This window comes from Micromonospora sp. NPDC023737 (assembly GCF_040639715.1).
In the GTDB taxonomy this organism is placed as follows: Bacteria; Actinomycetota; Actinomycetes; order Mycobacteriales; family Micromonosporaceae; genus Micromonospora.
This window is the reverse complement of the sequence record NZ_JBFAAL010000008.1, coordinates 230,685-288,355: the sequence shown is the minus strand read 5'-3', so window position 1 is coordinate 288,355 and position 57,671 is coordinate 230,685. Positions and strand designations below refer to the sequence as shown.

The following is a 57,671-nucleotide window of genomic DNA, read 5'->3' as shown; positions in this document are numbered from 1 at the left end:
AACGGGGCTGGCTCGACGACGTGCCGGATGATCTCGGCCAGGTCGAACACCGCGCCGACCAGTTCGCAGACATGATCGGCGGGTAGCCCGGTCATAGCCTGGCAGCGCGGCGGCTGACCCTTTCTGGGACGGCGAGGTCGGATGGTCCCCGCAAACAATCTTGCTTGCACGTGCCGGCGGCGGGAGGTTCACACGAGAGAGCGGGGCGTACCGATGCTCGGTTTCCGGAGGCCGTCGAAATCAGCGCATCGGATTCGCCCACCGACCGTACAGTCAGCCGTACAGCCAAGACGGCCTGGAAGCGCTGACACGGCCCGACAACGACGGACGGGTTGACCAAGAGCGGCGCCACCCGACCAGCCCATCCGCGATGTTTCCTAACAAGGCCGTAGGTTCGCGGCTCCTGGCGGGCGCCCAGCTGCTTCCCCCAGGACATCAAGGGTGGTTGATACACTCCGCGCCCATGGAGAAGCGCTTCGCGGCGGTGACCCTGTCGCTGTCCCTCGCGGCACCTCTCACCGCGTGCAGCAGCAGTGCCTCGCATGAGGAGCAGATGGAGTACCTGCGCACGATGGCCCAGCATGGAGTTGAACTGCATGCCGTGACGAGCCCGGGAGCCTCCGGCGACCGGGAACAGTGCTCTGACGCCTACCAACAGCTCTACGGTGGCCCCAACGGCCACGACGCGCCCCACGTCAAGGACTACGCCGAGGAAGTCGCCTTGCTGAAAGAAGGCGAGAGGTTGTTCCTCGAGAGTTGCGTGAGCGGCACGCCGTCGCCGGTATCTGCGCGAAGTGAACCCGCCAGCTCTTCCGCCTGACCTGCAATCCGGGCGACTACGTAAGCATCCCGTCGGCTGATGCCAGCGCCCAGACAGGTGGGCAGTTCGCATCTGGTCCGCAAGAGGCCCACTGACGGCGGGGGAGTGGTGCGAGATGTCGAGAGGCGTTTCCGCTGCTAGACCGCCGTGTGCCCAGGTCGGCGGAGCAACCCTTCTGATCTTGTACTGCGTAGGTTGCCGTGCCGTCCACGTGCCAGTAGCTGGTTCCCCGGACGGTCACTACGGGGTACGAACGGTCGCGCCTCTCTTGCCCTCCTGGGCCCACTAGACGCGATCTTCGTCCTTACAAACTGGCTGTGCGGGGCCGACCGCCGTGTGGGTTTGTGATAGACCGCCATGGTGAGGAAGACGTGATGAACCACTGTCTCGGACGGAGATGAGGATGCCTGAACCCCGCGCCTTCTGGCTCGATGAGCACTACGACCGTGAGCGCGGCGCAGACGGGCGCGGTCGCTACGAGGCCGAGGTGCTGAGGCGTACCGATGAGTTTGCCGACACGTGGGGCGACATTGCGCCCGTTACCTTCGCTGCCACAGCCTGGCGACTGGCTATCGAGCTGTCACCTGGCTACGTTCGCTGGCACAGGCGGATCATCTCCGCGACCTGTACGCCGAGCCGGTGGGACGGGAGTATGACTTGCGCCGTATCGGTGATCTCGCGGTGGCCCGCTGAACTCACGTGGACCAAGCAGTGGCAGCGTGACCGTGGTTGGCGTGACTGGCCGCAATTGTTTGGCCAGTACACGACACCCTCGGACCAGGACCTGACGCGCAGCCCACATCTCCGTGCGACGCTGCAGGTGGAAGCCCCGGTTCCCCTCGATGAGCTGCCTCCGGCTCCTGACGGTCCGGACGAATCCGTGTCGTCCGCCGCGCGTAGGGCCGTGATCGTGCTGGCTCGGGAACTCAACGAACTCCTCGCCCCAATGATCGGCCAACTAGAAGCCGGCGTACCAGCAGACTCCTGAGCGTCACGCAGGTCCTGATATGCAGGTCAACCAGCGAGCCCGCGGTCGAGGCGAATGCTGTGGACCCCATGATCTTTTCGAGAGCGGGGTATCCACCTCAGAGACACATCACGAGTTGCGGCTGATACTCCAGCCGGGAATTGCGATCACGGCGCGGTGACGGCACGCACGTGAGCCGGGCCATGGTGAAGCTCGGCGCTTGCGACTGGCCGCAACTGGTGGTGTCCGCGTACCAGCCGGGCCTGGGCTACGTTCCCCGAGGTATCCGAAGAGCCGCTCCCGGACGGATGCCCGGGCGGCCCGTGCCGAGCAGCATCGACGGTGTGAACGGTCTCGAACATCGGCGCTCCGGCTGGTGGGGCTTCGTCTTCACCGCCGCGTTGGTCGCCTCCCTCGTCGCTGGGGGCGCGCTCGCCGTCGGCAAGACGCTGTACCTGCCCAGCGCCTCCGCAGCGCAACTGCGCGACTTCTACTCGACCAACGGGCTCGCGGTCGGTGTGCAGTCCGGCCTGCAAGTGGTGGCCGCCATGGCGCTGTTGCTGTTCGGCCGCCGGCTACGTGCTTTCGGCCGGGCCGTGTACGGGGGCGCCGTCGCTGCGGCAGGGTTCCTCGGGCTGTCGGTCATGGTCTCCGTTCTGCTCACCGTCGTGGCCGCGTCCGCTTCGGACGCCGCGCTGTCCGGGCTCGGCCGGGCCGCGCTGATCTGTGGCGGTGCCTTGCATCTGCTTGGCACCGCCGTGCTGATACGGTCAGCCTCCACGGGCGCTCTGCGGTCCGGTACGCCGACGCGCTGGGTGTTCCGCTACGGGCTCGTCGCCGGCTCGCTCATCGCTGTGGCATGCGTGTCGATCCTCTGGTCACCGCTGATCAAACTGGAGCCGTTGTTCCGGCTCCTGGCCATCGTCTGGATCATCGGCGTGGCCGTGGCCCTGCTACGCGGACGGATCGGCCGTACACCCGAGCCTGCGCCGTGACGACGACCGTGCCTATACGACTACGACTACCACGGCCTACCGGCCGATCGGCCAGCCCTTCCAGGTCACCATGCCCGCCGCCGACCTCCCGTCGGAGAAGCTGATCATCGGCTACATCGACGTCGACGACGCCGGCGGCCTGCTGTCTGCGTCGCAGATCTACGTTCACGAGGTGGCCTACAACAAGCTCGGCCGGCTCACCCAACGCCTACTCGGCGAACATGGCGAGCGCGTGGCCGTCACATCGACCATCGGCGAACCCATCTGCCGCCTGACCAGCACCAACATTGTCCCCCGAACTCAAATCGGAAGCGGCCAACTACAACTACGAGTACGACAGCGCCGGCAACGTCACCGAGATCCACGACACCCCCAACGGTGGTGTCACCGACCACCAGTGCTTCACCCTCGACTACTTGCGACGGGTCCGCTGCCCGCGTCCCCGTGGTCGCACTCGCGCCGCTGTTGGCCGCACTACTGCTGGGGCCCCACCCTCGCCGGAGCCGACGAGGACCTCGAACACAGCACAGCACTGCCGGGTTACGCCCGGCGAGCCGGACACCTTCTCCTCGCCGCCGCGGTCATCGCCACGGCACTCGGCCTGACCGGACTACACACGCCCCAGCACGGTTCGGCGCCTACGCGCTGGCCCGCAACCCGCTCGGCTGCATCGGACTGGTCACCAGCTCGGCGGTGCTGATCGGCGTGCGGCTGGCGTGGCCGCCGCCTTCGGCTACGTGTGCGTCGTCTACGCCGCCGCTCTGCGCAGCACGGCATCCTCGTGGCGACGTGAGCCAGGCCGGTCGTGCCTTCCAACACTCCAGCCTCCTGGCTCACGGCCACTGCGATCTTGGTCTTTGGCGCCGTTGTCCATAGATGCGGATTGCGCGGCCGGACCGGCCGCCGCTCCCACCCGAGACGTTGACCTGCGAGCCGCAACAGAAGGGGCGCGGCCAGCCATAGAGTGGTGTGACGCATCAGGTACGGCTGAAGGTATCCGTTCGGACGACTAGCAAGCGCTGCTACACCCGACACTCATCCAGACCGGACCTCTGGACCCCAAGACCCCACAACACGACCGCCTTCGACGGGCAGTAGTTGCCACAGTCGGCGGGACCACTGAGGCCGGCGGGACGCTCCCCGCCAGCCTCAGGACCCTGTCGTTCAGACGGTGAACCTGACCCTACGGCGGCGGACCATCAGAAGCAGCCCGGCGCCGGCGGCCAGCAGTACGATCGCAGCGCCAGCGATGCCGGCCACGCCGACACCGGTCACCGGAAGCCCGGGTTCGTCATCGCTGCCGCCATTTCCCGGGGCGCCCGGCGCGGTGGTGGGTGCGCTGGCCTCGCTCTCGTTCAGTACGACGTAGGCGATGTTGTTGGCGGGGTCTCCGTCGGTCTGCGGCGTCGCCCCAGTTCCTTCGAGGAGGAGCTCCACCTTCCCCTTCGAGTTCGGCACCTCGGTGTCGATACGCAGGGTGAACGAATAAAGCGACTGCCCGCCGACCGGTAGGAACCACTCGTTGAAACAGAGGTAACGGGTATAGCCGGGTTCGCCCTTCTTCTCCAGAAGCCACTCCCCGTCGACGACCGGCGCACAGGCTGCCGCGGCCTTGGTCACCGAAGCACCGCGCGGGACCGTGAAATCAACGTGCCCGAACGACTCGTTGATCGTTGCGGGCCCTTTGTTGGTCGTACCCACGGTCACGTCGACGAGGACCCCTCCGCTGCCCGCAGCCGTGTCTCCCACTGCAGCGACATCGGCCTTGAGGTTGCCGGAGACCTTGACGTAGCTGGAGGCCAAGTTGCCGACTGGAGCTATGTCCACCTGAGGCACGCTCTGCATTCGAGACCGGGCGGCGCTGGTAGATCCTTCCACTAGATCCAACTCGGAGCCGCTACCGGGTTGGCCTACCAGGTTCTCGTGGCCGTTTCGCTCAAGGAAGGCCTTTCGCAGGTCCCACTGAGCGGGTGTCATCCAGGTGACTTCGACGAGTTGCAAGCCAGGAGCCATCGTGTCGGGCCGCAGTTTCAGCGGAACGGACGCGCCGTAGCCCTTGCCCGGCAACAGATCCTCGTCGAACGTGCAGATCCGGAGCGTGTCGCCGTCGTACCGGCAGTTGGCGAATCTGCCACCCGCCTCAATCCCGAACCCGCTCCGGAACTCGGCGACAACTCCGTGGGCGGTCTTATCGCCGACGTTCCGCACCCCGTATAGCTGGGTGAAGGAGGCTCCGGTCGGTGCGCTCACGCCGGCGGAGCGCTCAGCCACGACGTCAACGCCCTCACCCACGGTCACCTGGCCCTCGGTAGAGCTTTTGGCCGCCTGCTCGGAGTTCTGACCGGAGACCTGCGCCGAGACGGTGACCCTGAGCTTGCCGGTGTTGCCAGGGGCGGCCGTGCCCTTGGGGACGAGCCTGATGAAACCGACCGGAACGCCCGACTCATCGAGGTCCACGAAGTCGGCACTGCAGGTAGCGACATCGCCCGCGACGTGGCATTCCCAGTCGTCCTCGTCGTGCTCGACTAGCTGGGCGAAACCCGATACGTCCGAGGCGTCGTACCGGACAGTGATGGTCGCGTTGGACATTCGCTCCGCGGAATATACCTTGATCGAAATGTAGTCGCCACTGCTACCAGGAGCCAGCAAGGCGTCGCCGAGGTAGGCGCTGGTGGCCGGGGTCGGCTCGGCGAGGGCCGGCGCTGCGAGCGGTCCTACGAGCGTGAAGGCGATTCCCGTGGCCACCAACCATTGGCGCGCAGCAGTTCGCTGCATGTCATGCCTCCAGAGGGTGGTGTTGATCGGCGGAGACTAGCAGCACGCCGCTCACTGGGGTGGCCCAGCAAGATGGGGCTGGCCCGGTTTGACACAGGACTGACGGCTTCGGTGTGAACTCTCGGCGAGCGGGTCGGATCGGGCCTACTGCGAGGTCAGACGGCCTGCTGCGGCGCTTCTCGACTCGGTTCGGCTGGCACCGTTGCTGTACTTCGCTGCTGTACTGCTGGCATCAGACGAGGCGCTGGATACGCACTTGGGACGCTCATTGCGCAGGTGGCCGTGCTTGTGTTGGCGGACCTGCTCGTCCCAGATCTCCTGGTCGTAGTCCGGGTCCGGCGGAATCCACCGGTGGGAGCCGTCGCCGTAGTGGAACTTCTCGTCGCCTGGCCGCAGAATGCTCATCGCATCCAGCCGAGGAAGCCAGGCTTGACCTGCCGCCGAGAGCTCGTAGCTCCAACGCTCTGACCTCTCGCTTGTAAGTCCTGGGCGCTCCGTCCGGACCGGTCCGCGTCTGTCTCTGACCTCGGTCGGCAATCCGCGGCTGTCCGCCCGGCACCCATCCCCGTCTCGCCCCGTTGCTGTGGGCAGCACCAGGGCAACCGAACAGGAGCAGAAGAGTCAGGGAAGGCTCTCTTCCTGCCCGGCCTCCAATCGGTCTGCTCGACGGCGAAGTTCCGCAGCTATGCCGTCCCAGTCAGGACCGAAGGCATGTAGGTCGTTAGCCGCCACACGCAACAACTCGACATCCTCCGGCCGTTGGAGGCAGGCCAGCCGGAACGCGAGGTTTCGCGCCCAGACCGGAAGACCTATCCAGTCCTCCTCCAGCATCACGTCCAGCATCGCCACGATCTCGTCAGCCGCCGCGAAGGTCACCACCTCGACATACGCACTGGCAACTCTCTCGCTGTACACCCGACCAGCGAGCAACCGGGCCAACTCAAGCAGCGACATGCACTCCGGTGCAAAGGGCTTGGCGTCAGAAGACACCTCGCGACGATCCCTAGTACCCCTATCTAGCAACTCCCGCAGCCAACCCGTCGTCTTCACAACTCAGAAGCTAACCGCTCCTCACCTGACGAGGCGGGCACGGCAGAGACACCGGGCGACGGTTCCACGCTGGTGAGTTGAAGCGGAACTTAGATGGCCTCTCGCCTGACCTGCCGGGGCCTGGTCGACGCGCTGGTCACGCTCGCTCCTCGACTCACGTCGTTGATGGCTGATCGCCGACGTCTCACGCTGTCTGGTGCCCCGTGTGCGCCCTGAAGACACCTTGACCCCCAGGCAACCAACACGTCCTCCTGACCTGGGTGGCCATGGCCTCGTGCCAGCTACAACAGTTCACCAGGATCCGTAGACGTCCGCCGCCGCGTGCCCGTCGTCACTCAGTTAGTAACTCATCGAGGAGACCTAAAGCCTCAGATGCCCGACGGCGGTATTGCCACGCTCAACCGAACAACCTTGACGCGCTCCATTCTGCATGATCACCTACAGTCGCTGAGGCACGGAGGTGGGACATGCCGGTTGCGGAGCCGCCATGTGGCGCATGCTGCTACGCCTGCACCGACGGCAGGGCGGACTTGGCTGCCTGGTTGTCGTTGCCGGAGGTAATCGTCCGTGCGGTATGGGGGGCGATGGCCAGCGCATCGACGGAATGGCCGCCGTCTGCGAGCGTCCCTCACCGGCTGGCTATCGGCCTGGTCACGGGGTATCGGCAGCACATCTCGTCGCGCACAGCGGCACGATGCAGGTTCGTGCCAACGTGCAGCGCGTATGGGTTAGCGGCAATCGAGCAATACGGCGTCCGGCGAGGTTGCCGCATGATCCACCGCCGGCTGATCCGATGCCGGCCAATCGTCGCGTTTGGCACCCCCGACCCGGTGCCGCCGCCAGCCGGGCATGCATGAAAACGCCGCTGGTTCGGCTCTGACGGCTTGTGCCTGGTCCTCGTCGAATCCGATAGACCACTGTCAACTTGGAAGGTACCTTGAACTTCACGCTGTGTCGACGGCATTGCCCTCGTCGGCCCAGGGATCGTTGGCGTAAGCGGCGGTGGTAGGTCCGTTCGATCCAGGTCACAATCGCGGTCCTCAACTGCTGCCGGGTCGTCCAGGTTTGGCGGTCGAGGACTGAGCTGTGCGTCGGCACGCCGATGGCCTACGGCCACCGTTGGCCCCGACCGGCCGCCGTAGTCCTTGGCACCACTCGGGGGAGGGGGCAGACTGGGGGAGGGCATTGAGCGTTGACGGCATACGGGCACGTGGGGCGCGAGCCGTCCGTTCTTAGTTTCCGGACCGCATTCGCGCAGCGAGGAAGGATGGCCGTTCAATTAGGCGGGCGTGAGCGGCCTCGTTGACCTCTCGGAGTTCGACGCACGGTCGTGGCTCGACAAGCTTCTCCAGGATGAATCCGGCGTCTAGGAATTCACCGAGGAATGTTTCCAGCGTCATGCGCTGGAAGTGAAGAGAGCCCGGCCCGTGGGGCAGGTCGACCCAGGACTCGTCGTAGTAGGAGCCGCCGAAGTATCGCCAGTCAGCTGTCGGGTGAGTAGTCGAGATGACGAGCCAGCCAGCGGGACGTAGTACACGACGCATCTCGGCGAACATCTGTCGCCGGTTTGTCACATGGTGTAGGACCAGGGCGCAGACAACAGCGTCGAAAGATGCGTCAGCGGCAAAGTCCAACGGCCGCTCCAAGTCATGCAGGCGCAACTCTGCCCGAGCGGCACGTGAGTGAGCATGGCGAAGCAGGGTAGCGCTTGCATCGATGCCGATCATCCGGGCGCCACGCGCCAGCAGTTCGGCTGCGTAGTGGCCGGCACCGCAACCGATATCGAGGATGTTCGCGCCGGCGACGTCACCAGCGAGCGCCAGCATCGCCGGCCGATCGGTATAAGCGTTGTACGGGCTGGCATTGGCGTTCTGCGCGAAGAACTCGCCGAGTTCGTTGTGATACCCGGTCTCGGTCAGCATCAACGCACAATCCCGGCCGCTCACAGGATCCGCAACCGCTTTCGGCCCGGCAGCGGCATGCGCTCGCCGACAGTCTGGGAGCCACCCATGGGAGCCGTCGGGGCGGACGGGACCGGACGGGACGGGACCGATCGAGTCGTCGAGTGCTTGAGGACCAGGACCACGCGGACGGCATCGGATGGGTCGCCGAAGGCGACCCCCGACACCGCTCGCTTCTGCCGGCACTCACCCGGCGACAGGTGGCACGTTGGCGAAGCCTACGTAAAGGTCAATGGAGTATGGCGCTACGTGTACCGGGCCGTCGACCGGTACGGCCAGGTCATCGAGGTGCTCGTCTCGGACCCGCCGCGACGCCGACGCGGCGCGGCGGGCCGTCCGCCGGGCCCTGTCGGTGTTGAAGGTGACGCCCAGCGAGGTCGTCACCGACGCCCGCAGCGGTCTCCCCGAGCGTGCTCGACGAGTTGATTCCGCAGACGTGGTACCACGTCGAGCGGGTATGCCAACAATCCGATTGAGGCCGATCACAGTCGGCTCAAACACAGGTTGAGACCGATGCGCTGGCTACGTACGGACAGGACAGCACAAGTCGTCATCGCCGGACACGCCTTCACGCAGAACCTACGCCGCGGCCATGACGACCTTGCCATCGACGCCCCGCCCGCTCTGCGGATCGCCGCTTCGTTCACCGAACTCGCCCGGGCGACCTGGCCGCGCACCCGACACGAGTCCCTCGCGTCCGCCGATCCCACACGCGACGGCGCCATCGCCCTTCTCTTACAGCGTTATGTCACGAGGATTTCTGGCCCATGTGACGGACGAAAACCGTCATTTCGGGTAGTCTGCATCGTCCTTCTGCTGCGGGCGTCAGAACTCGAGGATGTGCTTGACCCCACCAGAGCGGCCTCCCGCGACCTGGTTAGCGATCGCGGCGCCGTCCTTGATTGGTGTCGTCTGGACGTCGAGTCTCAGTCCGCCGGAGGCGGCGAGTGCCGCGAGTTCGCCGAGTGCACGTCCGTCGGGCTGTACGTAGAGGTTCGAGGTGGTGATTCCGCGAATCGGGTCGGGTGCGTCCGAGGTGATGGAGGTGAGGCGGCCTCCGTCGGTGAGCAGTCCGATCGCGTCCTCGGCGGTGCCTTTCGCGGCGATGAGGACGGCGTCGAATCGGCGATCGCTCTTCTGCGCCCAACCGTCAGCGTGGGTGTCGATGACCTCGCTGGCGCCGAGGGCGCGGAGCTGATCGGCGCGGGCCGGCCTCGCGCCGGCGACGACCTCAGCGCCCCGCAGGTGGGCGAGCTGCACGGCCAGTGACGCGGTGGGGCCGGAGGCTCCGACGACGAGCAGGCGGGTGGTGGCGTCGACGTGGAGCTCGTCGAGGGCCTGCTGGGCGGTGAGCCCGGCGACCGGGAGTGCCGCCGCGATCTCCGGAGCCAGGTTCTCGGGCAGTCGTGCGACGTGCGCGGAACGGACCAGGACGCGCTCTGCCCAGGTGCCACTGCCGCCCGGCAGGGGCACCTCGTGGACCAGCACGAGGTCTCCTGTGCGGAATTCGGTCTCGTCCGGGCCGGTCGCGATGACGCGGCCGGCGGCTTCGACGCCCAGAGCGGCGGGCGGGACGAGGCCGACGTCCCATCCGCCCGTGTGAAGCAGGGCGTCCCACGGCCCGATCCCTGCCGCGACCACCTCCAGGACGAGCTCGCCCGCGTCAGGCTGACGGGGGTCCGGAAGGTCGAGGATCTCCAGAGCGCCGTTGGCGGCTCGAACACCGAGTCCGATCATGATTTGTCCTTCTGTGTTGATTCTGTTCCGTGCGTGTTTCGGGTTTCAGGCGGCCGGGTTCGTGCCCGGGTCCACGGGCCGCTTGGACTTCGGGAGTTTGTCGACCACGAGCCGGTACGAGTCGGTGACGAATTCCTTCACAAGGTTCTTATCAAGGCTTGGACCACCTGCTGCCGTGATCCAGTGCTTCTTGTCCATGTGGTACCCGGTCGTGATCTCTGCGTACTGCTCGCGCAGCGCAACGGCCTCGTCCGGGTCGGCCTTCAGGATCACGACGGGGTGCCCCGGCATGTCGGTCATCAGCATGAAGACCTTGCCGCCCACCTTGTACAGCTCCCAATTCGGGTCGACACGATGCTCGAACGTCACGTCCGGCAGCTCTGTCGCGTACTCGTTCGCGACCTTCTGGAGTTCGTGTCCATCCATAGCTGATCAACTCCTCTTACGATCTTTTCGGCCGGGCCGGGCCGGGCCGGGCCGCTCAGGCGAAGGTGAACAGACGCTCGGGTTCGAACCGTGACACCGGGGTCCTGTACTGCTTCGCCTCGTCGGGGTAGCCCAGCGCGAGCAGCACGGTGGTGGTGTATCCGGTCGCGCGGATGTCGAAGGCCTTGTCCACGCTGACTGGGTCGAAGCCTTCGAGCGGCATGGCCTCGACGCCGAGCTCGGCGGCTGCCATCATCGTCAGACCCATCACCATGTAGGTCTGCTTCTCCATCCAGTGGTACTCGTCCTTGTAGCCGTATCTGCGCAGGTCCAAGAAGTCGCGGGTCATGAATTCCCACCGCGCCTGCTTGGCCGCATCCGCGAACCGGCCGTCGGCCCGCTCCTTGGCGAACACCGCTTCGAGGTGGTGTTCGGGGATATCGGCCCGAGTGGTGAGGATGATGGTGTGCGAGGCGTTGAGGATCTTCTCGGCGTTGTCCTGGAACCGTTCGCCGAGGTTGGCCGCCAGCCGCTCCTTGCCCTCCCGAGTGGACAGGACGTAGAAGTGATTCGGCTGGATGTTCGTCGACGTGGGAGCCGAACGCAGGAACTTCAGCAGCTGCTGAAGAGTCTCGTCCGGGATCGTCTTGCTGCCGTCGAAGTACCGGCTGAGGTGCTTGCTCATGAGCTTGTCGAGATCCATGTCATCGCGCTTTCTGTGGTGATGTGTCGAGGGGTGCGTAGGTGGTGAAAGTCGGATATGGCTAGGGTTTGCGGGCGAGCAGCTCGCCCACCCGGTCGAAGCTGATGCCGGTCGTGGCCGAGGCGATGTCGCCGGCCTTGAGCGCCGCGGCCGCCTGTTCGAGAGCACCCATCGCGTGCGTGTAGAGCGCGGGGCCCAGGCTGATGCGCTTGACCCCGGCCTTCTGCAGTTCAGAGACGGTCAGCACCTGGTCCGCCGGTGAGATGAGAACGTTCACGGGCGTCGGCGCGACAGCGGTGACGATCGCGACCAGGGACTCGAGGTCGGGCGGGAACGGCGCGTAGAGCACGTCGGCGCCGACCTCGGCGAAGGCCGTCAGCCGTCGGATGGTGTCATCGAGGTCCGGCCGCCCCTGGATGAAGTTGTCGGTGCGAGCGGTGACGACGATGCGTCGCTTCGCCGCGACGACCGCACTGCGCACCCGGCCCACCGCGTCGTCGAAGTCGCGGATCGGGTCATCGGGATTCCCGCTGGTGTCCTCGATCCCGATACCGGCCAGCCCGTGCGCGACGGCACGGTCCACGGTCACGGCGACGTCCTCGGCGGTAACGCCGTAGCCGTCCTCGAAGTCACCGTTGACGGGCAACCCCGTGAGCCGGCCGAGCAGCTGTGCGTGGTCGAGATGCTCGTCGCGGCTGATGCTGTGGCGTCCGTCGACGCGGCCGAGCGCGGCCGCCAGGGCCGCCGACGACGTGCCGATGGCCTCGAAGCCGGCGTCCGCCAGGATCAATGCCGACACGCCATCCCAGGCGTTCGGCAGGACGAGGCCCCCGTCTCGGGTGTGCAGTGCCATGAACTTCTCATAGAGCTCAGAGCCGGACACGTCGTTCCTTTCCAGTGCGGTTGATCAGGGCGAGGGTTCGACCGGTCAGGTCGCTCTTCTCGCGAGTTCGGTAAGAGCTCACGCCGGGTCGGGGGCCGGGATGTCGACGTCGGTCAGGTTGACGTTGTTGAGGTAGTTGGTCAGCAGTGCCCGGACGACCAAGGTGACGATCGCCAAGATCTCCGGATCGGTGTACCCGGCCCCCCGGACGGCCGCGAGGTCGGCGTCACTGACCCGTCCGCGCGTCTCGATCACCCGCTGGGCGAAGCGAGCCACTGCGGCCCGCTTCGGATCGACCGAGCTTCCCGCCCGCGCCAACTCGATGTCCTCCACGGACATGCCGCCCTTCAGGGACCCGGCCGTGTGCAGCGCCAGGCAGTAGTCGCAGCCATCGGCTTCGGACACGGCCAGCGCGATCGTGTGGCGCGTCCTCGCGTCCAGGAGCCTGGCCGCCTTCGTCTGCACCGTCATGACGAGATCGAGGACGGTCGGGTTCGACGCGAGCATGGTGAACATGTTCGGTACGAAGCCGAACTGCGCGCCGACCTGGTCGAGCGTGCTCCGCACGTCGGCGGAGGGCTCATCGGCAGGAAGAACGTTCAGGCGTGGCACGGGGAATCCACTCCAGTCCATGTGGTGGTCGGTAACCGACCGCGGTCAAGTTTTGGGCTGTGCGGCCCACTCCTCAGATACAACACCACGCAGGACTGGGCTGTCAAGCCCACTCTTGGTAGGATGTGAATCATGAAGGTCACGACGGCAGCGCCAGAGCCTCGCCAGCTCACCCAGAAGGGGCAGGCGACGCGTGCCCGGATACTGGAGCACGCCGCCGCGCTCATCTACGCCGAGGGCGTCCACGCCACGAACAACGACAAGCTCCGGCGCGCCGCCGGCGTCAGCGGGTCGCAGATCAACCACTACTTCCCGACCAAGGAGAGCCTCGTCCTGGCGGTGATCCAATGGCAGGCTGAACGCGTCCTCGGGCTCCACCGCAGCGAACAGTTCAACCGCTTCGAGACCCTCGAGGGGTTCCGGAAGTGGGCAGCCTTCTACATCGGGTATGAACGCGCCTACCACGAAGGCTGCAGCCTCGGGTCGCTCGCCAGCGAGATCATCAAAACCGACCTCGACGTTCACGATCAGCTCGCGGATGGGTTCGCCCAGTGGCGAGAGATCTTCCGTGACGCGCTCCTCCGCCTGCAGCAGCAGGGCCGTCTGAGCAACGAGGCCGACCCCGAGCGGCTCGCGAGCCTGCTCCTCGCCGCGTTCCAGGGCGGCATGCTCCTCGCCCAGGTCGCCCGGGAGATCTCCCCCCTCAGGGACGCCCTGGAAGCGGCTCTCGACTACCTCGAGACCTTCGCGATCCCGCACGACAGGTAGGCAGCTGGAGCCGAATCCGCCGCTCGAGTTCCCTGGACCGGCCGTCCATCATCGGCGCATCCCGACACCGATGCCGAGGGCGATGTGCCCGCGCCGCAACCCACGTGTGCGCGGCCCAACCCGGCGGCACGAGTGAGCCCTCAACCCGCCTGCCGCGCCGGGTGGCCTGGGCTGGTCTCGCCGTTGCAGTCATTTTCGGTTCGGATGCCAGCTGGCGCTCCACCGCGCACGGACCTGAGGAGGCTCCGTTGCATTGGCGTTGGCAACATCGAACCAGACTTGATCAATGAGAGTCATCGACCCGTCCACGCTCGTGGCCGCCGCCGACGTCAGCGTTCGACCGGGCCTCGTCGAAGCAGTAGAGGCTCCCGCGCGGGGGAGCGCGGCGGGCGCCGCACGCCGACATCGCTACCTGGCGGGTACCGGCGCATGCGCAACCGGTCATTGGTGGTGCCCCCTGCGCGCAGTGTTCTGGAGGGGCGGGCCGCCAACGGGCGGCCCGCTCCGGCATCACATCAGGGAGTTCAGCAACGCGCAGGGTGACCGCACCGTTGGAACAGGCCAGGAACCGCGGCGCGATGCCGAGCTGATCGAGTACCGGGATGGTGGTCGCGGGAGGAGCGGCCAGTGGCGAGCACCACGTGATGGCCGGCCGTGTCGAGCCGGCGTACCTGCTCGATCACCGCGCCGCTGATGGATCCGTCCTGGCGCAGCGTGGTTCCGTCGAGGTCCAGGGCGACGAGCCATGAAGCAGCTTCGGTCAGGTCCGTCCGGTCACTTCCCAGTTCCTTCGTGAGTCGCCTACGTCGCGTCCGTCAGCCGCCCGTACGCCGTGTGATGCGGATCTGGGCGGCGAGGCTGATGAGCGTGAGGAGGACGGTCAGCGCGGTGTAGCAGACGACGGCTGGCACCTCGCCGAGTGGGCCGGTGAGCTGCCCCTCGGCGACGATGGGTAGGCCGAAGGCGACGTAGGAGACGATGTAGATCCCGCCGACGAGTCCCGCGCGCTGGTGCGCCGCCGCGAGCGGGAAGACGAGGCGCAGCGCGGCGGTGAAGGATGCGCCGAAACCGACACCGGCGATGGCCTGCCCGATGATCATGACGGCGAGACTCCCGGCGAACACCCCACCGATGATGCCGAGGGCCCCGACGAGGGACGCGTAGATTCCGATGGTCATCGCCCGCCGCGGATCGAGGCGGGCGAAGGTCAGCCCGACGACGGCCGCCACCGCCGGTGCGATGAACCCGGCCACGCCGTTGAGCAGGCCGCTGTCCAGGTGGAAGACGCTGCGGACCATGCTCGGAGCCAGCCCGCCCGAGAGCCCTGCGAGCATCCACACCGCGGCGACCACCGGCGCCGCGGCGGCGAACTCCGTTCGGGCGGCGGGTGGGATCGCGACGCGCGGAACCATCGAGCGGAGCGCGCCCGAGGTGCGGGGCATCGTCTCTGGCGACAGGGCGATGACGACCGCCCCGAGCACCGTGAGGGCGATGAGGACGACGAAGACGATCGTGTTCGCCGTGGCCGTGAGCTGGATGGCGAGACCGGCCAGCAGCGAGCCGGCACTCAGACCGCCGGTCAGGCCGACACTGCCGAGGATCGTGCCCAGTCTCTTCCTGTTCAACGGGGCGAGCTCGACGAGCGCGGCGGTGAAGGCGGCTGTCGCCGCGCCGCTGGCGACACCTTGCACGATGCGCCCGGCGATCACCCAGCCCACATCGGGGGCGACGAGGAACAGGACGTTCGACGCGAGCTGGATCACCAGCGCGCCGACGAGCACCGGACGCCGGCCGACATGGTCGGAGAGCGACCCCAGCGTCAGGACGGCGGCGAGGAAGCCGATCGCGTAGACCGCGAACGCCAGTGTGAGCAGTGACGGTGCGAAGTTCCACTGCTGGCGGTAGAGCACCAGCAGGGGGGTCAGCACACCCGCCCCGAGATACAGGCTGGTGAACGCGAGCGCCGCGCCCGGCAACGCCAGTCCGGCGGGGAGCGTACGCCGTCGGTGGGTTACGGGCACGTCGATGGTTGCCGGAATCGAGGACATGACAGCTCCCTGGAACGGCCGCGCGTGGCGATGCGCGAGCCGGAAGAGTTGGTGAACGTGGGAAGGGAATCCTCGGCCGGGTCAAACCGTCGTCGGCCGGGAACTGGTCGACGGTCGAGTTCGGGTGCGCGACCCGGCGGCCGGATGGTGATCGTTAGTCGGTGATGACGACGACGCCCGACGGCGCATCCAGCAGCTCCACCGTTCGCTCGGCAGCCCGATCGATCTGGACCCGGGGCTCGGCGGGGATCTGCTGTTCGTTGTAGGTGCCGGGCCCGTAGAACTGCCCGTAGCTCAGCACCACACCACCCTCGGCGAGAACGACGCGCTCCAACTCGGCGACGGCCCGGGCATCGGGTCCGTCCGGCAACTTCCAGGCGACGGTCTGGGCCAGGATCTTCGGTGATCCGCTCCGCCGTGCCGCCTCGATCAGGTTCTGGTTGCCCTCGGTCCGGATGCGCGCGTTCAGCTCCGCATGATCGCCGATCTTCTCCACCTCGTCCGGCAGATCGGTCAGCTCGTTCAGGATGACGTCCGGTTCGAATTCTCGAACCGCCTCGATCAGGGCATCCCGGTCGAAGACGTCACACAGGATCGGCTCGGCGCCGAGCTGCGCCAGTAGCTCCGTCTTCTCGGACGACCGTGTCATGCCACCGACCACGTGCCCCGCTTGCACCAGCCGGGGGATCAGCCGCCGCCCGATCACGCCGGACGCGCCGGCGAGAAATACCCGCATCATCATCTCCCAATTTCATAGTTCGGTAGGTCTGGCTCTCTGCGGCCGTCGAACCACGCCACGGCCAGCGGCAGATCCCGTCCACCCCACACATGCGTGCTTTGGTAGTCGGTATCCGTTCCACGAGGGCTTGGTCCTGCGGTCGCGGTCGCAAAGTTACGCGCCGAGTGGCGCTGCGATCTGGTCCAGTTGCCCGACGGATTCATGGGCCAATTCGGTGAGGAACTCCATGAGAGCTACCGGGAGAAAGGGATGCGCCGACTGCCCGACAGGCGGCCGGCTGACCTGCCGCTCACAGCACCGATCCACGGCAGGTCGAACGTCTGCCACCGACCGGTCGGAAGGTCAGGCGCGGCGGAAGGTACAGGCAGAAGCCTGTGCCGGGGTCAGAGGTGGGTGAGCAACGCGTCGAGCGGACGCGGCAAGCGATCCTGGGCGACTGCCAGCTCGACGAGCAGGCGTGAATAGCGCTGGTTGCGGCGGGAGCTGCTACGAAGGAACCGCCACAGCTGCGCCTCGGGCTGCCGGCCGCGCCAGGCCGGCTGGCTCTGGAACGAGCGGAACGACCGGAGGTCGCCCTGCGAGTCGAAGAGCGCTTCCACCTCTGCGGCACCCAGCGCCCGGATCAGCTCGTCCTCGAGGTCCTTGACGCAGACGTAAAACCCTAGACGCTCCATGTCGCTGCGCGTACGGGGTGAGCCAACCTCGGTGGCCTCCAGCCCACGCCTGAACACCACCTCCTCACGCACGCACAGACCGGCGCGTCGCACTCTGGGAGCCAGGGGGGCCAACCTGGCCAGGAAGTGGCCGATCGCGTGTGCCCCGCCCATCGGCACGATCACGACACGCTCGGCCTCGAGATCCCGGCCGCGGCCCATGGCGGCCGTCTCCAGCGCAGTCTGGTCGCTGATGCCCTCCACGAGCACCACGGCCACGGCCGACTCGACCTTCGCCAGGGCGCGTGCCGTCGCCCGGATCGAGGCGGCATTGCCGCCCAAGTGGCCATCGAGCGCGTCGGCGGGGGAGGCGTCAGCCTCTCGGGTCGTGGCCATGGCCGCAATCATCGATGATGAGCCTCTCGACCAACCAGGGGATTTTAGGAATCACTGGCACAAGCTCACCAGGCCCGGCGACACGGCAAGCCTCTGACCGGGCCGGCCTACGGCATGACCCCGCACAGGGCGTCCAGCGCTCCCGCCCACGCACTGTCCGAGGGAGCCGCATAGTTGACCACCAGCCCGTCCGGCTCGGCCGACCGCCAGTCCGCGTCGGCCAGCTCGTGGCGGAAGTCGGCCATCGGGGCCACCGCCAGGCCCTGGCGGGCCGCCGCCTGGACGACCGCGTTCTCGGTGCCGGGCGGGAGCTCGAGGACCACCTGTAGCCCGGCGGCCATCCCGGTCACGCGGACGGCGGGCGCACGCCTGGCCAGCGCCGTGACCAGCTCATCCCGGCGGCGCCGGTAGCGCACGCGCATCGTGCGTACCTGACGGTCGTACGCGCCCGAGGCGATGAACTCGGCGAGCGTCAGCTGTTCCAGCGCGCTCGACATGTAGTCGATGTCTCCCTTGGCGGCTACGACCTCCGAGACCAGCTCTTTCGGCAGCACCATCCAACCGAGCCGCAGTCCGGGCGCCAGTGATTTGCTCGCCGTGCCGAAGTACACCACCCGCTCCGGGTCCAGGCCCTGCAGCGCGCCCACCGGCTGGCGGTCGTATCTGAACTCTCCGTCGTAGTCGTCCTCCAGGATCAGCCCGCCGGTGGCGCGGGCCCAGTCCACCGCCGCCGTGCGCCGCTGCGGGGTCAACGCGACCCCCGTCGGGTACTGATGCGCCGGTGTCAACAGCGCCGCGCCGACCCCACTCAATCCCGCCAAATCGTCGGTGCGCGCGCCGTGCTCGTCAACGTAGAGGGGTGGGATCCGCAGGCCGGCGCTGGTCAGCAGGTCGCGATAGACGTCGAGCCCGTACGACTCGACAGCCAGCGCCGCGACCCGCCGCGCCCGAAGCACCTGCGCCATCAGCGTCAGACCGTGGTGGAAACCGGCACAGACCACGATCCGGTCGGGTTCGGCGTACACCCCGCGAGCCCGTGCCAGATAGTCGGCGAGGGCGGTACGCAGCTCCACCCGGCCGAGAGCGTCGCCGTAGTTGAAGGCATCATTCGGGGCCGCAGTCAGCGCCCGGCGAGCGGCTTTGAGCCACTCCGCGCGGGGAAACTCCGCGAGGGTCGGCGCACCCGGCAGCAGGCCGTACGTGGGACGGCGCGGGGTGGGCCTTGCGCGAGCGATGGGCGGCGCCGCGCTGCGCGGTTCGGCCCGCTTGGCCACCCGCGTTCCGGAGCCCTGCCGGGCGGTGAGCCAGCCCTCGGCGACGAGTTCGGCGTAGGTGTCGGCGACGGTGTTGCGGGCGACGCCGAGATCGGCTGCGAGTGAACGGGACGACGGCAGCCGGGTGCCAGGCACCAGACGTCCGGTGCGGATGGCCTCCCGCAGGGCATCCGTGAGCCCGGCGCGCAGCCCGGGGCCAATCAGGTCCAGATGCAGGTCGGCGCCGAACACCGACGGTGGGACTGCGCCCGAGCTGGCCCGCGAATCTGTCACGGAAGTGGACCGTATCCCAGTACCACAGGGCCGCGTAGCGCTGCCGGCATGACGATCAACGACGGCACGAACCGTCTCCCACGCTCCGAGGCCCTGCCCACTCTTAGGGCACGGCGAAGGTGACCGCCTTGACCTTCCGCACCCTGCAAATGTTGACCCGGTAGCCGCTCGCGTGCATCGCCGCGAGCGTGAAGGCCACGGTGACTTTGTGAGTGAGCGGGGTTCGGCTAGTGGTCAACCGCCCGCCGCAGGATGAGTGGATCTGGGTCGAGGGGAGCAAACTTGGTCCGTCCGGCCGCCGGTGTCCACAGGCGCAGATCCCGATGCGCGCGAGCAAGCTCGCGCCCGATCCGGCAGCCTGATGAGCACCTACCTGTCCAGTGCGGTGCGAGATCAGCTCCGGACGGCACCGGCGCAGCTTGACCAGTACACCCGGCCGAGCGTGGACGGGCGCTGCGCCGCCTGCGCCGAGGAGGGGCCGTGTCCGAAGCGTCGGGCAGCGTTGCCGGTGTTCGGTTGGTACTGCAGGTCAGGAGGCGTTCTTGCTGATCTTCGAGGTGTCCCCGGCAGGATTCGAACCTGCGCGACGGTCGCCCGATGGCCGTGAGGGGTCTAACAGCTGTGCGTCCGAGTGGAGTCAGGACGAGGAGCTGTTTCGCAACGCGCAGCGGATCTGCATAAAGAATGCGAAACATTCGGTAAATCTGCTGGCGACCCTGAAGTTCACCCGAGTTTTGCCAGAACATCTGATCGATGATGTAGTCGGGGTCAAGATAGATCGACGTTGTCACGGGGCCACCGCCCGGAATTCCGCCTCAAGGGGTATCAGATAAGGCCAGGGCCATACCGTCGACGGTTACTCGATGGTCATCAACGTCGTTGTAAATGACCGCTTAGCCTCCTCTGACGAAGAGTATCTTGATGCGGTCGAAGTGATGGGAACTATCGCAAAGTTAATCGTCTTGCTCCGAGCTACTACCGGCTCGGAGCAAGACGATCTCTCCTGGTACATCTGTCACTCAGGCGGCGCAGGCTCCGTCCGGTCCGCACTGATCTCCTTCTCCGAAGGGCATGCTCAGCGCGGAAGTGGGGTGGCTCTCGTCCCAGGCCTGACGCAGGGCGCGGGTGAGGGTGGCGCGGTCCACGCCGCCTCCGATGCCGTACTTCTGATCGATCACGATGAAAGGAGTGCCGTGCGCGCCCATCCGCTGGGCACGGTACTGCTCCTCCTCGACCTGCGTCTTGTACCTGCGGGAGATGAGCACCTCGCGAGTCTCGTCCTGATCGAGACCGATCTCACCCGCGAACTCGATCAGCTGCTCCATCGTCCACAGCTGTCGGTTGTATCCGAAGTGTGCGTTGAACATCCCAGTCCACGCCTCGTGGTGCTTGCCCTGATCGGTGGCGTACGCGAGGAGTTCGTGGGTGAGGTCGGTCGGGCCGAGGGTGCGGTCGATGGCGTGGTATCCGCCAAAGCCCTCCTCGTCGGCGGCGATCTCCACCGGTCGAAGCACGTTGTTCATCTGCGCGATGGTCATCCCCGCTTTCAGGCTCAGCTGCGTCTGGGTGATGCCCTCGGGCGGGATGCCGGGGTGCACCTGGAACGAACGGTGGACGATCTCTACCTCGTCGCCGTGCTCGAAGTCGGCCACGGCGTTGCGCAGGCGCTGCTGGGTCATGCCGCAGATGGGGCAGATGATGTCCGACCACATCTCGATCTGCATCATGCTTCCTCTCTTACAATTTGTGTGTAACCCCATGATGAGTCAGAATTGAAACACTTACAAAAGGCACATCCATGTGCGCAAGGAAGTTCCATGACAGGCACTCGCACCGGTGCGCGCGCAGCCGTCAGGCAGGTGCCGGCTCCTGCACGCGCTGGAACGACGATGACGACGACTTCATCCGTGCAGCAGTTCAGGCAGGACGGACTGTCTCCCGCACTGCATAGGTGCAGGTAAACGATGGCACGGTCAGCGGGTGACACAACCAGGTCGGCGAGGCAAAGGCCCTGGCAGCGCACGGCACCCGAGTCGGCCTACTCGGCGGGTACGGGCCGGAGCGTGACCGGTCCGTCGTGGGTGAGCTGGCGGGCGAGGCCGTGCAGGTCGTTGGCGAGTACCGGGCTCATGCTGCCGGCAGGGACCCCACTTCCCGCTGAGGTGACGGCGGTCGGCCGGGGACCGGTATTGCACGTGATCGCCGCCGACCGCTGGTACCAGGTGGCCCTGGACGAACTCACACCGCGGTAGGCCCGGCTACTCCGTCGGGACCCCACCGGCCGCACGCTCTTCCTGCCGGGACACGACATCCGCCAGGACAACAACGGAATCACCGGCGGTACCCGCTACTACAGCATCGGCGGCAAACTCATCGCGTCCCGCAACGCTAGCGGCGGTAGCGTTGGTGGGACGGCGGCCCCCGGGTGCCAATGGTGCATTCCGGGCGACGAGGAGGTTCGGGATGGAGTCCTTGCCGGAACTGACCTTCGGGCAGCGGTTGAAGATCTACCGGGAGCGGTCCGGGAAGACTCGCGCGGTGCTTGGTGGGTTGGTCGGCCGCAGCGCTGAGTGGGTCAAGGCGGTGGAGACCGATCGGATCCTGCCGCCGCGCATTCACATGCTGGATCGCATCGCGCGTGCCCTCAAGGTTGAGGTGTCTGCGCTGGCTGGCGAGCTGGGCGCCCGGTCTGCTGTGGTCAACGGGCCGGAGCATCCGGCGCTGGCGTCCGTCCGGGACGCCGTGAACCGCTACGTACTCTCAGACGAGGCTTCTGCGGAATCGTTGACGAGCCTGAGGGAACGGCTTGCGGTGGCATGGCGGGCGCGCCATCAGGCGTCCGATCACCGTACGGTGCTGGGCAGCTTGTTGCCGGGGTTGCTGCGCGATGTGCAGCGGGCCGCGTTGGCGTACGAGGGTGACGAGCGCCGGCAGGCGCAGGCCCTGTTGGCGGAGGCGCTCGGGCTGACGCAGATGTTCCTTGCCTATCAACCCGCCGCGGAGCTGTTGTGGCGGGTCGCGGACCGGGCGATGGTGGCCGCGCAGGAGTCCGGTGACCCGGAGGCGGTGGCATGCGCGGGTTGGTTCCTGTGCCAGGTGCATCGGGATGCCGGGGACTGGGACACCGCTACGGCTGTGACCCTTGACGTCCTCTCGGCTCTTGAGCCGAGGATGGCCGACGGGAACACGAATCTCTTGGCGCTCTGGGGTGCGCTGAACTTCGAGGCTGCCTACACTGCCGCTCGTGCTGGGGAGGAGGGCCGGGCCTGGCGGTACTGGGATCGCGCGGATCGGATGGCGCAGCGCTTGCCGCAGGGCTTCTATCAGCCGCAGACATCGTTCTCCCGGGTCATCATTGGCGCTCACGCGGTGACGGTGGCGGTGGAGTTGCAGAAGTCCGGTGAGGCGGTGCGGCAGGCGCGGCGTCATGAATCGGCGGCAATTCCGTCGAGACCGCGCCGGGCGCGCCATCTCATCGAGGTGGCGCGGGCGCACTACGGCAAGGACGACACGGAAGCGGCCGTGGCTACCCTCCGGCACGCGTACGAGTCGGCCCCGGAGACGATCCGCTTTAACGGGTACGCCCGCCAGATCACCTTAGACCTGCTCGATGGTCCGCGTTCCACCCGTGACGATGCCCGTGACCTCGCGGTGAAGGTCGGGCTTCTCTTGTGATCTAGGGGTACGAATCCTACCCATTCCGCTCCGCGGCCGACCGTAGCTTCTTGCTCACGGGATGCGGCGGGCGGTGCGGGTGTCGTCTGGTCGCCGCGTCCCCCGCTTTTTTCAGGATCTCTTTCTCCAGCTCCAGCTGGGCAACCTGACGCCGCAACCGGCCCGCTCGTCAGCGGCCAGGTCGCTGGGCCGGTCGCCATCGCGCTCCTGCCGCAAACGATCGACCCAGTTGCGCAGCGTCTCGTGGTTGACGCCCAACTCCCGGCCTACGTCACGGATCGTGCGACCCTGAGTCGAGCACCAGCGCAGCGGCCTGGCGGCGGAACTCCTCGGGGTACTTGCTCTGTCGAGCCACAGCGGTTTCCTCCTCCTCGGCAGGATGCCAAGTCAGGAGGTGTCCGGTCTCAGGGAGTCTGTTCACCTTTGTGGCTCGCCGCAGGCGATGCAGGTCGCCAACCGGTCGCAGCCGTGGTACACGGACCAGGCAACGACTCTTGTCAACTCTGTGGGAGCCACGGCTGACGGCCGCTGGCCGATCCCGGTGGCGGTTGCCGGGATCGGCCAACCGATCGAGCCGCCTGCTCCCCAAAGCGGAGTCAGCGCGTGGTCAGGAGATCTGCCAATCGATCGGATGCTCGCCCGGGGACGGGATCAGCGCGGTGAACAGCGGACTGGGCTTTGCGAGGACGGCGTTACGGAACTCCGCCCAGTAGCCGTCGGTGCCCAGGATCTGCTTGGCGCTGGGAATGGCTGCCGAGTCCGGCGCGGCGTAGTAACGTACCTTGGTGTTGTCCCCGTCGACGGCGGCTCGGTACACGACGTCCGCGGTGATCGACGGGTCGGAGCCGGTTGGCGGGTTCTTGGAGAAGAACGCATCGATTCCAGGCTGATAGTCCGCAGGGACGTCCTGCGCAATGTCGATCTTCGTGAAAATGCGGGTGGAATGCTGTCCGGGCAGGACGGCCTTGACCGCGATGCCGAAGGCGGCCACCTCCAGGCTCATCCCCTCGCTGAGCGTCGCCACGGCTGCCTTGGAGGCGGCGTAGACGGCGCTGTACGGATAACCCTGCTCGGCGGTCAACGAGGAGATGTTGATGATCGTTCCGGAGCGCTGGGCGCGGAAGATCGGTAGGAAGGCCCGGCTGAGCGCGATCAGTCCGAACACGTTGGTCTGGAACTGCCGGTGGATCTGGTCCATGCTGCTCACCTCCACCGGCCCCATCTGGTAGAAACCCGCATTGTTGACCAAGACGTCGACCTGTCCGAACTGCTCCACGGCGGTCTGCGCGAAGGGTCCTGCCGCCTGCTCGTCATCGACGTCCAACAGCAGCGTCCTGACCCGCTCCAGCTCATCGTGCACCGTCAGGTCGGCCTGCTTGCGGACCGTCGCGACGACGTTCCAGCCTTCGGCGGCGAACTTCTCGACGATGGCCCGGCCTATTCCAGTCGCGGTACCGGTCACCACGATCGTTTTCGACATGGAGGGCTTCCTCTCCTATTAGTCCCGGCCCGGACATCCGCGCCCTCTATGGGCTTTGCTGCTGTCCGGGCAAGTGGTGGCTTGCTGATGCGTCCTAGTGTCATCGGGGTAGATCGGGCCGGCCAGGTTCGGTTTTTCATGGGAAAGACAGTCCCAGGTATCCGCCGAGGCCCGGGGGTAGATTGGGTTTCATGTCCAAGCGCCCGGCGTCCAGCGTGAGCAATCCGCTTGCCGAGTTTCTGCGGACCAGTCGTGCACGTATCCGGCCGGGCGACGTCGGCCTACCCGACGGCGGCCGGCGGCGCCGCGTTCCCGGGCTGCGCCGTGAAGAGGTCGCCCAGCTGGCCAATGTCAGCGCGGACTATCTGGCCCGGCTCGAGCAGGGACGCGTTACCAGTGCGTCACCCGAGGTCCTCGACGCCCTCGCGGACGCGCTTGGTCTCGACCGCGACGGCCGGGAGTACTTGCACTCGATCGCGGGGTCGAAACAGCGCCCAGGATCCCGTACTCAGACCACGTCGCGCGTTGACCCGCAGACCCAGCGATTGCTCGATAGCCTGTACGAAGTTCCCGCCTACGTATTCGGCCGGAGACTGGATATCCTCGCCTGGAATCCCCTGGCCGCTGCGTTGTTCACCGATTATGGGGCACTGCCGGAACGGCACCGGAACCTTATCTGGCTCACTTTTCTCGATCCGGGTTACCGGGTATTGAACACCGACTGGGCCAGGGCCGCCCAGGAATGCGTCGCCTATCTACGTATGGAGGCCCGGAACTACCCGAGCGATCAGCGCCTGGCCGAACTTGTCGGGACTCTCTCCGTCAAGGACGCGGACTTTCGCACATGGTGGGGCGGCCACCTCGTGACCGGCGCCGCACTGCGCCGCAAGATCTACCAGCATCCACTGGTCGGTCCGCTCACCCTCGATTCGCAGCAATTCGACGTCAGCGGCAAGTCCGACCAGCACCTCGTGGTGTTCACCGCCGAACCAGACAGCTCATCCCACGAGGCACTGAAGTTGCTCGCCCAGTGGGCGAACACGCCGGTGGCTTGAAATTCCCGTTCCGAAAGTGCCCTTCCTCCGATTCAGCGTCGTGGTTGTAGACCTGTTCTATGGCCGGGACTGTCCGAGTAACGGCTCTGTCTCACATTCGGTGGTTACCGAGGGTGGTCGATGTCGTTGAGGTCATGTGTGCAAGACCGGTGATCTTACGAAGGGGGCTGTCGCCGCTGGTGATCGGCGACGTCACGGACGAGGGTGAGCGGATTCTGGTGCGGGCCCTGGAGGGATGGTGGCCTGTCCGGGCTGCTAGGCGGTGACGGGCCGGGTGCACGGTTATCACCAGCGGACCGTCGCGGACGTGTCGATCGATGCTCGGCCGGTGGTGGTGCGGGTACGCGTGCGCCGTCTGGTATGCCCGAAGCGGGGCTGCAGTCGCACGTTCCGTGAACAGCTTCCGGGAGCTCTGGAGCGTTACCAGCGCCGTACATCGCGGTTGATCGCCCAGGTCGCTGCGATTGTGCGCCATCTGGCTGGCCGGGGCGGCGCACGGCTGTTGTCGGTCCTGGCGATGGTCGTCATGTCCCGGCACACCGCCCTGCGGGCGCTGCTGCGCATACCGCTGCCCGAACGGCGGGTTCCCCGCGTGCTCGGGGTCGACGACTTCGCGCTGTGCCGACGCCGGCGCTACGCCACCGTCCTGATCGACGCGGTCACCCGTGAGCGCATCGATGTGTTACCCGACCGTAAGGCAGCAACGCTGGAAGCATGGCTGCGGGAGAATCCCTGTGTCGAGGTGGTGTGTCGGGACTCCTCCGGCGCCTACGCCGAAGCGGTCCGCCGCGCCCTGCCCGCAGCGATGCAAGTCGCGGACCGCTGGCACCTGTGGCACAACCTCGCCGAAGCGTTCGCAAAGAGGTCACCGCACACAGCACGTGCTGGGCCGCCGCCGGCCTGCCGCCGCAGAACGGCACACGAGCGGTGACCACCCGGCAGCGGTGGCAGCAGGTCCACGACCTGCTCGACAAGGGCGTCGGCCTGCTGGAATGCGCCCGCCGGCTCAACCTCGGCCTCAACACCGTCAAACGCTACGCCCGCATCAGCGAACCCGAACGACTGGTCCGCGCACCGCAGTACCGCCCGACCCTCGTCGACCCCTACCGCGAGCACCTGCGCCAACGCCGCCAACAGGACCCCGCCGTCGGCGCCACCCAGCTCCTGACCGAAATCAGGGAACTCGGCTACACCGGCAGCCTCAACCTGCTCTACCGCTACATCACCCAAGGCCGTGTCGAAGCCGACCGCCCCGCCCTGTCGCCCCGACGTCTGACCCGCTACCTCCTGACCCCACCCGACCAGCTCAAAGACCATCAGCGGACGCTCGTCGACGCTCTCACCGGCGCCTGCCCGCAGATGACCGCGCTGACCGGCTTCATCGGCTCGTTCGCTGGGCTCCTCACGCCAGCAGCCGGCAACGACGACCGTCTCGACTGGTGGATCACCGAGGTCAAGGCCACGAACCTGCCCCACCTGCACACCTTCATCCGCGGTCTCGGCCTTGACTGAGACGCCGTCAACGCCGCCCTGACCCACCCGTTCCACAACGGCGGCACCGAAGGCGTCAACACCAAGACCAAGCTGATCAAACGGCAGATGTACGGACGCGCAGGCTTCGCGCTCCTGCGCCATCGAATCCTGCTCGGCTGACCAACACCCTCCGTAACCACCGAATGTGAGACAGAGCCGTTTGCGTTACGGACCCCTACGTCTCGTCGGCGCGGTCGTATTCGGTCTGGTGACGGCGGATCTCGGCGTGGTTGTCGGCGGACCAGGCCGCCAGGGCCAGGACGGTGGACAGGAGCGATCTGCCGAGTTCGGTGAGGGCGTATTCGACGCGGGGCGGGACCTCCGGGTAGGAGGTCCGGGTGACGAGCCCGGTGCGTTGCAGGTGCTTCAAGGTCAGGGTGAGCATGCGCTGGGAGATGCCGGGGATCGCGTCGGCCAGGTCCGAGTAGCGGACGGGATGGTCGGCGAGGGTGCCGATGATCAGCACGCTCCACTTGTCGCCGACAAGATCCAGGACCTCGCGGATGAAGTCGGCGTCCTCGTCGTTCCAGTGCGCACAGGGCCCCGGGACGTTCCGGACGTTCGCCCGGACGTTGGTTCGTGTCCGCCGAAGATCCTCTGCCCTCATGGTCTCCGCCTATTCCGTCTATTCGGTCACTCGGTCGCTACGCACATGAATGTGCCTTTTGTGGCTCCCAAATTCTAATGCATGATGAGGCTACGAACAGGGAGTAAGAATTAGGAGCGGGTGCCATGAAGATCGAGTTCTGGTCGGACATCGTCTGCCCGTACTGCGGGCTGATGGACCATCGGCTGCACCGGGCACTGGACCGGTTCGCCTACGGCGACCAGGTACAGGTGATCCACCGGTCCTTCCAGTTGCACCCCGACCTGCCGCGGTCCGGCGTCACCCAGCGGAAGCTCATCGAGATGGCCGGGGCGCCCACGTCGACCGTGAACCAGGTCCTGCGACCGATCGAGCGGGCCGCCAAGGCTGAGGGCCTCACGCCCTACCACGCGGTCGAGCGCACGCTCGGCCCGACCGACCTGGCCCACGAACTGCTCGCCTACGCGGCGGACCAGGGTCGGGGCAACGAGATCTGGACTGCGATGTTCCGTGCGCACTTCGGGCAGGCCCGCAAGCTGTGGACCGCCGACGAGGTCCTCGGCTTCGCCGCCGAAGTGGGCCTGGACCGTGCGGAGGCAGCCGAGGCGCTGCGCAGCCGCCGTTACCGGGCCCGGGTGGCGGCGGACCAGCGTGAGGCGCAGCGCCTCGGCGCCCGCGGCGCGCCGTTCCTCGTCTTCGACGGCCGCGTCGCCGTCCCCGGGGCCATCGGCACCGATGACCTGCTGAAGGTCATCACCAAGGTGTGGGACGAGAGTCACCCCACGCCGCAGCCGCTGCCGCTCGTCACCGGCGTCGGCACCGACGGCGTCTGCACCCCGGACGGCTGCGTGTAGCCCGAGGGGTCGGCACCACCCGGCGGCCCGCCCGGAACCCCGCGGGCGAATCCCGCCGGCGCCTCGCCCGCAACCCGAGCCGAATCGCTCGGGGAACAAGGAGTGGACCCACCAGGGTCCGCCATACCCAAATTGGAGTTAAGAACCGTGACAAACCTGAAGGCGCAGGACAGTGCTCTGATCCTGATCGACCACCAGGTCATCTCGATGGGCTTCATCAAGACCCAGTCGCCCGAGGCCGCCAAGTTGAACAGCACCACCCTGGTCAAGGCGGCCAAGGTCCTCGACATCCCCAACGTCTGGACCAGCAGCACCGAGGACGACAACAAGGACTGGTGGATCCCCGAGCTGAAGGAGATCAACCCGGAGGCCTACGCGAACCGGATCAAGCGAACCGGCATCGTCGACTCCTGGGACCACCCGGACTTCGTGCGGGCCGTCGAGGCCACCGGCCGCCGGACACTGATCATGGCCGGCACCACCAACGACGGATGCCTGGTCTACACCGCCCTGAGCGCCAAGCAGGCCGGGTACGACGTGTACGCGGTGCTCGACGCCGGAGGCTCGGTGTTCCAGTACTCCGAAGAAGTCGCCCGACTGCGCATGATCCAGGCCGGCGTCAACCTGATCACCACCGCTGCGGTCCTCGGCGAACTCGCCAAGGACTGGGCCACCCCGCAGGGCGCCCAGATCCGCCGGCTGCTGGCCGAGAACCTCACGACCACCATCGGTGGATTCGGGTTGGCGAAGTAGACGCAGTGCTCCAGCGGGCCCGGAGGCGAGGTGCGCGCAATCGCGCCGGGCCCGCTCGGAGTCCGAGACCGAAACGCCTCGTGGGTGCCCAAGAGCGAAGCCGCCACCGTCGACGGACCTTGGCGGCGGCGTCGCCCCCCATTGACCTACCAGCAAGCCTGGAGCAGGAGCATGAAGAGAAGTTCTCGTCTCACCACGCCCTTCGGGGCAACGTCGACCACTGATGACGTCATCGCAGGCATCGACCTCGACGGCAAGCGAGCGATCGTGACCGGCGGCGCTTCTGGCATCGGCGTCGAGACCGCTCGCGCCTTGGCCGCGGCCGGCGCGGAGGTGATCCTCGCGGTCCGCAACCTGGTAGCCGGCGCGCGGGTGGCCTCGGACATCGTCACCAAAACCGGCAACTCCAAAGTGGTCGCGGTCGAGTTGGAGCTGACCGAGCGCGCCTCGGTCGCCCGGTTCGTCGCCGAGTGGGCCGGCCCGCTGCACATCCTCGTGAACAACGCCGGCATCATGGCTCTGCCCGAACTGCACCGCACCCCCGAGGGGTGGGAACTACAGTTCGCGACGAACCATCTCGGGCACTTCAACCTGGCGCTGGGGCTACATCCCGCGCTCGCCGCGGCGAACGGAGCGCGCGTCGTCTCGGTCAGCTCCAGCGGCCACCGCATCTCACCCATTGTGTTCGACGACATCCAGTTCGAGCGGCGCGCCTACGACCCATGGCTGGCCTACGGGCAGTCCAAAACCGCGAATGTGCTCTTCGCGGTGGAGGCGGCCAAACGTTGGGCGGACGACGGCATCGCCGCGAATGCGCTGATGCCGGGCACGATCCGGACAAACCTCCAGCGCCACCAGCTGGCGCACATAACCCCGGAGATCCAAGCCCACTTCGACAATTCGCCCTGGAAGACCCTCGAGCAGGGCGCCGCGACCTCTGTCCTGCTCGCGGCCTCGCCACTTGTCCAGGGCGTCTCCGGCCGGTACTTCGCGGATTGCAACGAGGCCGAACTGACGACTGACCCCAGTACGGACATCAGTGTCCTGCTCCGGCCCGAGGAGGCGTCCACCGTCCTACCCCACGCGCTCGACGACGACGACGCGGCGCGGTTGTGGGACGCGTGCCTGGCAATGATTCGTTTTTAGCGGAACGGGAACGCCCGTCGCCGATCGGCCGAGCAGTCCGAGTCAGATGACGGCGCATAATCACGACAAGTTAGGTCGGGTGGAATTCCCGTCCGATCCCAAGGAGGCAGCTTCATGAGCCGGACCCCGCGCAAAATCGTGGAGCAGGTCGGTCGCATGGCGGCCGGGGAGAGCGTCGACTTCGCCGGCCTCTTCGCCGCCGACGGCGTGCTGCGCTACCCGTTCGCCCCGCCCGGGATGCCCCGGGAACTACAGGGCCGCGACGCGATCCGAGCGTTCCACGACCCCCTCGATCTCCAGCGGAGCAAAATGCTCGATATCGAGGGCGCCGACGTGATCGTCCGCGAGACCGACGACCCAGAGATCGTGATCGCCGAGATCGAGCACTACGGGCATTCGCACGTCACGGGCGGGCCGTACCGGTTCCGCCTGCTCGGCGTGATCCGCGTACATGACGGCGAGATCGTCTCCTATGACGATTACATGGATCCGATCGCGACGGCGGCGCTGTTCGGACGCACCGCTGATCTGGTCGCCGCCCTGTCCAACACCTGATTTGCGGCTCGCAACAGCCTGCGGCGTCCATCTCGATGCTCTGACCGAAGTCAATCCTTGGCCCTGGCGCGCGCCGGCACACGATGCGCCGTTTCCCGCAAACCAACCTATCTTCCGCTCCATCCGACTAATCATCGGAGCGTCCGGGAACACGTCAACATGCCCGCGGTCGGCGCTGACTGTCGAGTAGAGGTCGACGGAGACGCCGTTGTCGCGCGGACACCGCAGCTCCACGTACACGCAGCGCTCATTGCCGGCGACGCCTTCACCCCCACCTCGCATTACGAAGATGAGTGGGTGCTTTGTAGGCGCGGCGCGCTAATGAGGACGATTGGCCTCTGGGCGGGGCGGCTCGGGCCATACGAGGGTCCCTGGAAAAAGGAAATGATGTTGGACATATTCTCCCCGGCGACGTTCGGATCGGTTCGTCTTGAGAACCGGATCGTGCTCGCCCCGATGACGCGTCTTCGCGCCCACGCGGACGGTTCGCCAAGCCTGGACATGGCGACGTACTATGCGCAGCGTGCGAGCTTCGGGCTGATTGTCACCGAGAGCGTCTTTCCCTCCCTGGAAGGACGCGCGTACTTGAATCAACCAGGTATCGCGACGAAAAGGCACGCCCAGGGGTGGCGTCGGGTGACGGATGCGGTGCATGGCCGTGGAGGCACCATCTTCATGCAGATCATGCACGCAGGCATGGCTACACATTCAGCGGTCACCGGCGGTTCGCGGCCGGTCGGGCCAAGCGGAATATCGGCGAAAGGGCTCGCTCGCACACGGAACGGCAAAGTGGCTATGCAAGCCGCCCGATCCTTGTCTGAAGACGAGCTGCGAGGCACAGCCGCATTGTTTGCTGAAGCCGCTGAGCGTGCAGTCTCCGCAGGCTTCGATGGAGTGGAGGTCCAGGGAGCCAACGGGTACCTCCTCCATCAGTTCTTCGCGCCCAACACCAACAACCGATCCGATAGATACGGCGGTTCTCCGGTCAATCGAGCCCGTCTTGCAGTGGAGGTCGTCTCAGCAGTCTCGAGCGCGATCGGTACTGAGCGCACCGCTCTGCGAATATCACCTCGGCACCATTCGCATGGGATCAACGAGTACAACGATGACGCCACGAACGACACCTACTACGCGTTGGTTTCGGGTATCGCCCCACTGAACATCGCCTACCTGAGCTACCTGCCGGAAGTCACGTCTCCGTTCGCGCAGGAACTGCGTGAACTGTTTGGCGGTCCCTTCGTTGTGAACACCGGCCCTCGAACAGAAACGACTCACCACGAGGCCGACCGGCTGGTGAGCGGAGGTTTCGCTGACGCTGTCGCAGTCGGCCGCGCCGGGCTCGCAAATCCTGATCTGGTTTGGCGATGGCGACACGGGCTCGAGTTGAATCGCCCTCGGATGCAGCACTTCTACGTCGGCGGTGCGACGGGGTATACGGATTATCCCGAACTGGCAAGTTGATCCGCGGCTCATTCAGTTGATCGACCGGCCCCAACGGCTGCTGAGCTGAAAAATCCCCAGACCCCTACAGAGCCGGAGCCTCTGAACCTACCGGCGGCGCCGCCGGGGGTGGGTACCCCCGTTACCCGTACGGGCCACGGCGCAGAACTGTGCAGCGTGCCAGGGTGTGCAGCGTGCCAGGGCAGAAAAACGCGGCTCGCTTTTTCGCGCACATATAGGTGTGCCCGGGAGGGGGCCGCGGTACAGGCTGACAGATACAACGATCGCAACACAACCACCGCCATCATCGGGGAACGAGGTAGCAGCTCGTGGTTCATGATCAGAAATGAGGAAGTGTCTCCCGTCTGGGACGATCTGGCTTGTCGCAGGCCTTGATCATCTGCCACGAACGGGTGCCTGCGCGCGCGCCACTTTGGCGCGCCGCCACGTCGGGGAGCGTGCGGATCGCGGAAGAAGAGGATGCGACGCTGCGGCGAGCGCGGGATGTGGCGCCAGCGCCAGGTTGAAGCGCCCGATATGGTTCGTCGCGAATTGCAGCTCCCACCCCTCGGGGGTGCGGTGCAGTTCGGGCAGGGCCCTGATCAAGGCCCCGGCAAAGTCGTAACGGTGTCTGACTTGTGGGAGTTGGAGTAGAAGCGCCGCTGTTGGTGGCAGCAAGGCGGGCATGAACTGTTCGGAAGATCATCAAGGTTCTCTACGCCATGCTGACCGTCCCAAGTGAGTCATGCCCGCGCTGCCACCATCGCTGATCTCGTCGCTGTAGGCTCTGATCGTGCCGGAAGCCGCTGGTGGGCTGCCCGAAGCGCTCGATGGTCTGTCTGATCCACGGGACCGGCGAGGTGTCCGGCACCGGCTGACGGTCGTGGTCACCGCAGCGGTATGTGCCGTGGTCGCCGGCTACCGCTCGTACGCCGCGATCGCCGAATGGGTCGCCGACGTGCCGCCCGCGTGGTCGACTGGGTCCGCGACGTCACCTACGACGAAGACCGCTCCCAAATCCGCACCGGCACCGGACCTGAGGTCATGGCCGCCCTACCCAACGCCGCCATCGGCGCACTCCGCACCGCCGGCATCACCAATCGCCGCCGCCAACCGGCATCACGCCCGCGACAGCACCCGCCCGCTGGCACTAATCGGCATCACCTGACGACTCTGCCGGGGCCTTGGGAGCCCGTGGAGCACGTGCCGCTGCGCCCAGCTATGGCTGTGCCGCCGGTGCGGGCAGCCATGGCCACGCGGAGCGGCGAAACTCGCTCTCCTCGCCGAGTACTAAGACAATTGGCTGAGCTTGTTCCTGTACCTAGCCGGAGGCGCGATGGCGCTGGCCGACCAGTACAGCCCGGGCGAGCCTACCGGGCGAACCCAGGGATGCAGAGGCATTTTTCAGCGCCCCGGCTCGCATGCTTCCGCCATGGTTAGGTCCACTGCTCACCTGGGAGGGGGAGGGCCGCCGCCGGTGGCCAGCTCCGACCTTGGGTTCCGGGGCCGTGCCGGTTGAGGTTAGGCCATCTACGCCGCTACGGCGGTGCCTGTCGGGGGCACGGTCCGTGGCACGAGAGCCGGCTTCATCTGTGCCGGCAGCGTCCGTACGTGCGCCAAGGCCATCTTGGCGTGACGGACGGGAGGACCGTTCCACAGGACGGCGTTCCATCGGGTTTCATGGGCACGATGCGCTGTAGCTGCCGGGCTGGCAGCGATTCGAGAAGATCGAGCATCAGGTCTGTCCACTCTGGGATGGGTGAGCCGTCCACGGTCCTGTGTCTCGAACCTGCTTCGCCACCTGAGACAAGGCGGTGCGCGCGTCAGCGACATCTGCTCTGAGAGCCCATTCTGCTGCGCGCGGTAGCCAGGGGACCTGGAGAACCGGGGCGAGCGGCATACAGGAGTTGCGAGCCCGTCCGAGATCCGGGGCAGCTCCGTCACGCACCCGACTATCAGTGCGTGACGCGTGAGTCAACCCGTTGTCCCGTGCGCCGCAGATGGATACGTTCAGCGGCACGATTCGACGGAACCGATCTTGGGGCGCCGCCTGAGATGTCCGCCGACCGACGGAAGGCGCGACATTCGCATGGACATCAAGCTTCACTCGTCGACTCGCGCAAGAGTGCGCCGGCGCCTGATCGCTCCGGTTGCCGCTGCGGGTCTGCTCATGTCAGGAGCAGCCTGGGTGGCGAACCCAGCCATGGCCGCCTCCGACGCCGCCGCCTCGCCCGCGAGGGCGCCGGCAACACCGCTCGCGAGCTACGACAAGGAGATCGTCAGCAAGTTCGACTCGGCTAACTCCTACGAGCACGTCCGACACCTCGCCGAGGACATCGGGCCGCGTCTGAACGGCACGCCCCAGGAGCTGCTCGCCGCCGAGTACATCGGGTCAGTGCTCACTTCCTACGGCTTCGAGGCGAAGATCGGGCACTGGGGACCGGTCTCGACGAAGCGCGTGGGCACGGTGACCTCGCCGAACGCCAAGCTCCCCGGCGGACCGAACTGGCAGATGTCCGCCTCGACGAGTGGCAAGTTCACCGAGGCTGGTCCTGCCGTTCGCGCCGCTGTCCTCGACGCCGGGACAGGCCTCACCCCGGGCGCCTTCGACGGCGCCGCCGGCAAGATCGTCTTCGCGGACTACACGACGACCGCCACGACCCGGAACGCCATTGTGGAGAATGCCGTTAGAGCCGGTGCGGTGGCGGTCATCCTGGCTTACCCGACCGGCAACTCCGCCCCGCCGACCTTCACGTTGACGACCGCGCAGCCCACCATCCCGGTGCTCGGCGGCGGCACCGCCCACAGCAAGTGGATCCGGGGACTGCTGGCCGAGGGGCCACTCACTCTGAACATCTCAACCCACGAGTACCTCAACCCCGATGGCAGCTACGTCGTCGGGACCCGGCATGCCGTCGGTGACCCGCAGGGCACGAAGGCACCGATCGTCATGGTCGGCGCACACATCGACTCCGTGCTCGGCGGACCCGGCGCCCACGACGACGCCTCCGGCAACGGGGTCTCGCTCGAATTCGCCCGTGTCATCAGCCAGTACCCACTCGACAAGGAGATCCGGATCGGCGGCTTCGGTGGTGAGGAAGGTGGCCTGCTCGGGTCGCGCGCCTACTCCAAGACGCTGACCCCGGACGAGATCAACCGGTTCGTCGGCGAATGGCAGATGGACATGGTCGGCACCACGTACGAGCCGGCCGGCTTCTTTGCCCTGACCCCGGACGGCAAGTCGAACTCCGTCGTCCAGTCGGCGTACGACGCGCAGGCCCGGCTGAGCCCGGAGGACATCGACCGGCTCGGCCGTGACGACGTCAACCTCCAGAATTGCAAGCTCGGGCAGAGTGACCACCAGGCGTTCTTCGACCTCGGGATTCCGTCGTCGCTGTTCATCTGGCTCGACTACAACATGCCCATGGCGCCCGCCACGTGCGAGAGCATCAGCCGCGGCGCGTACACGACCGAGCCTCAGTACCACCGGCCGGACGACACGATGGACAACGTCAGCGCGAAGCGACTGCAGATCACGCTCGACATCGTCGGGGGCGCCGCAGCCTACAACGCGCTCAACACCGTGACGATCAACGCGACTGGTGCTGACGGCGCCAAGCTGTCCGACACACCGGTGCGGGCGAACTGCGGCGACGGCTGGCGACCGGTGGGCACCACCGACGCGGCCGGCCGTCTCGTCGGGGTCTTCCCGCACGCGACGTGCACGTTTGAGGCGACCTCAGGCCAGGCTCTGATCCAGCAGACGCTCGATGTCCACGGCGACCGCGCGCTGGCGATGCGAGTGACGCTGCCCGAGTGTTCGAGCACGATCACTGGCACGCATCGGGGTGCGCTGAAGGTGACCTCCGGGGTGACCTGCCTCGACGCGGCCACGGTCAACGGGCAGATCACGGTCAACCCGGGCGCGAGCCTCGTGTCCCTCGGCTCGACGGTGAACGGTGGGGTCTCGGCCACCAGGGCGAAGGACATCACGCTCTGCGGCAGCTCCGTCAACGGGAACGTGGCGATCACTGACGGGCAACGCGTCAGGATCGGCGGCGGCCCGAGCGACTGCGCCGGAGTCACTGTCGCCGGTGGTCTCTCCGTCGCCGGTGCCGACGAGTTGCTCATCCTCGCCGGGAACTCGGTGCGCGGGGTGGTCTCAGTGACGGGCAGCGAGACGCGCGTGGCGTCCGTCGTGGCGGCCAACACCGTGCGCGGTTCGTTGTCCTGCTCGACCAACGAGCCGGGCCTGACCAACTACGACAGGGCCAACATCGTCACCGGCCAGAAGAATGGACAGTGCGCTTCGCTTTAGTCACGCGCCGGTTCTGGATCGGCCAGCACACCGGCTGACACGACCGGCCACTTCACCCACTGGGCGGGGTGGCCGGTCCGCGGCCTGGCACCCCTCGGGCCCTCCGGTATCCCGCGATCCGAAGTTCCCTGCCGGACAGGCACTTTCGTGCCTCAAACGCCCGCTTCCAGCCGAGCAGCCGTCCTCGCCGTCACCACCGGGGCGCAAAAGGGGGGCACCACCGACCGGCCCGACCTTGTCGCCCTCAGCCTCGCCGAGACTCGACGTCTCCTGGCACACCTGATCACCCGCAGACGAACCCGCGACCACATCAATCGATGGTCATGGTGGCGACGTCGCCACCAGTTCCGAGCCAAAACAAGCCACTATCAGCGAAGACAACGACTCCGCGAAGTGCGGCTGGAGTAATAGCAGGGCGGATGAGGTTTCGGCAGGGGCAAGGCTCAACTGCTCTCTCTGATAGATAAGTGCCGCTCAGAGTCGCGGCTGGCCTTTGCAGCGTCCACGTGGTGTTCTAGTGACTGACGTGGGATCTCGGCGGTGCCAGGGCTACGACCTCGCGGGTCGCCAGGCACGCGGGTGCGGACGTTCGCCACCTCTGCCCGGAGCCTTTGCAGGACGAGGGCCCGGTCGATCGAGCCGGCATCGATAGTCTCCGTCCAGCCCCCATCTCGGGTCGAATTTGGCGCCAGGTACGGCGGCATGCCAAGATCCTTGCGCCACCAGGTGAGGATCGCGTCTTCAACCCTCAGCGCGTCCATCCCGTCCTGGAACGCCTCGGTGAGGAGTACGGACCAGCCGAGCTTCCTGAACCTCCCGACACGTGTTGAACCGACCTGCGTGATCCCGATCTTCAGCGCCTGTAGTTCCGCGTTGTGGAGCAGGTACACAGTCGCCGCCTTCGACGCGTTGAACCCTGACACGGCACAGCGGCGACATCCGCGTTGACCGGCATCAATGTTGCCGATCCGCACCGTGGTGTCGCGCCCGCATCGGCAGCGGCACCGCCACAGGTGCGCCGCCCCGGGATACTCGACCAACGGTTCGAAGCCGGCCGCGCGCAGGCGTTCAGTCGCCTCCTCTGCAAATCGGCTCCGCTTGGAGTTCCCCTGCTTCCTCCTGCGACAGGTTTCGCAACCGCCGCCACCGCTAGAGACATTGCTGTACGTGGGCTGCGTGAAGCTTCCGCAGGTCAGGCACTTGCATCGCCACCTCTTGTTCGCGCCGGGAAACGGTTCCTGCGGTTCCAGGTTTGCCGCACGCATCACACCGATAGCGGTTGGTGCGAAGAGTTCCCGCCGGCGCTTACCGTTCTCTTTCGCCGCACAGAGCTTGCATCCGCTCTCTGTGCTCTTGACTGTCTCGTACCGGGGTTTGGCGATCTTGCCGCAGGTCGCGCATGCGCATTCCCATGGCTCGCGCGGTCCAGGGAAAGGACCTGTGGGAAACCAGCCCGCCTGGCGCATCACTTGCTGGGCGACCTCGTCGGTGATTCGTCCGACCCGTCCACTGCATCCTGCGCATCCACGCGTGCGGTCCTGTCCGAACAGGATCGGGGTGCCGACCGTCCCGCATCTCAAGCACCGGCAGCTCCAGCGCGTCTTTGCACCCTGGTACGGCTCCAGCGGTTCCCAGTCGTATGTCCGCATCCGTCCGACGGCTCGTTCGGCGTTGTTGCGAACCCTGAGCTCGCCACTTGCCCGGTGCACTGCCGCCCGCTTCTCGCGTCGACAGCGGCACCGGGGCCGATCGTCACGCTTCACACGGTTCAGCACGACCGTTACTGCCTCGTGGCAGGTCACACAGATGGCCGCCCACGCCTTGGTGCTGCCCGGATACTCTGCGACGGCGTTATAGCCCAGCGCGGCCAGCTGCTGCCGAGCCTCGGCATCGGTGAAGCGCACAGGCATATGGCGAGTCTCGCATTGCCCGCCGACACTCTGCCCCGGGCAGTCCGTCCAAACGGCTGCTGCTCGGCCGAGCCTCCGACGACGACCAGATCCCACCGGAACGGCCCCGTCGGCACCCGCCCTGCTCTCACCGGCAAAGCCCTAGCGGCCCAAGTCGCAGTCGGGAAAACCGCGCCTCACTGAAGTGATCTCAACGAGATTCGGGCAGGTTTCTGTATTCGAAATCAGTCAGGTGCAGCGCGGCGGCGACGATATCGCCGATCCGGCGTGGGCTGGCGGTGTTGTGGCGTAGCGTTTTCCAGCATCCGATCAGGATGGCGAAGCCGCGTTCGCCTTGCCAGCGTAGCCCGCGCAGCAGCCGGCTATATGCGCGCTTGTCGGGTGCGAGCCGGCCGCCGTCGGCAGGTTGCTCGACCGGGGTCTTGATGCCGTGACCTGCTCTTTCGTAGCCGGCTCGCCGGTGCTTGCGCGTTGTCTGGGAACTCCTTGTTGATTCAGCGAAGTCGATACTGCAGCGCCGCCTCACTCCGCCCACCGTGGCCGGTAGCACTTTCGGCGAATTGTTTAACAGCGGATGGCGCGGTGCAACGCGGCGACACCGCCGCTGAGGTTGTGCCAACCGACCCGCTGCCAGCCGGATGCGGCGATTCGCTTCGCCAGATCCGGCTGATTCGGCCAGGCACGGATGGATTCAATCAAGTAGACGTAGGCGTCGGGGTTGCTGGACACCCATCGGGTCACCATGGGTACGGCCCGAAGCAGGTGGGCGAGGTAGAGCGTACGGAAAGCACGGTTCGTCGGATGGCTGCACTCGCAGACCACAAGCCGCCCGCCTGGCCTGACGACCCGGGCGAACTCGCGCAACGCGGCATCGAGATCGACCACGTTACGCAGCGCGAAGGAGATGGTTACCGCATCGAAAGAACCGTCCGGGAACGGTAGACGCAGCGCGTCGCCTGCCACCAGCGGCACGGCGGGCCGGACGCGTCGGCCGACCTTCAGCATGCCGGTGGAAAGATCCGCTCCCACTGCGAACGCCCCGGAACGGGCCAGTTCTTCCGTGGAGACGCCGGTGCCGGCGCCCACGTCGAGCACACGTTCGCCTGGGCGCAGGCACAGTGCCGCTCTGGTCGCTCGCCGCCACCGGGCGTCCTGACCGAACGAGATGATCCTGTTGGCCAGGTCGTACCGTTCGGCGACGCCGTCGAACATCGCGGCGACCATTGGCGGCTGCTTGTCCAGCTGCGCCCGCGTCATGCTGTCACCGCTGATGCCGGCGCGGCCGTCACGAGCAGGTACTCGAGCCCCAGCCGGAAGCGACCACCATCGACCACCCCATGATCGGCAACGAACGAGCGCAGGTCCGCGCGCAATGCCTCCCACCGGCACTGTGCCACGAGCCGATCCCGTTCGGCGACGACGTGCCCGGCGGTGTCGATGAGCAGGCTGGTCGCCGCCTCGGCGCCGGCGAAGCTCAGATCCAGCCGGTGAACGACCGCCGATGTGATCCTCAGGTCGGCGGATGCCAGCAGTCGTCCGACGTGTTTGCGGTCACCCCACCGGCTCGGCGGGGCGCCTGCGGCCGGAGGCGGCGGTAGATAGCGGCCGAGGACCTGCCCCATGGCCGGCAACAGACAGCCCGGTGTCCAAGCGGTCAGCAGGATCCGGCCTGAGCGGGCACACACCCGGCTCAGCTCTCGGGCCGCCGCATCGTGGTCGTTGGCGTACATGACGCCGAACACGGACAGGACCACGTCGGCCGAGCCGTCTGCAAGAGGTAACCGGCTCGCGTCGCCGACCCGGAAATCGACCTTCAGGCCGTCATCTGCGGCACGCCGCCGGGCCAACTCCAACAGCGCGGGCTCCAGATCCACCCCGACGGTACGGGCTCCGTACTGCGCGGCCAGTATCGCCGCGTTGCCCGTACCGGTGGCCACATCGATCACCCGGTCGTCCGGCTGTATCGCGGCGGTTGCCACCACCGCCTCGGCGACCGGCATCAGCCGGCGAGCCATGGCCGGGTAGTCGCCCGCAGCCCACGTCGTCGCGGATGCACTCATCACGCCTCCCTCATCGGAGGCGCCCTTCAATCAGATGGAACCGGGTGAGCGTGGCGGATCCAGTCCGTCGCAGCGCCTCTCACTCCGGTATCACCGACCGTAACTGGTCGGCATACGTCCCGGCGACCCCCTGCCTGGAAAAGCTTGTCAGCATTCCTCAAGCCGGCCGGGCATGAGGAGCTCGCCGTCACGGCTTCGCCTCCCACAAACACTGTGGATGCAGTGGGAACCGCGCTTCGTGAGTCCCTGGAGTTGCCGTAGCAACGGGCGTCGGGCCGCTCCGACCTGTGCAGACCATGTCGGGTGTTCACGTTCGGCTGTGCGCCTGTTCGCCAGCCTGATACCTCCGGTGACTAAGATCAACACGATAGCCAAGGCGTCACCCTGACGGCCGGCGAGGCCTGTTGTCACGGCACCCTGGTCCGGACGGAGACTGCCGCCGCGTCGCTACGCGGACATCGCACTCGGCGGGCACGCCGAGCATCTGGGAGTTGTTCAGTGACATCGAGTTCATCACGCCTCCGGAGCGGGATCTCAAACCAACCGGGGCGGGCGCGTGCGGCCGACCGCGGGCGCAAACGGTGGCGGGCCACTGCGGTGACCATGGTCGCCGCGGTGATGGCCGCGGCCTCCACCGGAGTTGTCGTCACGCCCGCTGCCGCCAAGCCGACTGAGGACAAGACCAAGGCGGTCGACTACACGTCGTTCGTCGACCCGTTCGTGTCGACGGCGGGTGACGACGGCAACGACCTGCCCGGCGCCCAAGCGCCGAACGGCATCGTGAAGGTCAACCCGCTCACGATGCCGGGCCGTAACCACACGGGTTACGACTACCACCAGACCCACATCGCCGGATTCACGCAGACGAACCTCGACGGGGTCGGTGGCTCCGGCGGTGGCGGCGACATCCTCGTCGTGCCGACAGAGGTCGAGTATCGCGCGCGGCCGTCGACGGGTTCGTACTCCCACCCGTTCACCCACGACGACGAGACCGCCACCCCCGGGTACTACCAGGTTCGTCTGGGTGAGATCTCGGGCCGTGACGGCGCCGTGCAGAACGGTCCGGCCGCGATCAACGCCGAGGTGACCGCGACAACGCGTACCGCACTGCACCGCTACGCGTTCACCGACGGCGCCAAGCCTGAACTCGTCGTCGATCTGAACAACAACTTCACGAGCCGTACCGGCTCATCTGTCGACGTCGAGCGTCTCGGCGACGGCCGGGTCGCGCTGTCGGGCGACATCAACGGGAACTTCAACGGAGCGTCCTACGCACTCCACTACTACGCCGAGACCGAACAGCCGGTCGTGTCGTTCAAGACGTGGGGATCGGGCGAGTTCGGCGACGCGACATCCCGGCACGGCACCGACACCGGTGCCGTCCTCACTTTCGCGCCCGAGGACGCAGGCCAGATCGGACTCCGGATCACGGTGTCGCCGATCAGCGCGGACCAGGCGCGTATCGACCAGGCCGCCGAGGTCGGGGACCTCTCCTTCGACGACGTACGAGCGGCGACGAAGGCCGTCTGGAACAAGCGGCTCGGCCGGGTCGACGTCTCGGCCTCGGTGAAGGCCGACCCTGACGGTACGCTTCGACGCCTCTTCTACACCCACCTGTACCGCATGTCCGCGCTCCCGATGAACGCGACGAGCACGTCCGGCACCTACCGCGGAGTCGACGGCGTGGTGCACAAGGTCGACGACTTCACCTACTACGACGCCTGGTCGTCGTGGGACGACTTCCGCAAGTACTCCGTCTTCGCGTACGTCGACCCCGAGATGTACCGCGACATGATCCAGTCGCTCATCTACCTCTTCGCCGACGTGCAGAGCACCGGCAAGGGCATCGGCGGGCTCACCCACTCCGTGCCCACCGTGCGTTGGGAGCGGTCGGCGGTCATCGTCGCCGACGCGCTCTCGAAGGGCTTCACCGGCTTCGACCGCCTGGAGCAGGCGTACCCGGCGCTGAAGAGCTACGTCGGTTTCTACGACGGCAACCAGCTCCGCCAGGGATACATCGAGAACCGGCCCGGTGACTCGGTGCAGCGCGGATACGACCAGTGGGCGCTGGCGATCATCGCCGACGCGCTCGGCCGGGCTGACGACGCGAAGCAACTGCGCGCGCAGGCCGCGCTGCCGATCGCGAACCTGTACAAGCCGGGCGCGTGGACGGCGGCCGACGGTACCAAGGTCGGACTGCTCACCCCACGCGACGCGGCCGGTAACTGGGGCGATGCCGACTACGCGCGCTTCGAGGCGGCGAACCTCTACCAGGGCACGCTCTGGCAGTACAACTGGTATCCCGCGTACGACATGGACGCCGTCGTCAAGGCGATGGGCGGCCCGGAGGCGGCGCGCCGCGCGGTCGCGCACTTCATGGGCGAAGACGATCCCGACAACGGTCTCGGCATGCTGCACTCGAACGCGAACGAGATCGACCTGCAGGCGCCCTACCTGTTCAACTACGTGGGGCTGCCGAGCCTGACCCAGAAATGGGTACGCACGATCTACACGAAGGAGAGCTGGAACCGCTACATCGCCACGGGCAGCACCGACGAGTACCCGAGTGGCAGCGGTGAATTCCGGCCGCCGGTCAAGACCAAGGTCTACCAGCTCGACCCGCGTGGCTTCCTGCCGACGATGGACAACGACGCCGGCACGATGTCGACGATGTTCGTCGCCGCGGCCATCGGCCTGTTCCCGGTGACCGCCGGCTCGTCGCAGTACCAGATCGGCTCACCGTTCTTCGACCACACGACAATCTCGTACGCCGACGGGCGGAAGTTCACCGTCTCGGCCGACGGCGTCTCCGGCGACTCGTACTACATCCAGTCGGCCTCGCTCAACGGTGCGACCTTCGGCAACACCTGGCTCGACTACCGCACGCTCGTCAACGGCGGCTCGCTGGACATGCGGATGGGCGCGAAGCCGTCCAGCTGGGGTGCCCACAGCAAGCCGGCGTACTCGATGAGCACCGCGGGCGACGACAACGGCGGCGGCACCCCGAGTGGCTACACCGTGCACGCATCGCCCATGACGATCGCCGCTCGCGCCGACGGTCGGGTCAACGGCGCGATCGAGCTATCGCTGGGCGGTGGCGCCAAGTTCCGCGGCGCCCACGGCAAGAGCCTCGTCGCTAGCGGTGCGGCTGCGATCCACGGCCTGCCGGCCGGCGTGTCGGGGGACGTCGTGGGCGTCAACCCGACGACGGTCCGCGTGGTGCTGTCGTGTTCGACCGCAGCGGGTGCCCGCTTCTACGTCACCTTCGCCGACTCGGCGTTCGCCGGTCGCGTCTCGGCCGGGCAGGTGACCGGGGACGGGCTGTCATCGCGCAACGCGCTGTCGATCTCGGTCGCCGCGGCGGAGCGCGCGACGCTGCAGAAGCTCGTCGACGAGGCCGTACTGGTACGTCAGGGGAACTACTCCTTCGCCTCGTACCACGCTTTCCGCGGTGCGCTTGAGCGTGCCCAGACGGTGCTCGCCGACGACTCGTCGGCCACCTCGACGCTGCGCAACGCGACGGAGTCGCTGAACGGCGCGATCGCTGCGCTCGTTCTCGACCAGGGTGGCTACCGCGTGCTGGAGGCCGAGCAGTCCGACGAGTGGTCGGGCGGCGAGCTGAAGAACGAGGCGAACTCCTCCAACGGCAACCTCGGTGGCGTGCGTGACGGCGCGTGGGTTCGGTACAAGAACCTCGACTTCGCCGGTGTCGCACCGAAGACGCTGTCGATCCGTTACGCGAGCACGTACTCGCCCAGCGGCACGCCAAGCGCCATCGAGGTGCACGCCGGGACGCAGGACGGGCCGATCGTCGGCGAGGCGGCGCTGCCCGGAACCGGTAACTGGGGCAACTACGTCACCACCCAGGCGGAGATCACCGATCCCGAGGCGCTCATGAAGGCCCGCGACGTGACGCTCGTCTTCCACGCCCCGGCCGGGCAGGCCTGGGTGTCGAACTTCGACTGGTTCCAGTTCCTCTCGACCACGCCCGAGGACCACGGTGCCACGCTCGAACCGCTCACCGCGACGAACACCTCTCAGACCGGTAACGGCCGGCTGCCGCTCAACCTGTCCCGCGGGCTGTTCGAGAACGTGACCGACGGCGCGTGGGCACGGTGGAGCAGCATCGACCTCGGCGGGAACGGCGTGCAGAGCGTCACCGTGTCGTACGACAAGCCGCGCTCGCGTGCGGCGTCGGACTCGCACATCGAACTGCACCTCGGCGCGGCCGATGACCAGCGCATGGTCGACATCCCGCTGCCCTACACCGGTGACGGCTGGGGCACCAAGGGCAAGGCGACGGTGGGGGTGCCCGCGTCGGTGTTCGCGGGCGTGCAGGACATCGTCGCGGTGTTCCGCTCCACCAACCACAGCGACACGCAGCCGTACGTCGCGAACGTGACGTCGTTGACGTTCACGGCGGCACCGTCCGCGCCGAGCAGCGTGGTGGTCCAGGCGGAGAAGTGGGCCGGCAACAGCGGCAGCGGTCTCAAGAGCGAGCAGAGCACCTGGGACGACGGAACGCAGGTCACGAACCTGGGCGCCACCTACAACGGTGCGTGGCTCGACTACGACACGATCGACTTCGGGTCCAAGGCGCTCGAACAGGTCTCGGTGCACTACGTGAACAACTCCTCGCGGTGCGGCCAGAACTCGGCGATCGACGTCTACCTCGACCACTTCGATCCCGCTTCGCCCGGTGACCCGTACGTGACCATCCCGCTTCCGGTGACGGGCTCGGCGTGGCAGAACGCCGCGACGACGACTGTCGCGCTGCCTGCTGGTCTGACCGGATCGCACCGGGTCGTCCTGCGGCTGCGGACCACCCCCGACGGCAGCCACCCGTACGTGGCGAACATCGACAACCTGACGTTCGCGACGGCTCCGGTCGACGAGGAACCGCCGGGCGGCGACGCCCCCGTGGACAAGTCGGCCCTCACCGCCGCGATCACCGAGGCGGCAGCGTACGTCGGCGACAAGGCCCGCTACGGAAGCATCGACTTCGCGGTGTTCGAGCGTGAGCTCGAAAAGGCCCGCGCAGTCGCCGGATCCGAGACCGCGACGCAGTCCGAGGTCGACGCCCAGGCGCGGGCACTGCGGCTCGCGTTCGGCCAGCTGATCCCGCGGGCCCGACTGTCGCTCGAGAACACCGTCGGGCGGGCCGAATCGGTCGAGAAGCGCCGCTACACCGACGCATCGTGGGCGGCGTTGACCAGCGCACTCACCGCAGCCAAGGCCACCCTCGCGGACGCTGAGGCCAGCGATGCGGCGTTGAGCAACGCGGAAGCGGCGCTCAACAAGGCACTCTCCGGCCTGAAGGTCAAGCCGAACGAGGTCCCGGCGGTCCCGGCGGCCATCTCTCTCGAGAGCGACGCGAGCAGTGTCACGGTGCGCTGGTCGGCCCCCGAGGACGACGGCGGCTCACCCGTGACGGGCTTCGTGGTCGCACTCGAGGACGGGCACGAAGTCGTCGTCGACGATGCCGGGCAGACGTCGGCCGTCTTCACCCTGCTCAAGCGCGGCACCGCGGCACGCGCCCGGGTACGCGCCGTCAACGCGGTCGGGGCATCCGCATGGTCGTCGTTGACCGAGCCGGTCATCGTGGGCGCGAGCGCACCGAACGCGCCGAAGGTGGCCGCGGTCAGGGCCACAGCCAAGGACGTCCGCGTCTCGTGGACCCCGGACGGTGACGGTGGCTCCCGGATCCTGGCCTACCGCGTGACCCTCGACCGCAAGCGCACGCAGATCGTCGCGGGCGGCGGCCGCGAGGTCGTGTTCCCCGGCGCGGGCGGCGGCTCCCACACGGCGCGGGTGGTCGCCATCAACGCCGTGGGTACCTCGGCGATGCCCGCTTCCGGGGCTGCGACGGCGCAGATGTCGGGCCGCGCGTCGACGGCGGCGGCGCCCGGACCGTTCCCGTCGGAGGTGCTGTCGGCACACTACGACTCCGACTCGTGGCCGGCCACGCCGGACGGCAGCCCGTACTTCGTCAACCTGCTGCGCGGCGTCACACAGCTCGGCACCGACGTCCGTGGCGCGAACGAGCAGATCGCGGACCTCGACACGGTGTCGGCGTACAACGACACCAAGGCACTGGAAATCAACCGCTCGGCATCGAGCGATCAGGTCAAGCGTGCCGAGTACGACGCGGATCACGGTTCTGACCTGACGATGGCGGACGGTCTCGGCTCGCGCCTGGGCGACCTGTACCTGCAGGCTCGCACCGACGGCAAGCTGCCGAAAACCGACGCGCTGTTCGGCCGGATCACGTCGGGGCTCGACGGCACCGGCACGGCGAAGGACACCTACGCCTACAAGCGCCCGTACGTGCGGATGGGGCTCGTCGGAGAGGGCGGTCTGATTCGCGACTCGAGCAATGGCTCGTACGGTGGGCTCGCGGGCGACGGGTCGTTCCCGAGCGGCCACGCCTACGGCGGCTACACGGCAGGCACCTTCCTCGCCACGCTGCTGCCGGAGCTCGCGCCACAGATCCTCGCCCGGACCTCGGAGTACGGTGACAACCGGATCGTGCTCGGGTTCCACTACCCGCTCGACGTGATGGGGTCACGGATGACCGGGCAGGCCACGGTCGCGCACCGCTGGGCGGACCCTGCGTTCGACGACCTGCTGATGCAGGCGCACGACGAGATCGAGTCCGTGTTGCTCGACGAGTGCCACGAGGAGGGCTTCGACTCCCTGCTCGCTTGCACCGGCGAGCCGTACCGAGGGCTCGACGCCGGCCACGCCGAGTCGCTGTACACGGAGCGGCTGTCGTACGGGTTCCCGCAGGTGGGGCAGCCCAGCGTTCCGGCGAACATCCCTGACGAGGCCGGCGCGCTGCTGACGACCGCGTTCCCCGACCTGACGAACGCGCAGCGGGTGCAGATTCTGGAGCAGACTGCGCTCGACTCCGGGTACCCGCTCGACCTGACCGCCGCGGGCGACCCCAGCTGGCAGCGCATCAACCTCGCGAGGGCGATGACCGCGCAGGTCGAGGTGAACGATGACGGCACGGTCACCGTCACGAACTACCCCGACGACACTAAGGCGAGCGTGGCGACCGCCTCATCGCTGACGGTCGACGGGGTGGCCGTTGACGGGTTCGACGCAGGTACCCAGACGTACATGGTCGACTGGCCCAAGAACCGGCGCCTGCCCGCCGTCGCCGCGCAGCCGACCGAGCACGGTGCGAAGGTGTCGGCCTCGACTGCCAAGGATGGGACACGTGTGCTGACGGTGACCTCGGCGAACGGTCAGCTCAGCCGCAGATACATGGTGGCGTTCTTCCGCACGGCCGACGACCACAGGCCGAGCCCCGGCCACCCGGCTGACCCGGACCATCCAGCTCAGCTTGGTCATCCGGGCCAGCCTGGGAAGCCGGGTAAGCCCGGACCGTGGACGGCTGCTTCGTACACGGGCGTCGACGGAGGGCCGCTCTGGTGGCAGGTCGCGCTGCTCCTGGCCGCGTTCGGGGCCGCCGCCGGCACGACCGGGTGGCTGCGAAGGCGTACCGCGTCCAGGCGCTGATTCCCGGAGTAGGTAACTGAACGGTGGCTGTCACCCCTGGGTGGCAGCCACCGTTCAACGTATTTCTGGCTGGCGGCCGCCGGAGGAGCGGACCCGGTTGGCGGGGTCGTACCGGGTGCACGAGCCACCACGCCGATCGCGTTCATGACCCGAGGGGGACCGCAGCCTGCTCGACCAGCAAAATGGCAGTTGTCGTACCCTGAGCGCAGGAGCGGCTCGTCCGCTACGCCGGACAACTGCAGGGGCAGCAGTGAACTTCAACTCCATCCGCGCCGACATCATCGCTGACCCCGACAACGCGTGGGCGGGCGATCTCGGCTATCTGCCGCTGTACGCGGCCGGACCGCACGCCCGGATCGCGGTCATCGGCCAGGCGCCCGGACGCAAAGCCCAAGAATCCGGCATCGCCTGGAACGACGCCAGCGGCCTGAAACTGTTCGACTGGCTCGGCATCACCGAAACCCAGTTCCGGGATCCGAACCTCTTCGCACTCCTACCGATGGACTTCTACTACCCCGGTAAGGGCACCTCCGGAGATCTCCCACCGCGCAAGTCCTTCGCCGCCCGCTGGCACAGACCCCTGCTCGAGCTGATGCCCGAGATCACCCTGACGATCCTCATCGGCAGTTACGCGCAACAGCACTACCTTGCCGGCCGGACAAAACGCAACCTCACCGAGACCGTGCACGCGTTCCGCGACTACCTGCCCGACATCATCCCAATCGTGCACCCGTCCCCACTGAACTTCCGCTGGCAGGCACGCAATCCCTGGTTCGTCACTGACCTGCTCCCGGTCCTGCGGGACCAGGTCACAACGGCGCTCGGTTCACCTCGCACTTCCGTGTACTGACGCGCGAGGCATCGGGCGGCCCGGGGACAAGGGCGTCGCGCAGCCGCCCGCCCGACCGTCGTCACGCTGCCCATCCCTGGCTCGACCAGGAAACAGCACCCCTCATCCAAGCGCGGTGGGCACGTCGATGGCCACGGCACCGACGATGGCCTTGTCACCATCGTTCTGCACGTACCCGACCACCGAGGCCTGCGCAGGATCAAGATCTGACGGCACTTCCATCTCCACCCGCCCATGCTCGGCGTCCAGGCCCACCGACGTGAATGCGCGTACCACGTTGTCCTGCCGCAGCGTCCGCCCGGCGTTCTCACCCCGGGCGACCTCGCTCACCAAGCCACGTTCCACGATCGCCACGTTCAACACCGCGCGCTCCAGCGGCCGCTCGGTCTGGTAGCCCACCACCACCCGGCGTCCGCCGCCCATGCCCCCGGCGGCGTCCTCGACCGACAGTGCGAGCGGCGTGGTGGCTGCCGCCATCAAGGCGGACGCGATCGCGCTCGTCGCCCGTCGACGGTCAGAGCCCACGAACTCGACGGTGCCGTTGACGACCATCTGCGGGGTGTACAAGTGCCCGGAGCCGAAGGCACGCGCGTACGCCTGCTGCCGCGCGGTGTACGCCTCGTCGGCGAACCGGTCGGGCCAGCCCAGGTCGTCCCAGTAGTCGACGTGAAATCCGAGGGCGAAGACCCGCTGTCGCCGCTCCCGGGCGTCGCGCTCGATCTCGCTCAGCACCTCCTCAGCGGGTGGACAGCTCGAGCAGCCCTGGGAGGTGAACATCTCCACGACCGCGAAGCCCTCGCCGGCCGGCGCGACGTCCCGCGCCTGCGGCGGCAGATCCGACGAGTCGGCACGATTCGACCCGATGCGCGATGGGTCCGTCATGGCACGTCTCCTCCTCAGTGCTGCTCGCGGCCCTCCGATTCCCGTTCTGGCCGCGACCACGCCTGATCAATTTAGCGCTGCCACCGCGGCGACTATCTAGACCCTGCGCGGGTACAGCGGCGGGCGCGGAAAGAACCGATACAGCGGTGGGGGCAGCATGATGAGCCGGAATCGGGAGCGGGCACGGGTAGCCGTGGTCACGGGTGCCAGTGCTGGGGTGGGCCGGGCCACGGCACGCCTTCTCGCCCGGCGAGGGACCGCCGTCGCCCTACTGGCCCGAGGTCGTACCGGACTCGCCGCGGCGGCCGACGAGGTGCGGGAAGCCGGTGGCAGAGCCCTGCCGATCGAGGTGGACATGGCCGATCACGATGCGGTTGCCGACATCGGCCGGCAGGTCGAGGCGGACCTCGGGCCGATCGACCTGTGGATCAACGCTGCCTTCAGCTCCATCTTCGCGCCGTTTCAGCAGACCCGACCGGAGGAGTTCCGCCGGGCCATGGAGGTCACCTACCTCGGCTACGTACACGGCACGCGGGTGGCGCTGGCCCACATGACCCCGCGCGATCGGGGAACCATCGTGCAGGTGGGCTCGGCGCTCGGGTACCGGGGCATCCCGCTGCAGGCCGCCTACTGCGGAGCCAAGCACGCCATCATCGGTTTCACCGAGTCGCTGCGCTGCGAGTTGCGGCACGACCGCAGCAACGTCAAGGTGACCATGGTGCAGCTGCCCGCGGTCAACACACCGCAGTTCGACTGGCTGCTGTCCCGCCTGCCGCACAACGCCCAGCCGGTACCGCCGATCTACGAGCCGGTGGTCGCCGCCCGCGCCATCGTGGCGGCCGCCGACCGGCCCTCCCGGCGGGAGTACTGGGTGGGAACCAGCACCGTGCTGACTATTCTGGGCAACCGGATCGCACCGGGGTTGCTCGACCGCTACCTGGCACGGACCGGCTACTCCAGCCAGCAGACCGCGCAGCCGGCCGACCCGGACCGGCCGGCGAACCTGTGGCAGCCTGCGGACGGGCCCCACGGCAGGGACTTCGGGACCTGCGGCAGCTTCAGCAGCCGCTCACACAGCCACAGTCCCCAGGCGTGGCTGTCCCGCCACCGCCGTCTACTGACTGCGGCTGGCGTCGGCGCGGCGGCGGTGGGTGCCGTAGCGTGGCGCAGTCGCTGACCGCCGGCTCGTCAACCGGTGGTGCCCGGACCGTCGACCCCCTCCACGGTTGCTCCGGTCAGCGGATCGGCACGCGGCGGCGGCCGGATCAGCCGCTCGGGTGCGTTGTGCCCTAACCCAGCAGGCGCCTGACCAGGGCGACACCGGAATCGGTGCGGCCGCGCCGGCTGTAGGAGAGCGCCGCGCGCGACTCCACCAACCTCGTTGACGCTGATGTAGCCTGTCTCGAACAGCGCATCGCAACCGAAGACACAGGCGAGCATCCCCACGTGCGATAGATCTCGGCGTTCCGTGTCCGTACAGACAGTCCGCGGTTTGATGGGCGCTGCCTACAGGAAGCGTGCAGGGAAGGTCTCGCCGCAGATCGCGCGCACTCAGCTTCGGACATTGAGCCGGGCAGACGTCGGCGCAGAGCTGATTGCTCACGTCTTTGGGTTCCCGCGAACGGCTTTCCAGGCTGCCTGTGACAGCGGCTGGCTCTATGCCAACCGCGCCGCCGAAGAGCTGGCCCCTTCCGACATGGCGGTCCTGTGACGACACGAGAACCACAGACTGACCCTCCGGCCAGTCTGCGAGGTATGGCGGCGCATCAAAGCGGCTCTCCCGTTGGAACTGGCGTCCTAAGCGCTCAGCTACCCGGCGGGCTCGCACTGAGCTTCCAGGCGCCACGACCGGATACGCGTGGACGAGTCGTTCGAGGCGCTTCACGACATCATCGTGCAGGTAAGGCATCCGGACGGTCGCGCGCTCGACAACGCTCCCGGCGTCTGGGGTCGGCTGGCTCGGCGGGACGTATGGCCTGCGCGCGAGGTGCGCTGGCATGTGGTCGCCAGCGCGAGCGACTCTCGGGGGCAGGCAAGGTGGCTTCGGCGGGTATTCGAAACGAGGATGAGACGCGACAGACGGTGCAGCGTCTATGCAAGCTAAGGCGGTCAGCAGCGCGAGATGAACGGTCACATCGCTAGCAACTGCCGCAGTGAGGGGCTGCGCCGTGGACCCGTTCCCTCCTGGACTTGCTCGGTGACCGTGGCGCAGCCGTCGCCCTGGAGGCAAGACGAGCTGCTCAGGCAGTGGCGCCGAGTACGAGCCTGACTGAAGAACTGGAGGGGCGTGGGCTTCGCCCCGCTTCACCTCCATGTGCTTCCATGCGACCCACATCGCCGGTGCTGCGAAGGGCCAGCGCAAACAACCGCGACCAAAACCGAGCAGCATCCCGGCCACCGCCGGCTCAGCTGGGACCGTGCCACCCGGTGCGGCCGCCAGCCCTGCGGTTCATTCCCCAAGGTCATCTCGGAATCATGCGGTCTGTAGACTCCCGCCTCGAGTCCACATAAGACCAAATCATTTAGGAAAGGGTCTCCATGAAGATGCATGTCCTACGTAGCGCGCTGGTGGCGTTACTTGCTGTAGTGATCGGAGCCGCACCCATCACTGCCGCACAGGCGGACCCCGGTGCGACGACTGGGCTGGCACGGGAAAGCAGTGTCGCCAGCGCCGCCGCAACCGGCCTCTGGCACTGCTCGCCATTTGGCGGGGACACTATCTACGCCTGTACCACCATTAAGAACGCCCCTGCGACCGGGATTAAAGTGCTCGACCGGGATACGGCTACCATCTACACCTTCTACGACGGCTACAGCGTTGCTCTCGAGCAGTGGTACAAGGACAAGGACGGCAAGTGCGCCGTCAATGGAAACCCTTACGTGTGGCAAGTTAGTTGGTATAACAACGGAGTGCACTCCGGGTACCTTGGTGACTACTACCTGAACACGGGCACGGTATCGAACTGGAGTTCATACACCGACAGTTGGGGTACCCTCGGCAACGATTTGCATAACGGCGGCGTGGGGACGGGTACCTGCGTTGACTTCCCGTACGGCAACTAAATCAAATAATTGCGCAAGCGGGTAGCGGAAGCATTGGACGAGCACTTAATTACCAGTGCTCGAAAATAAAATCCGACATGCCATCCGGCCAATCGGTTCGCGGGTACGCAACGCGCCTCGACGCAGGAAAATCTCCTCTAACTAAACGGCAAGCCCCGGATACGCCAGCGAGCCAACGGCAGTCCGGGGCTTCGCCCCATGTTGCGTCGCCTCCAGGTGAACACGGCATAGCGGTGTTCCATTCCGCTAGAATCCTCAACCGTTTTGGTTCGATGTTGGCGCGCGAATTAGGAAGCCCTACTGCGCGCATGACCTTCGTAGATGGCGCACCCGGGCGACTATCTCACCTGTTAACCCCGGGAATCGATCTGTCAGCTGGGCAATCGATGGGCTCGGACATGCCGCCTCTTCGGCGTCTCGTCCGCCCACGCTACGCCAGTGACGCGGCCAATTTGTCGCGGATGGCGGGCCACTCGGAGTCGATGACGCTGTAGAAGACGCTGTCGCGGTATCGGCCGGTGCTGAGTATCCGGTGGTTACGCCAGACGCCTTCCCGGTGCGCGCCATGCCGCTCGATAGCCCGCTGTGATCTCACGTTGCGTAGGTCGGTCTTGATCGCTACCCGTTCGGCGCCTAGCACCTCGAACGCGTGCCGCATCAGGAGAAACTTGGCTTCGGTGTTGGCGCCGGTTCCCCAGTGGCTGGGCGTGAGCCAGGTCCAGCCGATCTCTAGCGTGCGGTCGTTCGGGCGGATGTCGATGTAGTTCGTGCTCCCGATTGCTCGTCCGCTGTGAAGATCTACCACGGCGAAGGGCAGTCGTTGACCACGTTCCTGGTCCTGTAGCGCGTCGCTGATGAACGCGTCGATCGCCTCGTGGGTGCGGGGCGTGGGCTCATCGAGGTACGTCCAGATCTCGTCGTGCGCTGCGGCGGCTAAAGGTCCTCGGCATGCTCCGGCCCAAGCGGTTCAAGTCGGATCAGGCGGCCCGTCAGCGTCACCGGTGTCGGCTTCATTCGGCGTCAACCTCGTACAGCAGGACGTGACGGTCCCCGGGCAGGATCACCTGCTACACCTCGATCGGCTGGTCCTCCTGGTCGAAACTCGTTCGCAGGAGTCGGCCGACAAGGAACATCGGCCAAAGCCGCGGCCGAACCGCTAGCCCTGCCTGCTCCTGACTGCACCACCTACCGGCCGATGCCTGGCCAGAACTGGCGCGACCTCGCACACCCGGGCGCGGCCAGCCGGCCGCGCCCGGGAACTACGTCGGGAACCTCGAGGTCCGCTCGGCTCTACTCAGCGCCGTGGACCGCATATCCGCCAATGAGAACCGGGTACCGGGGTCGCTTGGGGGCTTCTGGATCGAGGTCCGTCTCGGGGTCGAGGCAGTGGGTGGGCGGCGGCTCCGTCCCGTTCTGCGCCTGAGCGTCGACGATTTGATCCTGGCCGCTGCCACCGTCGATGATTTTTACGTAGTAGCCGTGGTTCTTCACAGTGCCTTGGCCGTCGGGGACGATCGCGGTGAACAGCGCGATGTTTCCGGTGACCTTCAGACACGTCACGTTGGCTCGTCCCCGCGCGACCAGCGTGCCGTCCGGCAGCTCATGTCGGTACAGGAACTGGCCGTGTGTCGATCCGTCGGTGGCCGTCACCGCTTGGACGCCGAACCAGATCCGGTGCCCCGCCATGCCGGGCTCGTCGTACACGAAATGTCCCATTCCGGCGACGATCGACCACCCGGCTGCGACGCTCATTGGCTCTGGCTGCTGGGCCTGCGCGACAGCGGGCGACCCAGCCACCACCGCGGCCGCAACCGCCGCCACCGCCGTCGTACGCAAACTAGACCTGAACATGTCGCTCCTTCTGGCCGTTCCATCGGCTGACGTGGTCCAGCATCACCGCACCGCGATGCGAGCGAATCCCTCCACCGAGCCAGCCGCATCCCCCGGCCAGGGGAGTGGTGCCGCATGCCCGCGTAGGGATGGAGGGATGCCATTGGGTGCCGTTCATGCGGACTCGACCGGAGACGAAGTCGGCAGGCACCACCCCCGGGCCGACCGGCTGGGTCACCAACCTGAAATGTCTACTGAGAGGAGGCCTGACGTATCGAGGTTCTCGCTGACATCGGCAGCGGTGCGGCAGCGCCCCTGGCCGCCGGCCACGCCGCGGCCGCAGTCCACGCCGAGCCTCGATGGGTCACGTTGTCGTAGCCCATCGAGGCCCACGTCCTTGTCCGGCTACTACTCCGGCCGGATGTTGTGGTTGACCCGGAACATGTTGTCCGGGTCGAAGCGGCGCTTGATCCGGGCGAGCCGGTCATAGCGCTCCGCGCCGTAGGTGAGCCGTACCTGTTCCGGTGTGGTGGCTTCGTCCTTGGACAGGAAGTTCACCATCCGGCGCTCGTCGACCGACCATGGCTCGAAGGTTTGAACCATGCGCTCAAGCCAGCTCTGGAGCACCTCAGCCTGGTCGGGCCCGCCCATCCCTGCGCTGAACAGCACGTACGGGACGCCACGAGTGGGCACCGCGTTCGGTACCTCGGGTTCCCGGTCGAACGCGCCGCCGAGGGCGCGGATCTCGATGCTGGACAGCGGATTGCCCGACGCTGGTCCGGCGAACTCGACCAGGGCGTCGAGTACCTCCGGGGAGAACTCGCGCAACGTGGTCGTGCCGTCGTAGTACGGGACGGGCGTCGGCGGGTCCAGGTGGATCAGGGGACTGTCCGCGTAAGGCAGCATCCGTACGCTGTCGAGCAGCGGCTGCGCCACCGCGCGGATCGGCGCCAGCAGGCGTTCGCCGTCTTCAGCCGAGCCAAGGTACGCGAACCGGAAATGCAGTACGAACGCGCCCCGCAACGGTTCCGGCAGTTCAGGCAAGGGTGGGAGCCGCTGCACGGCGACTGAGGTGGTCGCCTGCTCCGGAAGCTCGGGTGCCCACGCGCTCCAGACCCGCAGCACATCTTCCATCCGGTCACCGGCGAAGTGCAGCCCGCCGCCGTAGAACTCGGTCACCGGAAACAGGTCGAACTCGATCGCGGTCACCACGCCGAAGTTGCCCTTGCTGCCGAGCAGCGCCCAGAACAGATCCGGCTCACTGTCTGCGGTGGCCTGCTGCAACTCACCGTCTGCGGTCACCACCTCGATACGCCGGACATGGTCGGCGGCGTACCCCTGCGAGCGCCCCAGCACGGGACCCTGCCCGCCCCCGAGGGTGTAGCCGATCACGCTGACCGTCGCTGCGGAACCACTCAGCGGTGCGAGCCCGTGCTTGGCTGTCTCGGACAACGTCCTGGCCCAGTCGACACCGGCCTCGACCCGGGCGCTCCGGTTGCCGGCATCGATGCGAACGTCCTGCATCCGGGACGTGTTGATCAGGATGGCGTCGCGTGCGTCCTTGACGACCTGATGCCCGGTGGCGCGGACCGCCACGGGCAGCCGATGCCGGGCCGCATAGCGGACCACGGCCTGCACATCGGCGGCACTGGTCACACCGACCGCGACGGCCGGCTTCATCACATTGTTCGGATTGAACCCAGCCACCTCTTCGGCGAAACCGTCGTCGCCGGGCAGGAGTACCGGACCGTTCACCGTGTTACGCAGTTCATCCACAGTCACATCTATTCTCCAATAGGAATCTGGGGCTACACACCGAGAATCGACGTGCCTATAAGGCCCACCGTCAGACGAACGGCCTTATAGGGTGGGAGGTTCACAAGAGTTACCACGACCACAGCCAGGGGTCCGGGTGTCGGGTGCCGCCCCGGGCCCGGTTCCGCCGAACTGGCCATCCACCGCACAGACGCCCCCGAGCAGGGGCCCGGCCGCGCTCCAGAAACACAACCTTCACCTGTCGGTTTGCGATTTGGCCGCCGCTTGACCGGATCCGACGACGCCCTGGTGGGGCGCGGATCTGGGGGCGCGTTCATCCACCTGGTGAGAACTCGTCCGCCGCGGCATCGTCTCTGACATCTTCGTGCGGGCGACCCCGCGATGGCCCTTGCATTTGACGCCAGCAGGTGAGCAGAGACATCGTGCGATGTTCGTTCCGCACGGCGTCGTCCTCGACGAGGCGCTTGCGGTGGTCGACGACCTGGGACTGCCCCCCGTGGTGGCTCAGCGAGCAAGCCAGCGCGCATTGGCACGACTTCAGCGGTCGACGGGTGAGGAAGGTCGGTCGTCCTTTCGCACACCCTTAGCGATCCCATATCCCTCGCACGACGAGACTGCGTGTGTCATCGATGCGGTCGCGCATCGCCGACCCATGTCGCTGCTACCCGGCCACTGGTCACCGCGCTGGCCCCGGTGGGGATACCGGGATCAGGAGGATCTGCAGTGGTTAGACGCGATCGGGTAGGCGGTCCGCCGGGGTGATCCGTACATCGGTCACACTCGTGTGTGCCGCAGGGCCCAGTCGAGGGTGCAGTCGGCGATCTCCTCCCTGCCCTCTTGCGCGGCGGGAAGCAGTGGCGCATGGCGGCTTTGCTCTCGGAGCCGGAGAAGGCCAACGTTGATCGAGGACTTCGTGGACGAGGTATCGTTCGCGGCGGGACAGGCAGCGTATCGCCTGGCGAGAGCGCTACCTCGACGGCTGCGACCTGGGCTGGGCTCATATCGTTGTGCCGGCCAAAGCTACATACTGGAAATGCCGGCGCCGAGCTTGGCGCTGTTGTTCTATAGCTACCCAGCGAATCTCCCCGCAAAGGCCGGCCCGACCTAGCGTGGAATCAAGTTGCGGTCCAGCGCACCCTGTCACGGAGGCAGCCGATGGAGCGGATCAAGAAGATTCTCGCCTTGGGATCCCTTCCGGTGGACTGGTAGCACTGCTGGCGCTGTCCTTGACAGGGGCCGTTACGGACCGAACCCTGGTCTTCCTCGCTCTTGGGTACGTCGTAATCCCTTTGATCGTG

At 67.0% G+C, this 57,671-nt stretch carries 46 protein-coding genes and 2 pseudogenes (1 of these 48 only partly in view); 22 read left to right on the top strand and 26 right to left on the bottom strand.

Going from position 1 to position 57,671, the window contains the following annotated elements; genetic code table 11:
* From AB0F98_RS19655 to AB0F98_RS19640, 4 genes are all read left to right on the top strand, one after another.
* Window positions 1-86, top strand: partial view of a LuxR C-terminal-related transcriptional regulator gene (locus AB0F98_RS19655; protein ID WP_357737185.1) — the 3' end only. It extends 988 nt beyond the left edge of the window; 86 of the gene's 1,074 nt are visible here — the last part of the coding sequence; its start codon lies beyond the left edge, outside the window; it ends in the stop codon at window positions 84-86.
* 377 nt (window positions 87-463) lie between these two features.
* The gene (locus AB0F98_RS19650; RefSeq protein WP_357737183.1) at window positions 464-820 is read left to right on the top strand and encodes a hypothetical protein; all 357 of its coding nucleotides are present in this window, start codon (window positions 464-466) and stop codon (window positions 818-820) included.
* A gap of 403 nt (window positions 821-1,223) precedes the next feature.
* The gene (locus AB0F98_RS19645) at window positions 1,224-1,808 is read left to right on the top strand and encodes a hypothetical protein (RefSeq protein WP_357737181.1); all 585 of its coding nucleotides are present in this window, start codon (window positions 1,224-1,226) and stop codon (window positions 1,806-1,808) included.
* Window positions 1,809-1,978: 170 nt separating this feature from the next.
* On the top strand, window positions 1,979-2,782 hold the full coding sequence (locus tag AB0F98_RS19640) for a hypothetical protein (RefSeq protein ID WP_357737179.1): 804 nt from the start codon (window positions 1,979-1,981) through the stop codon (window positions 2,780-2,782).
* A gap of 1,164 nt (window positions 2,783-3,946) precedes the next feature.
* Here the strand turns inward: AB0F98_RS19640 and AB0F98_RS19635 are convergent.
* From AB0F98_RS19635 to AB0F98_RS19625, 3 genes are all read right to left on the bottom strand, one after another.
* Window positions 3,947-5,527 (bottom strand): hypothetical protein, encoded by a 1,581-nt coding sequence (locus AB0F98_RS19635; protein ID WP_357737177.1) that lies wholly within the window; start codon window positions 5,525-5,527, stop codon window positions 3,947-3,949.
* Window positions 5,528-5,701: 174 nt separating this feature from the next.
* Window positions 5,702-5,962: a hypothetical protein gene (locus AB0F98_RS19630; RefSeq protein WP_357737217.1), complete on the bottom strand. Its 261-nt coding sequence runs from the start codon at window positions 5,960-5,962 to the stop codon at window positions 5,702-5,704.
* 216 nt (window positions 5,963-6,178) lie between these two features.
* A complete protein-coding gene (locus AB0F98_RS19625) occupies window positions 6,179-6,607 on the bottom strand; it encodes a hypothetical protein (RefSeq protein ID WP_357737175.1) in 429 nt (142 codons plus the stop codon).
* Window positions 6,608-7,074: 467 nt separating this feature from the next.
* On the opposite strand from AB0F98_RS19625, the gene yidD reads away from it, so the two are divergent.
* Window positions 7,075-7,464, top strand: a complete 390-nt coding sequence (yidD, locus tag AB0F98_RS19620) for a membrane protein insertion efficiency factor YidD (protein ID WP_357737173.1) — start codon at window positions 7,075-7,077, stop codon at window positions 7,462-7,464.
* Between the two features lie 375 nt (window positions 7,465-7,839).
* Here the strand turns inward: yidD and AB0F98_RS19615 are convergent, their stop codons facing one another.
* The gene (locus tag AB0F98_RS19615; protein ID WP_357737171.1) at window positions 7,840-8,529 is read right to left on the bottom strand and encodes a class I SAM-dependent methyltransferase; all 690 of its coding nucleotides are present in this window, start codon (window positions 8,527-8,529) and stop codon (window positions 7,840-7,842) included.
* A gap of 57 nt (window positions 8,530-8,586) precedes the next feature.
* Here AB0F98_RS19615 and AB0F98_RS19610 point away from each other — a divergent pair.
* Window positions 8,587-9,150, top strand: a pseudogene (locus AB0F98_RS19610) (DDE-type integrase/transposase/recombinase); the annotation flags it as partial.
* 243 nt (window positions 9,151-9,393) lie between these two features.
* Here AB0F98_RS19610 and AB0F98_RS19605 read toward each other — a convergent pair.
* From AB0F98_RS19605 to AB0F98_RS19585, 5 genes are all read right to left on the bottom strand, one after another.
* The gene (locus AB0F98_RS19605; RefSeq protein ID WP_357737169.1) at window positions 9,394-10,305 is read right to left on the bottom strand and encodes an NADP-dependent oxidoreductase; all 912 of its coding nucleotides are present in this window, start codon (window positions 10,303-10,305) and stop codon (window positions 9,394-9,396) included.
* A gap of 45 nt (window positions 10,306-10,350) precedes the next feature.
* Window positions 10,351-10,731: an MmcQ/YjbR family DNA-binding protein gene (locus tag AB0F98_RS19600; protein WP_357737167.1), complete on the bottom strand. Its 381-nt coding sequence runs from the start codon at window positions 10,729-10,731 to the stop codon at window positions 10,351-10,353.
* 55 nt (window positions 10,732-10,786) lie between these two features.
* A complete protein-coding gene (locus tag AB0F98_RS19595) occupies window positions 10,787-11,434 on the bottom strand; it encodes a nitroreductase family protein (RefSeq protein ID WP_357737165.1) in 648 nt (215 codons plus the stop codon).
* A gap of 61 nt (window positions 11,435-11,495) precedes the next feature.
* Complete coding sequence (locus AB0F98_RS19590; RefSeq protein ID WP_357737163.1) at window positions 11,496-12,317, bottom strand: isocitrate lyase/phosphoenolpyruvate mutase family protein; 822 nt, start codon at window positions 12,315-12,317, stop codon at window positions 11,496-11,498.
* 78 nt (window positions 12,318-12,395) lie between these two features.
* Window positions 12,396-12,950 (bottom strand): carboxymuconolactone decarboxylase family protein, encoded by a 555-nt coding sequence (locus AB0F98_RS19585; protein ID WP_357737161.1) that lies wholly within the window; start codon window positions 12,948-12,950, stop codon window positions 12,396-12,398.
* A 111-nt stretch (window positions 12,951-13,061) separates the two neighbouring features.
* Between AB0F98_RS19585 and AB0F98_RS19580 the strand changes: the two genes are divergently transcribed.
* The gene (locus tag AB0F98_RS19580; RefSeq protein ID WP_357737159.1) at window positions 13,062-13,697 is read left to right on the top strand and encodes a TetR family transcriptional regulator C-terminal domain-containing protein; all 636 of its coding nucleotides are present in this window, start codon (window positions 13,062-13,064) and stop codon (window positions 13,695-13,697) included.
* A 524-nt stretch (window positions 13,698-14,221) separates the two neighbouring features.
* Here the strand turns inward: AB0F98_RS19580 and AB0F98_RS19575 are convergent.
* From AB0F98_RS19575 to AB0F98_RS19550, 6 genes are all read right to left on the bottom strand, one after another.
* Window positions 14,222-14,380, bottom strand: coding sequence for a hypothetical protein (locus AB0F98_RS19575; protein WP_357737157.1), 159 nt, complete (start codon window positions 14,378-14,380; stop codon window positions 14,222-14,224).
* 132 nt (window positions 14,381-14,512) lie between these two features.
* Window positions 14,513-15,745 carry an MFS transporter gene (locus tag AB0F98_RS19570; protein WP_357737155.1) on the bottom strand — a complete coding sequence of 411 codons (1,233 nt, stop codon included), beginning with the start codon at window positions 15,743-15,745 and terminating at the stop codon, window positions 14,513-14,515.
* A 154-nt stretch (window positions 15,746-15,899) separates the two neighbouring features.
* A complete protein-coding gene (locus tag AB0F98_RS19565) occupies window positions 15,900-16,481 on the bottom strand; it encodes an NAD-dependent epimerase/dehydratase family protein (RefSeq protein WP_357737153.1) in 582 nt (193 codons plus the stop codon).
* A gap of 386 nt (window positions 16,482-16,867) precedes the next feature.
* Window positions 16,868-17,533, bottom strand: a complete 666-nt coding sequence (locus tag AB0F98_RS19560) for a TOPRIM nucleotidyl transferase/hydrolase domain-containing protein (RefSeq protein WP_357737151.1) — start codon at window positions 17,531-17,533, stop codon at window positions 16,868-16,870.
* Between the two features lie 107 nt (window positions 17,534-17,640).
* On the bottom strand, window positions 17,641-19,080 hold the full coding sequence (locus tag AB0F98_RS19555) for a PLP-dependent aminotransferase family protein (protein ID WP_357737149.1): 1,440 nt from the start codon (window positions 19,078-19,080) through the stop codon (window positions 17,641-17,643).
* Between the two features lie 1,019 nt (window positions 19,081-20,099).
* Entirely contained in the window at window positions 20,100-20,804 is a 705-nt protein-coding gene (locus AB0F98_RS19550) for a DsbA family oxidoreductase (protein WP_357737147.1), read from the bottom strand.
* 739 nt (window positions 20,805-21,543) lie between these two features.
* Between AB0F98_RS19550 and AB0F98_RS19545 the strand changes: the two genes are divergently transcribed.
* Window positions 21,544-22,755: a helix-turn-helix transcriptional regulator gene (locus tag AB0F98_RS19545; RefSeq protein WP_357737145.1), complete on the top strand. Its 1,212-nt coding sequence runs from the start codon at window positions 21,544-21,546 to the stop codon at window positions 22,753-22,755.
* A gap of 111 nt (window positions 22,756-22,866) precedes the next feature.
* On the opposite strand, the gene AB0F98_RS19540 is transcribed toward AB0F98_RS19545, so the two are convergent.
* Both AB0F98_RS19540 and AB0F98_RS19535 read right to left on the bottom strand, forming a co-directional pair.
* Window positions 22,867-23,064, bottom strand: a complete 198-nt coding sequence (locus AB0F98_RS19540; protein ID WP_357737213.1) for a transposase — start codon at window positions 23,062-23,064, stop codon at window positions 22,867-22,869.
* 298 nt (window positions 23,065-23,362) lie between these two features.
* Window positions 23,363-24,235 carry an SDR family oxidoreductase gene (locus tag AB0F98_RS19535; protein ID WP_357737143.1) on the bottom strand — a complete coding sequence of 291 codons (873 nt, stop codon included), beginning with the start codon at window positions 24,233-24,235 and terminating at the stop codon, window positions 23,363-23,365.
* A 191-nt stretch (window positions 24,236-24,426) separates the two neighbouring features.
* On the opposite strand from AB0F98_RS19535, the gene AB0F98_RS19530 reads away from it, so the two are divergent.
* Together AB0F98_RS19530 and AB0F98_RS19525 are read left to right on the top strand one after the other, a co-directional pair.
* A complete protein-coding gene (locus AB0F98_RS19530; protein WP_357737141.1) occupies window positions 24,427-25,290 on the top strand; it encodes a helix-turn-helix transcriptional regulator in 864 nt (287 codons plus the stop codon).
* A gap of 136 nt (window positions 25,291-25,426) precedes the next feature.
* Window positions 25,427-26,943 (top strand): annotated as a pseudogene (locus tag AB0F98_RS19525) (ISL3 family transposase).
* Between the two features lie 55 nt (window positions 26,944-26,998).
* Here AB0F98_RS19525 and AB0F98_RS19520 read toward each other — a convergent pair.
* Window positions 26,999-27,430: a helix-turn-helix domain-containing protein gene (locus tag AB0F98_RS19520; protein WP_357737139.1), complete on the bottom strand. Its 432-nt coding sequence runs from the start codon at window positions 27,428-27,430 to the stop codon at window positions 26,999-27,001.
* 125 nt (window positions 27,431-27,555) lie between these two features.
* Between AB0F98_RS19520 and AB0F98_RS19515 the strand changes: the two genes are divergently transcribed.
* The 7 genes from AB0F98_RS19515 (at window position 27,556) to AB0F98_RS19485 (ending at window position 36,475) form a co-directional block, all read left to right on the top strand.
* A complete protein-coding gene (locus AB0F98_RS19515; RefSeq protein WP_357737137.1) occupies window positions 27,556-28,263 on the top strand; it encodes a DsbA family oxidoreductase in 708 nt (235 codons plus the stop codon).
* A 147-nt stretch (window positions 28,264-28,410) separates the two neighbouring features.
* The gene (locus tag AB0F98_RS19510) at window positions 28,411-29,016 is read left to right on the top strand and encodes an isochorismatase family protein (RefSeq protein ID WP_357737135.1); all 606 of its coding nucleotides are present in this window, start codon (window positions 28,411-28,413) and stop codon (window positions 29,014-29,016) included.
* Between the two features lie 84 nt (window positions 29,017-29,100).
* Window positions 29,101-30,162 (top strand): SDR family NAD(P)-dependent oxidoreductase, encoded by a 1,062-nt coding sequence (locus AB0F98_RS19505; protein ID WP_357737133.1) that lies wholly within the window; start codon window positions 29,101-29,103, stop codon window positions 30,160-30,162.
* A 114-nt stretch (window positions 30,163-30,276) separates the two neighbouring features.
* The gene (locus AB0F98_RS19500) at window positions 30,277-30,717 is read left to right on the top strand and encodes a nuclear transport factor 2 family protein (RefSeq protein WP_357737132.1); all 441 of its coding nucleotides are present in this window, start codon (window positions 30,277-30,279) and stop codon (window positions 30,715-30,717) included.
* A 390-nt stretch (window positions 30,718-31,107) separates the two neighbouring features.
* Window positions 31,108-32,178 carry an alkene reductase gene (locus AB0F98_RS19495; protein ID WP_357737130.1) on the top strand — a complete coding sequence of 357 codons (1,071 nt, stop codon included), beginning with the start codon at window positions 31,108-31,110 and terminating at the stop codon, window positions 32,176-32,178.
* Window positions 32,179-32,950: 772 nt separating this feature from the next.
* Window positions 32,951-33,325, top strand: a complete 375-nt coding sequence (locus AB0F98_RS19490) for a transposase family protein (RefSeq protein ID WP_357737128.1) — start codon at window positions 32,951-32,953, stop codon at window positions 33,323-33,325.
* 1,020 nt (window positions 33,326-34,345) lie between these two features.
* Window positions 34,346-36,475 (top strand): M28 family peptidase, encoded by a 2,130-nt coding sequence (locus AB0F98_RS19485; protein WP_357737126.1) that lies wholly within the window; start codon window positions 34,346-34,348, stop codon window positions 36,473-36,475.
* Between the two features lie 443 nt (window positions 36,476-36,918).
* Here the strand turns inward: AB0F98_RS19485 and AB0F98_RS19480 are convergent, their stop codons facing one another.
* The 4 genes from AB0F98_RS19480 to AB0F98_RS19465 all read right to left on the bottom strand — a co-directional run bounded on the left by AB0F98_RS19480 (window position 36,919) and on the right by AB0F98_RS19465 (window position 40,445).
* A complete protein-coding gene (locus AB0F98_RS19480) occupies window positions 36,919-38,385 on the bottom strand; it encodes a hypothetical protein (RefSeq protein WP_357737124.1) in 1,467 nt (488 codons plus the stop codon).
* 190 nt (window positions 38,386-38,575) lie between these two features.
* The gene (locus AB0F98_RS19475; protein WP_357737122.1) at window positions 38,576-38,911 is read right to left on the bottom strand and encodes a hypothetical protein; all 336 of its coding nucleotides are present in this window, start codon (window positions 38,909-38,911) and stop codon (window positions 38,576-38,578) included.
* Window positions 38,912-38,949: 38 nt separating this feature from the next.
* Window positions 38,950-39,642 carry a demethylmenaquinone methyltransferase gene (locus AB0F98_RS19470; protein WP_357737120.1) on the bottom strand — a complete coding sequence of 231 codons (693 nt, stop codon included), beginning with the start codon at window positions 39,640-39,642 and terminating at the stop codon, window positions 38,950-38,952.
* Window positions 39,639-40,445, bottom strand: coding sequence for a class I SAM-dependent methyltransferase (locus AB0F98_RS19465; protein ID WP_357737118.1), 807 nt, complete (start codon window positions 40,443-40,445; stop codon window positions 39,639-39,641). Before AB0F98_RS19465 ends, AB0F98_RS19470 begins: the two co-directional genes overlap by 4 nt.
* A gap of 603 nt (window positions 40,446-41,048) precedes the next feature.
* Here AB0F98_RS19465 and AB0F98_RS19460 point away from each other — a divergent pair.
* Both AB0F98_RS19460 and AB0F98_RS19455 read left to right on the top strand, forming a co-directional pair.
* Window positions 41,049-47,972, top strand: a complete 6,924-nt coding sequence (locus AB0F98_RS19460; protein ID WP_357737211.1) for a glycoside hydrolase domain-containing protein — start codon at window positions 41,049-41,051, stop codon at window positions 47,970-47,972.
* 250 nt (window positions 47,973-48,222) lie between these two features.
* Complete coding sequence (locus tag AB0F98_RS19455; protein ID WP_357737116.1) at window positions 48,223-48,822, top strand: uracil-DNA glycosylase family protein; 600 nt, start codon at window positions 48,223-48,225, stop codon at window positions 48,820-48,822.
* A 102-nt stretch (window positions 48,823-48,924) separates the two neighbouring features.
* Here AB0F98_RS19455 and AB0F98_RS19450 read toward each other — a convergent pair whose 3' ends face one another.
* Entirely contained in the window at window positions 48,925-49,704 is a 780-nt protein-coding gene (locus tag AB0F98_RS19450; RefSeq protein WP_357737114.1) for a DUF1223 domain-containing protein, read from the bottom strand.
* 160 nt (window positions 49,705-49,864) lie between these two features.
* On the opposite strand from AB0F98_RS19450, the gene AB0F98_RS19445 reads away from it, so the two are divergent.
* From AB0F98_RS19445 to AB0F98_RS19435, 3 genes are all read left to right on the top strand, one after another.
* Entirely contained in the window at window positions 49,865-50,881 is a 1,017-nt protein-coding gene (locus AB0F98_RS19445; protein ID WP_357737209.1) for an SDR family oxidoreductase, read from the top strand.
* Window positions 50,882-51,199: 318 nt separating this feature from the next.
* Window positions 51,200-51,415 carry a hypothetical protein gene (locus AB0F98_RS19440; RefSeq protein WP_357737112.1) on the top strand — a complete coding sequence of 72 codons (216 nt, stop codon included), beginning with the start codon at window positions 51,200-51,202 and terminating at the stop codon, window positions 51,413-51,415.
* A gap of 827 nt (window positions 51,416-52,242) precedes the next feature.
* Window positions 52,243-52,767 carry a hypothetical protein gene (locus tag AB0F98_RS19435; protein ID WP_357737110.1) on the top strand — a complete coding sequence of 175 codons (525 nt, stop codon included), beginning with the start codon at window positions 52,243-52,245 and terminating at the stop codon, window positions 52,765-52,767.
* 430 nt (window positions 52,768-53,197) lie between these two features.
* Here the strand turns inward: AB0F98_RS19435 and AB0F98_RS19430 are convergent, their stop codons facing one another.
* The 3 genes from AB0F98_RS19430 to AB0F98_RS19420 all read right to left on the bottom strand — a co-directional run bounded on the left by AB0F98_RS19430 (window position 53,198) and on the right by AB0F98_RS19420 (window position 56,379).
* Window positions 53,198-53,635, bottom strand: coding sequence for a GNAT family protein (locus AB0F98_RS19430; protein WP_357737207.1), 438 nt, complete (start codon window positions 53,633-53,635; stop codon window positions 53,198-53,200).
* A 422-nt stretch (window positions 53,636-54,057) separates the two neighbouring features.
* Window positions 54,058-54,519, bottom strand: coding sequence for a hypothetical protein (locus tag AB0F98_RS19425; protein ID WP_357737108.1), 462 nt, complete (start codon window positions 54,517-54,519; stop codon window positions 54,058-54,060).
* Between the two features lie 486 nt (window positions 54,520-55,005).
* On the bottom strand, window positions 55,006-56,379 hold the full coding sequence (locus AB0F98_RS19420; RefSeq protein WP_357737106.1) for an FAD-binding oxidoreductase: 1,374 nt from the start codon (window positions 56,377-56,379) through the stop codon (window positions 55,006-55,008).
* Window positions 56,380-57,671 lie beyond the last annotated feature (1,292 nt).

Excerpts from the sequence above, each read along its gene's own strand:
- AB0F98_RS19650 (WP_357737183.1), top strand. The coding sequence starts at position 464 with ATGGAGAAGCGCTTCGCGGCGGTGACCCTGTCGCTGTCCCTCGCGGCA.
- AB0F98_RS19645 (WP_357737181.1), top strand. The coding sequence starts at position 1,224 with ATGCCTGAACCCCGCGCCTTCTGGCTCGATGAGCACTACGACCGTGAG.
- AB0F98_RS19630 (WP_357737217.1), bottom strand. The coding sequence starts at position 5,962 with ATGAGCATTCTGCGGCCAGGCGACGAGAAGTTCCACTACGGCGACGGC.
- yidD (WP_357737173.1), top strand. The coding sequence starts at position 7,075 with ATGCCGGTTGCGGAGCCGCCATGTGGCGCATGCTGCTACGCCTGCACC.
- AB0F98_RS19615 (WP_357737171.1), bottom strand. The coding sequence starts at position 8,529 with ATGCTGACCGAGACCGGGTATCACAACGAACTCGGCGAGTTCTTCGCG.
- AB0F98_RS19605 (WP_357737169.1), bottom strand. The coding sequence starts at position 10,305 with ATGATCGGACTCGGTGTTCGAGCCGCCAACGGCGCTCTGGAGATCCTC.
- AB0F98_RS19600 (WP_357737167.1), bottom strand. The coding sequence starts at position 10,731 with ATGGATGGACACGAACTCCAGAAGGTCGCGAACGAGTACGCGACAGAG.
- AB0F98_RS19595 (WP_357737165.1), bottom strand. The coding sequence starts at position 11,434 with ATGGATCTCGACAAGCTCATGAGCAAGCACCTCAGCCGGTACTTCGAC.
- AB0F98_RS19585 (WP_357737161.1), bottom strand. The coding sequence starts at position 12,950 with ATGGACTGGAGTGGATTCCCCGTGCCACGCCTGAACGTTCTTCCTGCC.
- AB0F98_RS19580 (WP_357737159.1), top strand. The coding sequence starts at position 13,062 with ATGAAGGTCACGACGGCAGCGCCAGAGCCTCGCCAGCTCACCCAGAAG.
- AB0F98_RS19570 (WP_357737155.1), bottom strand. The coding sequence starts at position 15,745 with ATGTCCTCGATTCCGGCAACCATCGACGTGCCCGTAACCCACCGACGG.
- AB0F98_RS19565 (WP_357737153.1), bottom strand. The coding sequence starts at position 16,481 with ATGCGGGTATTTCTCGCCGGCGCGTCCGGCGTGATCGGGCGGCGGCTG.
- AB0F98_RS19560 (WP_357737151.1), bottom strand. The coding sequence starts at position 17,533 with ATGGCCACGACCCGAGAGGCTGACGCCTCCCCCGCCGACGCGCTCGAT.
- AB0F98_RS19550 (WP_357737147.1), bottom strand. The coding sequence starts at position 20,804 with ATGCAGATCGAGATGTGGTCGGACATCATCTGCCCCATCTGCGGCATG.
- AB0F98_RS19545 (WP_357737145.1), top strand. The coding sequence starts at position 21,544 with ATGGAGTCCTTGCCGGAACTGACCTTCGGGCAGCGGTTGAAGATCTAC.
- AB0F98_RS19535 (WP_357737143.1), bottom strand. The coding sequence starts at position 24,235 with ATGTCGAAAACGATCGTGGTGACCGGTACCGCGACTGGAATAGGCCGG.
- AB0F98_RS19530 (WP_357737141.1), top strand. The coding sequence starts at position 24,427 with ATGTCCAAGCGCCCGGCGTCCAGCGTGAGCAATCCGCTTGCCGAGTTT.
- AB0F98_RS19520 (WP_357737139.1), bottom strand. The coding sequence starts at position 27,430 with ATGAGGGCAGAGGATCTTCGGCGGACACGAACCAACGTCCGGGCGAAC.
- AB0F98_RS19515 (WP_357737137.1), top strand. The coding sequence starts at position 27,556 with ATGAAGATCGAGTTCTGGTCGGACATCGTCTGCCCGTACTGCGGGCTG.
- AB0F98_RS19500 (WP_357737132.1), top strand. The coding sequence starts at position 30,277 with ATGAGCCGGACCCCGCGCAAAATCGTGGAGCAGGTCGGTCGCATGGCG.
- AB0F98_RS19480 (WP_357737124.1), bottom strand. The coding sequence starts at position 38,385 with ATGCCTGTGCGCTTCACCGATGCCGAGGCTCGGCAGCAGCTGGCCGCG.
- AB0F98_RS19470 (WP_357737120.1), bottom strand. The coding sequence starts at position 39,642 with ATGACGCGGGCGCAGCTGGACAAGCAGCCGCCAATGGTCGCCGCGATG.
- AB0F98_RS19465 (WP_357737118.1), bottom strand. The coding sequence starts at position 40,445 with ATGAGTGCATCCGCGACGACGTGGGCTGCGGGCGACTACCCGGCCATG.
- AB0F98_RS19460 (WP_357737211.1), top strand. The coding sequence starts at position 41,049 with ATGGTCGCCGCGGTGATGGCCGCGGCCTCCACCGGAGTTGTCGTCACG.
- AB0F98_RS19450 (WP_357737114.1), bottom strand. The coding sequence starts at position 49,704 with ATGACGGACCCATCGCGCATCGGGTCGAATCGTGCCGACTCGTCGGAT.
- AB0F98_RS19445 (WP_357737209.1), top strand. The coding sequence starts at position 49,865 with ATGAGCCGGAATCGGGAGCGGGCACGGGTAGCCGTGGTCACGGGTGCC.
- AB0F98_RS19440 (WP_357737112.1), top strand. The coding sequence starts at position 51,200 with ATGGGCGCTGCCTACAGGAAGCGTGCAGGGAAGGTCTCGCCGCAGATC.
- AB0F98_RS19435 (WP_357737110.1), top strand. The coding sequence starts at position 52,243 with ATGAAGATGCATGTCCTACGTAGCGCGCTGGTGGCGTTACTTGCTGTA.
- AB0F98_RS19425 (WP_357737108.1), bottom strand. The coding sequence starts at position 54,519 with ATGAGCGTCGCAGCCGGGTGGTCGATCGTCGCCGGAATGGGACATTTC.